The sequence below is a fragment of the Gilvimarinus sp. 2_MG-2023 genome (assembly GCF_030547685.1).
Taxonomy (GTDB): Bacteria; Pseudomonadota; Gammaproteobacteria; order Pseudomonadales; family Cellvibrionaceae; genus Gilvimarinus.
Window position 1 is genome coordinate 38,821 of sequence record NZ_JAUOQM010000028.1, and the last position, 56,730, is coordinate 95,550.

Here is a 56,730-nt window from a genome sequence, read left to right on the forward strand (position 1 = left end):
GCAGAACGCAGAACGCAGAAAAGTTTGTTGCTGCTCCCTGCAAGAAACAAGAATTATTACTGAACGCAGTAGATTTTGTTCCCTGACAAGGCAACGTAGCTCAGAGGACAAAAGACAAGTTTAAGGGCCTTTAGCTCAGTTGGTTAGAGCATCCGACTCATAATCGGCAGGTCCCCAGTTCAAGTCTGGGAAGGCCCACCATCCAATAAAAAAGCCCCTGCCAATTTATTTTGGCAGGGGCTTTTTTATTGGATGGTTGTTTTCTAGAATTTGTTCGCTCTGGCCAGTTCACTAATTGCGCAAGCAATTCGCAGCGAGGCGAAGCCGACGCCCGCAGGGTCAAAAAGACTCTAGTCTTTTTGATTCACTCTGGGGAATCCTTCGCAACCACTTCCAAAACCTACATTCACCACATCCAAGTAGCCGGATTAAACCGCGCGCCCACCCCGTTTTATCATTCCTCCGGCATATTGATATTAATATCAGTGGCGCCGCATACACTGAGCAGCTGTTTGATACGGGGCAGGCAGTGGTGGGCGTCAAAGTTACCGTCCAGGGCACATTCAAACTGGTTGCCATTGGCGTTAAAGCCTTCAAACCAGACTCGGCCCAGGTTTTCTTCGCAGTCGTCCATTAGCTGTTCAATTTCCTGCTCTGCCGCCTCGCCAAAGCGCTCAAACTGCTCCTCCAGCCAGGCGCCCTGCTTGCCCTCGCACAAACCAGCTAGCATTTTATGCCAGGCTTCACGGTCTTGCTCTGGGCTCTTAAAGCAGATGGTATTAAAAATACTCATAGCGGCTATTCTCCGTGCTTTTTCTTTAGCGCTTGCCACATACGTTTCACTTTGGTGTCGCCTTCGATGCCGTCAAAAACTTCTCGCAATTCATCGAGAAAGCCTTGGCGTACTGCCTTTTTCTCGTCCGTTAAGGGGTACTCGGGTTGATAGTCCAAAACAGAATTCATTTGTCGAGTCATCAGTTTCTCTTTACGGGAATTGCCGCTCTTACCATCAAAGTCCTGTTCGTCCATTTGCGATAGCAGATCAAAATAGTAGCTTTTTCTTGGCATATAGGAGCTAGGCAAATTATCACTCTTCCCGGAAATCCACCTGGATAAACTAGGGCCAAACATTAGGCCAAATACTCTGCACGCATCCACTTCGAATTGCGCGTATTCTTTATTTTTCCCGATCGGCACTCTGGATTTGAAGTTTCGTTTAAAAGTGCTACCCAGAAAGTAGTCCCACTGTGCCAGCTCTTCTTCTGGGGTGTAACCAAAACGAATCAAGTCTCCTTCAATTGTCCAATATAGCTTATGCTCAATTACAAATGGGGACTCGATTATGTGCTCCAACACAAAATCCCATCCCTCTTCTGACTTGAGTGGAAAGTAAGTAAACAAGGAGCTATCACTTAGCACATTGCGCGACAGTATTTCTCCGGTCATAAAGTAGTGTTCTATTTCCTTTAAATCTTTTTTTCTGACTTCGCCCTTAATTGCTTCCCGCACCACGGCCCACTGCTCAGTGCGACGGGCTATCCACTCTGGGTCTTTAGTAATCGATAAGTCCACAATTCCCTCCATTTATTGCCTTTGTAATCCTTCGCCCCTTTTATCACTGAGGACGTCATCAATGCTTATTTGTACCAGATTTTCAAAGATCATCGCAGTGCGTTTTATTCTACCTATTATGTTCAGACAAATCACAGCCATAAGACTGCATCAGCCAGTGGTACGAAATGAAGCTTTGTTTGTGAGCTCTGCAAACGGATCTGTGTGGAACTCCAGCTCTTATCGAGAAGCTCAGCAGGTGTGGGGTGGATTTTGATACCGGCGAGGTCACGCACGAGGCTGAGGACGCAAAGCTGCCCGTTCGGTGGGTGCGCGAGAATGCGCCCTAAGGCTTCGGCTACCGGCCTTACGGCAATGCATATTACGGGGAGTTCAGAGTGTGATGAGCTCCTTGGTCACAGTGGATGAAACGTTGAGGGAATGGTGTATGAGCTATGTGAAGGTGTTTGGGCTGTGTGTTGGAATGATTGTGCTCGCCGGGTGCAGCGAACCGACGATAGACGCCTCCTCGGAGAAGGCGATGAAAGCCTCGGTCACCGAGGTTAGGGACTCGCTGCCAGAGGGCGAGCGCGATAAGTTCGAAAAGGCTGTGCAGGTGCTGGCAATGAGTCACATCAACATGGAAGACGTGCTCTCAGGCGGCAGCGATGGCCTCGGGACCATGCAGAGGCGGTTTTACCAGTCGATTGATGGCAAGACTGCCGCCGAGGTGTTCGCCGAGGCTGATATAATTATCGCCGAGCGAAAGGAGCGAGAGCGCCAGCAGGCGCTAGAGGAGATACGCGAGCTGGAGCAAAAGCGCGTTGACTCGGGCAGTGCCCGCGAGAAACTCAAGCAGTTCGAGGTGATGCGGTCCCGATTCTATCTGAAGGATCGAGATTTCACTCGTGATGCACCGGTCATTGAGCTGACCGTGAAAAACGGTACCGATCAGGCCATATCGAGAGCGTACTTCGAGGGTACCATTGCCAGTCCGGATCGCAGCGTGCCCTGGCTCAAAGACACGTTCAATTACGATATTTCAGGCGGTTTGGAGCCGGGCGAGGAAGTAACCTGGACTCTTGCGCCCAACCCCTATTTGGACTGGGGCAAGGTTGATGCTCCCGCCGATGCGGTATTCACGGTGACCGTCGAGCGGCTCGATGGCGCCGATGGTGAGCCGCTCTATTCGGGCCAATTGTTCGATGAGGACGACCAGAAGAGGTTGGATGAGCTTAAGGCGCAGTACAGCGCCGAGTAACGAAGCCGGGCGCCAGAGGTGCCTCAGGCCGGGGCCGGATAGTCTTCGGTCCTAGTCGCTCAGTCGTAGCTTGGTGCGCTCTGACTATAGGCGCCGTGCTTGAATTCAACTTAGAAGCTCCCAAATGGATTGGCGATAAGGGAGCAAGTAAGAAAAATAATTAAAAGTTTATACGATACGAGCTAAAAGTGGCCAAACTATGATCCCCCGCACACAATTTATTTTGGCAGGGGCTTTTTTATTGGATGGCTGTTTTCTAGAACCTGTTCGCTCTGGCCAGTTCACTGATTGCGCAAGCAATTTGCAACGAGGCGAAGCCGACGCCCGCAGGGTCAAAAAGACCCTAGTCTTTTTGATTCACTCTGGGAAGGCCCACCATATAAAGGCCGCTATCTTCTCAGGTAGCGGCCTTTTTTATTGGCCTTTAGCTCAGTTGATTAGAGTATCCGACTCAGCTTTTATAGAATTCGGGGCAGGTCGACAGTTCAAGGTTATCCGGTCTAAACCATATAAAAAACCACTATAAACTTACAGCTCGTCTGTCTGATCGGACGCAACATAAGGGCTGCTGGTTTGGATATGAAACTCCCCCATCAGAGATTGATGCACAGGGCACCGATTAGCGACCTCCAATAAACGCCGGTGTTGCTCGTCGCTTAATGTACCGACATAACTTATTTTTCTCTCAATCACACTGTCTATGCCTGACCCGCCTTCTTTATTGGTTTTAAGTCGGCGGTGGGTTAAACGTACTTCGAGCTGTTCTATCGCCAGCTTTTTGTGATTAGCATACATACGCACGGTCATGGAGGTGCAAGCCCCCAATGACATAAGCAGTAATTCATAGGGACTGGGACCTAAATTACTGCCGCCTTTATCTTCCGGCTCATCGGCTTGCCATTGGTGATCGGCACTGTACAGCCCACGCAAAAACTGCGTATTTTTTTCGGTAACCAATACCTCCGCAGGTTCCACACTGGGGCGGTCCTGACTTTGCACTGGGGGCGGATCTAGTTTTAAGTAACGACTGGCCCACGTCGTCAGTGTTAGCGCAACATAATCGGCATCTTTCTGCCGACTGAGTAAGTGGTCGGCATCATCCAGTGACACGTAACTTTTGGGATGCTTTGCGGCTTTAAAAATTTTCGTCGCCTCGGTTACATCCACCACAAGATCAACCGGCGAATGGAAAATCAACAGCGGCTCCTAAATCCTCCAACAACTCCGCACCCAACTCAAAGGTTCGACCGGCAATCGTAACCGGAGCACGGCCGGTTTGACGGATATCACATGCTTGATCCGCAAATAAATGCTCAACATGGGACGGAGATGCCGGCGCAGCGATGGTAACCACCGCTTGCACCGAGTCGAGCCGGCGTGCCACCGCCAAAACAGCGGCACCACCTAAGCTGTGGCCAATGAGTAATGAAGGGGCCTGGTACTGCCGGGCTAAAAATAGCGATGCCGCTTCCAGATCTGTCACATTACTGGAAAAGGTAGTGTTGGCGAAATCACCTTCGCTGCTGCCCAGACCGGTAAAATCGAACCTCAACACAGCAATCCCTTGATTGGCTAGAGTGCGAGCAATACGAGTGGCAGCTACCACGTCTTTACCACAGGTAAAACAATGAGCAAATAACGCATATGCTTTCGGTGTGCCGTTATCTGGCAACTCTAAGGCACCTGCCAAGGTGTGCCCCTCGGTACTGGTAAACTCAACCTTGTGACGCGACATAATGCCTCCGTATAGCCAATAAATGTAAGATCCAACCGTTAACCCTGTAAAACACGGCATGCTGTCTTCGGCCCAGCAGGGAAAGATCCATACGTTAACCCCATCAGAACATTAGAGCGAAATTTAGGCAAGCTCACCCCGTTAAGCGTGGCGATAAACGTGAGGCAAAACAAAGCACCCTTTGAACTTTTTTGTTATGGTAGGCGCCTACTAACGGACTGACATGACAAAATTGCACCGATGATGCTTAAAAAGATTGTGATTTACCTAGCGCTGATGGTGGTTGCTCTGCAATCAGGCATGACGCTGGGCGATATTCACCACTGGCATCAATCGGGTAATGGGCACTGGGTGTTTGACGCTTCACATCAGCCCGCCGATACTCACCCCTCAACCTTTACCGATTCAAACAACAGCGATACCGTCGTTATTGATAGCAACTCGCACGAGCTGGATTGTCAAAATTGCTGTCAGTGCCACGGCCATTTTTGCTCGGCCTTGCTGCTATCGGCGCAGCATCTACTGCCCAGTAAAGCCATCAGCCCACCCACTGAGTACACCGTTGGCACCCGTCCCGAGCCGCTCGAATCCTTTTTACGCCCTCCCAAAGCCTGAGCCCTTAACTTCTGATACCACTTGGTAGCGGGCGTTAATACGCCGCCACAGCCTGTTGGCTTTTTGCCGGCTGACGACGGCCTTGCCCGCACCAGCGAATGCAGCTTGAACTTAGGACTTACTCATGGAGTTGAACACCATAACGCGCCGCTGTCGGCGCTTGCTGGGGCTTATGCTACTCGGCACCAGCATCCACTCGCTGGGGGCACCGGCAACACCGGCTAATACGCTAACCCTGCAGGATGCTTTAACCCGCACGCTGACTCACAATCCGGCGCTATATCAATACCGTTTTCACAAGGCCGCACTCCTTGCCAGTAAACAAAATGACGCACTTAGCCCGGCGTTAGCGGTTGAGCTAAACGTTGAAAATATCGCGGGGACAGGTGCCAAACAAGGCGTGCAAGAAGCCGAGACAACCTTGGCGCTGTCGTCGATGATTGAATTAGGAGGCAAACAGCAAGCGCGGCTTACCTATGCCGATGCTCGCATCCGTCATGCGCAGTATCAGCACCAGGCCACCAGCTTAGATGTATTGGCACAGTTAACCACCCACTATATTGAAAGCCTTGCCACCCAGGCCAATAGGGAGCTGGCCCAGCGCTCGCTGGATTTTACCCACTCTCTGCTCGACACCATGTCGGTGCGGGCTCAACGCGGCGCCACCCCCGAGGCCGAAGTACTGCGCGCCAAAGCCGCCGTGGCTCGCGCCGATATGCAATTAACGGCGCTGCAACGCAAATTTGAGCGGCAAAAAATTCAGCTCGCTCGCTACTGGGGTGAAACTCAAACGCCTTTTCAGCGTTTAGATGGCAGCTTATTTGAGTTTGGCGCCAGCGAGCCCTTTGCCGAGCTGTATCAGCGCGCCCAACGCTCACCCGCCCTGCAGGTCTTCGCCAGCGAAAAGCGCCTTCAGGAGGCGCAGTTATCGCTGGCACACGCCGACCAACGCAGCGACTTAACCTGGCGGCTTGGGGTAAAACATTTTGCCGCAACAGATGACGCCGCTTTAACCGCCGGAGTTTCAATGCCGCTGTTTGCCAACCAGCGCGGTAGCACACAGGTAAAAGCGGCCCAGGCGAAACGCGATGCAATCGATTATGCCGAAACAGACCAGCGATTACGCCTACACGCACAGCTATTTAATGCCTATTCGCTGCGCCAACAAGGTATCGACAATGCGACGAAAATGGCCGAGGTCGTGATTCCAGCGCTAGAGCAAGCGCTCGAACTCACCCAAACCGCTTACGACAATGGCCGCTACCAATACCAGGACTTAATGGCCGCGCGCGAAGAGTTGTTAGCGGCGCGGCAGGCGCGTATTGACGCCGCCACCACCGCGCTCGTCAGCCAAGCACTGATAGAACAACTAACCGGCGCGCCTTTTACCCAATAATCAAAATATTTTTAGTTTGTTAACCAGCAAACTCGGGACTTAACCTTATGAAGATTTCAACCATCGCACTGCTGTCACTCGCAAGCTTGGTGTTTAACGCCTCGACACTCGCCTCGGACGAACACGGCCACGATGATCACGGCCACAGCGACGATCACCACACTGAAGAAAACCACAGCCGTATTCAGCCGGAGATGGCTCACCAGCTGGGCATTGAAACCACTACAGCCGGCCCACAAGAACTGCGCCAAACCATCACCACATACGGCGCCGTCGCCACCGATCCCGCACAATTGAGCCATGTGCGCGCCCGCTTTACCGGCACGTTAAAAGCCGTACGCGCCACCACCGGTGACCGGGTAAAAGCCGGTGACACACTGGCCGTGGTGGAGTCGGACGAAAGCTTTAAGGCTTATACGCTGCACGCCCCTATTGCCGGACAAATTATTCAGCGCCACGCCAATATCGGCGAAAGCACGCGTGATCAGGTTTTATTTACCATCGTTAATACCGATAAGCTCTGGGCCGAGCTGCGTGTGTATCCGCAACAACAAAACATCGTGGCCGAGGGGCAAACCGTTTTTATTGACACCGTGCACACCCAGCTAAGGGGGCTTATTCAACATATGATTCCCGCTATTGATGGCCCCTACCAACTGGCCCGGGTTGAGCTCGACAACACCGACGGACATTTAACACCGGGGTTAATGCTGCAGGCACACATACAAGTGGGGCACTTTACCGCGCCCGTGGCGGTGGCCAAACAAGCCGTGCAAAAATTGGGGGACAGACGCGGTGTTTTTATACAGCACGAGCATACGTACACCTTTACGCCACTAAAGCTGGGCGCCAGTGATAACAATTTTTACCAAGTGCTGGCCGGATTAGCACCGGGCGCGGAGTACGTCAGCGAAAACAGTTATTTAATTAAAGCGGACATCGAAAAGTCTGCCGCTGAACACAAACACTAAGGGGCGCTAGATGATTTATTCAATATTGCGTCTGGCCATCGACAAGCGCTGGGCCTTTTTATGCATGGCGCTGGTGATTATTGCCGTTGGCGTCTGGAGCTATAAACAATTACCGATTGATGCGGTGCCGGACATCACCAATGTGCAGGTGCAAATCAATACCGAGGCGCCGGGCTACTCCCCCCTTGAGGCTGAGCAACGTATTACCTACCCGGTAGAAAATGCACTGGCGGGGTTGCCCAGCCTTTCTTACACACGGTCTTTATCACGCTATGGTTTGTCGCAAGTGACGGTTGTGTTTAACGAGGGCACGGATATTTATTTCGCCCGCAACCTCATTAACGCGCGCTTAGGGGCGATTAAAAGTGCACTGCCGTTGGGGCTCGAACCCAAAATGGGACCCATAGCCTCAGGTCTGGGCGAGATTGTGTTATACACGGTACAGGCCAGCGCCGAGGCGCGCACCGCTCAAGGTGAGCCCTATAGCGCCACCGACCTGCGCGAAATACAAGACTGGATTATCAAGCCCCAGCTCGCGCAAGTGCCCGGTGTTATCGAGGTCAACAGTATTGGCGGCTACCATAAGCAATACCATGTACTGCCCGACCCAACTCAACTGCTGCATCACAAAATTAGCTTGCGTGATATTCACCACGCACTACAGGCCAACAACGACAATCGCGGCGCCGGCTATATTGAGCGCAACGGTCAACAGCTATTGGTTCGCTCGCCCGGCCAGTTGGCAACTATCGATGATATCGGCAATGTCATTATTGCCGAGCGCGATTCAACACCGATAAAAATTAGTGATGTCGCCGAGGTGGCCATCGGCAAAGAACTGCGCACCGGGGCCGCCACACGCAATGGTCAAGAAACCGTATTAGCCAATGTGATGATGCTCATCGGTGAAAACTCGCAAGCGGTGGCACAAAACGTAACCGCCAAACTTGACGACATTCAAGCCTCCCTCCCCCCTGGGGTTGTGGCAGACATTGTGTACAACCGCACCACCCTAGTCGATAAAGCCATTGCCACCGTGGCTAAAAACCTTATGGAAGGCGCCCTGCTGGTTATCGCCGTACTGTTTATTTTGCTGGGCAACTTTCGCGCGGCATTAATCACCGCTCTGGTGATTCCGCTCAGTATGTTAATGACCATTACCGGTATGGTAAAAACTGGCGTTTCCGCCAACCTAATGAGTCTGGGTGCGCTTGATTTTGGTTTGATTGTCGATGGCGCGGTGATTATTGTTGAGAACTGTGTGCGCCGCCTGGCTATCGCCCAACGCGAGAGCGGCCCACAAGCCTTGCGTGAGCGATTAAACACGGTGTTTACAGCCACCGCCGAGGTGATACGGCCCAGCCTATTTGGTGTTGCCATTATCACCATTGTTTACATTCCCATATTCAGCCTCACCGGTGTGGAAGGCAAAATGTTTCACCCCATGGCGGCGACCGTGGTGATGGCACTGCTAAGCGCCATGGTGTTATCACTCACCTTAGTGCCCGCAGCGGTGGCTGTGTTGATGAACGGTGAAATTCAAGATCGTGAAAACTGGTTAATGCGCCGCTCAAAATCACTCTACTACCCACTGCTCACGCTGGCGCTCAAGTGTCGCTGGGCAGTGGTGGGTTTTGCCTCACTGTTAGTGGTTGTGTGTCTGTGGCTGGCCACCACTTTGGGTTCAGAATTTGTCCCCCAACTGGATGAAGGTGATGTTGCCCTGCACGCCATGCGCATTCCGGGCACAGGGCTTGAGCAGTCGGTCAGTATGCAAAAAACCTTAGAAAAACATATTCGACAATTCCCCGAGGTGGATAAGGTCTTCTCTCGCATTGGCACTGCGGAGGTGGCCACCGACCCCATGCCGCCTAATGTATCGGATAATTTTATTACCTTCTTGCCGCGCCATGCTTGGCCCAATCCGAATAAAAGTAAAGCGACGTTACTGGCCGACATTGAAACCAGCTTAAAAACTTTGCCGGGTAACAACTATGAATTTACCCAGCCGATTGAAATGCGCTTTAACGAACTTATCTCCGGCGTGCGGGCCGATTTAGGCATCAAGCTATTTGGTGACAACTTAGATCAGCTGGTGCTTACGGCCAACGAGATACTCAGTATTGTTAATAGCGTTGAGGGGGCGGCCGATACCAAAGTGGAGCAAGTCACGGGCTTGCCCACCCTGTCGGTAATACCTAAGCGCGAGGCACTGGGCCGCTACGGATTAAACGTCGCCGACTTACAAGCTTGGGTTGCCACAGCCATCGGCGGTGAATCCGCCGGCATTATTTATCAGGGCGACCGGCGCTTTGAATTAGTAGTGCGCCTGCCGGAAACATTGCGCCGCGATATCGAGGGTTTAGCGTTTCTACCCATACCGCTTAGTGACGGTGATTATGTGCCACTGCAAGAGGTGGCCGAGCTGAACATCGCCCCGGCACCGGCGCAAATTAGCCGGGAAAATGGCAAGCGCCGTATTGTTATTACCAGCAATGTACGCGACCGCGATTTGGGCAGCTTTGTCAGCGAAGTGCAAAACCGCATTGCTCAGCAGGCGGATATTCCACCCGGCTATTGGCTCGATTACAGCGGCACCTTCAAACAATTGCAATCGGCCAGCCAGCGTTTATCCATCGTAGTGCCGCTCACTTTGTTACTTATTTTAGGCATGCTAATGATGGCGTTTTCATCCTTAAAAGAAGCGTTGATCATTTTTACCGGTGTGCCCTTAGCGCTTACCGGCGGTGTTCTCTTGCTGTACGCGCGGGGTATGCCGCTGTCTATTTCGGCAGGGGTTGGGTTTATTGCGCTGTCCGGTGTGGCCGTGCTCAATGGTTTGGTGATGCTCGCGTTTATTCGCGACCTATGGCAACAAACCGGAGACTTAACGCAATCGATCATCGACGGTGCCATGACCCGCCTTCGCCCGGTACTGATGACCGCACTGGTAGCAAGTTTGGGGTTTATCCCCATGGCGCTCAACACCGGCACCGGCGCGGAAGTGCAGCGGCCCCTGGCCACGGTAGTCATTGGCGGTATTCTCTCATCCACCCTGCTTACACTGCTGGTACTGCCAGTGTTATACCAGTGGGTGCACCAGCGCGCCGATAAAGCTCCTGTGAAAAAGTGATAGCGATGCAGGCCCCGAACGGAGCCTGCTACAGTAATTATTGCGCGGGGGCGCCTAAGGTAAATACGCCGTGTAGGTTTTTCTGATAATCAGGCGTTTGCATTTGGCTGACGGAAAAAACAAATTCAGACGCTTGGTATGCCCGTACGGCTTCGGACTCGCCCTCGATTAATACGCCGGCCAAATCCAATTGGCTGGCGTTAACCGACACGGCAATATCACCTTGAATATGCGCGTTGGTCAGCTCTATTTCAGCATTGTCGGCCTGTAGCCCAATAGCACTACTGCCTAGATTTACGTTGCGCCCCACCAGCTTGCTGTTGTTAACTTGAAGCGAATTGGCGGTAACGTCTTGCAAAAAAACATTCTGACAATCATTAATCTCAATCGCTTGATAATGCCCCGACAACTGCACCCCACTCTGCCCCGAGCATTGATAATCCCCGTGGTTTTCCTCACTCCCTGCCGACGAGCTAACCGATGTTTTGCTCTGTAAAAAGTTCGTAATCGGCGGGCCGACTAAATCTGGATAGAGTATGGGCATATGCCCCATGCCGGGGAATATTTCCAGCTCGGCATCGGGGATTTGTCCGGCCAAAAGGTAGCCGGTTCGCAGCGGGGCCACCGGATCTTGCTCGCCCCATAGCACCAGGGTGGGCACATCGAGTGTGGTTAAATCGCCGCTGTAGTCTTCGCCGACTAAGGCGAAAGCTGCGTTCATATTGGGTTGGCCTTTTAAGGTGGTGCCCCAAGCCGTATCGCTTTTACTGAGCAGCGCGGTGGGGTCTGGCAGTGCATCCCAGCGCAGTATCGAACCGCCAATTTCGCGCACCAGCCCGCTAATACCGCCCTGCACTTCTTTCGGCAACGCATTAAAATAAGACAACATACCCGCCTCTAGCGGCAGAGCGGTTGAATGACCGGCAAAGGTGCTGCGCTCTAAAATACCGGCGGCACTGATTAACACTAAGCGCTCCACCGAGGTCGGGTAGCGTGTCGCCAAACGCAAAGCCACGGCACCGCCCATGCTGTGGCCCACCAAATGAAACTGCTTGATACCAGCCTGGTGCAACACACTGTGCACGGCGGCGGCGTAGTTACTGGGCGAGTATTTGCCCGTGGGCACCTCTGAGCGGCCAAACCCCGGGAGATCAAAAGCCACAACCCGATACTCTTGAGCCAAAAGCGGCATCACCTTGCGCCAATCACGCCAGCCGTTTTGTCCCAAACCGTGAATTAACACAATCGTTTCACTGTTCTTTCGCCCGGCCTCTACCCAAAACATTTTACTGCCGAATACGGGCTCCGTTTCATAACCGGTGCGCCACCCTTGCGGCAAATTTTCTTCAATAGTGGCCTGTTCCGTCTCGGCCCAAACCAAAGGCGAGAAAGCCACGCCTAAACATACCAAGCACGGCAGAAAAAAAGTGCGAATACATACATTAAAGATTTTCATAGTGAACATCTTGCCAACAAGCCTGTCTATGGATTATTCATTTTATCAGATAGTGCAACCGATACCGCATGGACGTCGACCTTAATCATAAAGCACACGGTTATATAACACCCACTCAGGGTTTTCGCGACGGCGCGGCTTATTGCGCCTTGCCGATAGAGCTTGACGCTAAGCGCTCCTCGCCCTACCGCTTACCCCTGCTGATTAGCGCGGCCATTGCATCGCTCATTCTGCACAGCTTGCTTTTATTTTTAACACCGGCTAAACCCGTACCACAGGACCAGCCCACGGCTATTCAGGTTACTCTGCACAAAAAGGCCGACACTGCCATACCAACCCGCCAAACAGCCGCGGCTGTGCAAAGTGCGAAAAAAGCACCGCAACCGGCGCATACGAACACTGCCCCCGTTGCACCAACTAAACCGGCAGCAGCACCTTTACCCGGAACACTGCCTCACACGGGGCAAGCCAAAGCTAAACCCTCTGCGAGCAGGCCCACCGTTACAAGACAGGCTGATATAACGCAATCGGGCACATCCACCCCAGCGACTGAAGCTGGCAATATCTTTCACCCCGGCTTAAGGCAACAGCTGAAACGGGCCCGCAGCCACTCGGCACAGCCAAGTGCCAGCACTGAACACTATTACAGCTTTCGCGATCCGAGCGGTGCGACCCGTGTGAATATGAAAGGCCGGTGTTTTCGGCAAAGCCTCAGCCACAATACACGCGGCACCGATTGGTATATAACAGGCTGCCTTGACGATAACAGTGAAGGCGCCAGCATACTGTCCGGCCTCAAACAACAACTTCAACGCTAACGCGGTGGCTTATCTTCCGCCTGCTCGGTGCCACTGTCTTCTTGCAACACGCGGCGTAAATCATCCAAGTTTTTGCGAATCGCTTTACCGTAAGATTTATCGTCGCCCCAGGCCTGAGCGAGCTTTACCAGTGACTTTTCATCGTGTTGTTCGAAAAGCTCACCGGCGCGCTGAGCGGCATGATCAGACTGGCCCAATTGCTTTAAGGCATCAACCCCCAGAGCCAGTGCCGAATGGAACGTCTCGCGCTGAAACCCCTCCACCTCGGCCTCCATAAGCTGATAGGCGTGACGACGATCCACCGCACGCACCAATATCTTAAGATTGGGAAAATTCTCGCGCGCTGTTTGAATTATCCGCATTGAGCGCTCAGGTTCATCCACTGCCACAATCAGGAGTTTGGCCTCATCGCCACCGGCGGCATGCAACAAATCACGACGCGTGGCATCACCGTAGTACACCTTCTTACCGAAACGACGCACCAACTCAACTTGTCCGGGGCTGTGATCCAGAATCGTTAGCCGATAACCTTGTGCGGCCAACAAGCGGCCGACGATTTGTCCGAAACGGCCATAGCCGGCCACAATAACATGATCGGTGGAGGCGATATCTGTATCCAGCTCTGGTGTTTTTTTATTGCGGCTGGCGTGTGAAAACAAATACTCATAGGCGACCAGTAACAACGGGGTAACCAACATCGACAGCGCTACCGTGAGGATTACAATGCCGCCAATTTCGGCATCAAAGACTTTTGCATTTTGCGCAGCTGCAACAATGACAAAGGCAAACTCACCACCCTGTGCCAACGCCAAACTGAACAGTAAGCCGCGCCAGCGCCCCATTCTAAAAATACTGGCCAGCGTTAGCAGTACCAGTAGTTTGCCACCAACTAACAAACCGACACAGAGGGTGATTAACAGCGGATTTTCCAGTAACAATTGAAAGTTTATACCCGCACCCACGGTGATAAAAAACAACCCCAGTAACAACCCTTTAAACGGCGCTATATCGACTTCTAGCTCATGGCGGTATTCACAATCGGCCAAAACTACGCCAGCGATGAAAGCTCCCAAGGCGGGTGATAAACCAATAAACTGCATCAGTACCGTAATCGCCACGACAATCAGCAGCGCAAACGCGGTGAAAATTTCCTGCGAATTAGTGGCGGCAATTAACCGGAAGATAGGTGCCACCAAAAAGCGCCCCGCCAATATCACCAAACTAATGGTCAATACGCTGGCCGCTACTTGATACACCACCGGCCAATGAGCAATCGCACTTTGATGCTGCTCGGTCGAGCTATGGCTGACCGTGGACAGCAGCGGTAGGAGTGCCAAAATAGGAATAATGGCAATATCTTGAAATAATAAAACTGAAAATACGTTAGAGCCCGCCGGAGTATTGAGCAGTCCGCGCTCTTCTAGCGACTGCAACACAATAGCGGTGGACGAGAGTGCCAGCGCCAAGCCAATGGCTAAGGCTATTTGCCAGCTGAGTGAAAACAAGCTGAGCAAAAGCGCCATAATCAAGCCTGCAGATAACAACACCTGTAGGCCACCCAAGCCCAAAATAGGTTTACGCAAATCCCACAAACGGGCCGGCTGGAGTTCAAGCCCAATTAAAAACAGCATCATCACCACGCCAAACTCCGCCACATGCATGACTTCCGTTTGATCGCCCACTAATGATAATGCGTAAGGGCCGATAAGTACCCCAGCTAATAAATAACCCAGCACCGAGCCCAGGCCCAGGCGCTTAGCGATGGGCACAACCACCACCGCGGCGAGAAGATAAATTAGGATGTTGACCAGCACAATGAGGGCCTCAGGCTACTGGGATGTTTAACCCCGGGATTTTTTCACCAAATCGTAGGCAACCTGAATCTCTTTCGAGCGCTCGGTGGCGGCCTTCACAGCATCGTCGGGCAACCCCTGCCCAGCCAGCTTATCGGGATGATACTGGCTCATCAATTTACGATAAGCACGCTTGACCTCGGCATCGGTGGCGCTGGAGGTTACACCCAAAGCCTCATAGGCACGGGCGAGCTCGTCGGCGCTGGAGGCTTGCGAGGCGCCACCAGACTGGCGATAACCACCACTGCTAGAGAAGCTATTTTGCGCCTTAATCATGCGCAGCAGCTGCTCAAAGGCAAAGCCGTTAACGCCTAAGCCTGCGGCCACTTCACGCAGCACACGTTCTTCGGCGGCATCAAACTGTCCGTCCACCAGGGCAAGATTCACAAGATAGGTGAGCAGCATTTGCACAAGGTTGTTGTTGCGGCCACAGCGGGCGCGAAAATCGCTCAGTACCTTGGCAGGCTCAAACCCCTTCGCCGAGCCTTGCTTAAACAACTCAATGGCCTCGCGCCGCTGATCGGCTGACAGCCCCATTTGATCCATCAACTGCTCAGTACCGGCCACCTCAGCCTCACTGACGCGCCCATCGGCCTTGGCTAGATAGCCCAACAAGGTGAAAGTGGTTTCAAAAAAGCTGACTTTCAGCGCCTCGCGCTCTTGTGGCGAGACCCTGGCGGTATTGGCTGCATAGCCTTTGTCGAATATATGGCCGAGAAATACCCCTAAAATTGCCCCCACAATATTAAACAACACAAAACCGATTGCACCGCCAATAAGCTTGCCCATTATCGAACCCTATTTCGCTCTATTGAAAAGACCTTAGCTTACCATATAGGCCGCTTGAGGCCTGCGGACCAAACCAGATTAAGCCAGAAACAAACAAATAATTTGCCGCTAAACCTACGACCTAGACCATTCAAGACCACCTAGATTGCCCGTAACCTGCAACATCCTTAACCTGCGCAATCCCTAAATTCAGCCGCGCAGAGCTTTAGGCCCAGAAGTCGAACGCTGTGGTAATAAAAAAGGGCGAGATGCCATTGGCCTCTCGCCCGTTCTCTGGCGCCCTAACTCTTAACTCAGAGCACTTTTAATCCGAGGGCTTTTACTCAGATTACAGCAGGTTACTGGCGAGTTTTTACCGGCTCGCCCTGGTTACCAATCACAATCTCGACTCGGCGATTTTGCAAGCGACCGGCAGAGGTATCATTACTGGCAACTGGGTGCGCCTCACCATAGCCCTGGGTAGAAATGCGTGCGGCATCAACACCGTGGCCAACCAAATTCTCTTCGACGGCACTGGCACGACGATCGGAAAGGTCGAGATTGTATTGATCATTACCCGTACTATCGGTAAAACCTTCAATCAAGACTTCGCGCTCAGGGTACTCTTGCAAGAAAGAAGCAACTCGCTGCAAGGTTCGCTCAGAGCCGGATTTTAGCGTTGCCTCATCCAACTCAAACAAAATATTCCCTAAGGTGAGCACCAAACCGCGCTCGGTTTTCTCAGTCGAGATATTCTCAAGCTCGGCCTCCAATTTACTGGCTTTAGCACTCATTTGTTCGGCCCGTGCCTGCGCTTCTTGTGCTGACTGCTCAGCCTGTAAAGCACGGCTTTGCGCCTGCTCGGCCTGTTCACGCGCCTGCTGCGCTTGCTGTGAAGCTTGATTGGCACGATCTTCCGCCATTCGAGCCTGTTGCTCTTTTTCGGCTGCGCGTAACTCAGCCTGCTCCGCTCTTTGAGTACGAGCTGCCAATAACAATTCATGACGTCGATCATCGGCTTGCTCCACCAACTGATCTGCTTGCTGCATGCGAGAGGTTTGCGTGGCAATGGCTAATTTCCGCTCGACCAGATACACTTGCTGCTGAATCACACTTTCATCGGCATCGGCATCAATCAATCGCTCAAGCTTTTCAAGCGCTTCATCTGCCTCTTTTAATTGAACCGGCGCATACTCGCGTGCTTGATCAACCGTCGACACTTGTGTGTACTGACCTTCTAAGCTACTCAAACGTTTATCTTCCATCGGGGAAGTGGCACAGCCCACTAACATTGCCGCAGCAATAGCAGACATAACAAAAGTCTTTTTATTTAACATTGTCTTTCTCCCTAACCATTGAGAATATTTGGTAGAAATATTTACTGATTACTTGACTTCTCGCTCTAGCGCTCGCAGATTTTTTTGCACCTGCTGTGCAGCCTTTTCTGATTTCTCAGCATTACTGGTGGCAATGGCGAGATTGGAGTCGGCAATAGAACGATCCAAATACGAGGTCGCTTTTTCATACTCCTCTTTGGAAATCAGCTCGTTGGCCATTTTTAGATTTTTTTGTGCTTCGCGAAATACTACGGGTGCGTGGCGCTCAGCATTTACTGACCGGGCCTGTTCAACTCGGGATTGTGCTTGAGCCAACAAGCTTTCAGGTTTTGGTTGACCAGTTGCGCAACCGGCAAGAACCAAAGCCAAGACCACGGAAGACAGTACTGTGAATAGTGATTTCATGTTCCTCTCCTTTGTAATAATTACACTTTCTGTAATGATTATTGAAGAAAACGCCTAAATTACTAAGCATTTCTACTTCTCCAAGGGTAACTGCAAACACAGAGCCAACTTAGAATTTAATTTGAATATAAATAAACCCTGATAACACTAAAATTTATAAATATGGAAGGGTGAAATGAATTAAGACGCTATAGTAGTTATGACTTTAAGTAGCTACCAACTAATAAAAGAAAGATACAGATCATAAAAATTATCTTTAAAAACAATGTTAAAACAGTAATAGTATTAACGACACATCAATGAATGATAATTATAAATTGTATTTTCCTATCATTAATGCGCCAACAAACCTTTGAAACCCTTATTGCGCATAGCCTTTCACATATCAGCATATCGACAACTTCACAGTTATAACGTTTTCTACAAATGAGAACGTTATCGCAATATTCCTGTTACATCTCTGAAATAATCCGCCCGTGTTCAAGCAGTACTACTTTTTTGGATTTATCAACCATCTCGTATTTACATAAGTAGTTTGAAACAAGAATGATATTTTCATTCAATGCGACGCTGACAATCGTCGTGATAAGTATATTTTAATAACGTATGCGTCATTAAGGCGCTGAAATTTTTTCTTCGGAGAAATGTCATGAAGCTATTAACTAGCAGCTCGATACTTGCCCTAAGCATGATCGCCGCATCAGCCGGCGCCGTCACCATTAACAACCCCAGCTTTGAAAATGGTTTTGATGACTGGAATGATGACGACCCATCGGCCGTTTCCGGTGATGCTTACTCAGGCAATAACTCTGCAAAAATAACCGGTGAAGGCGGCCGTGTAGAACAAGATATTTCGCTTAGCGCCAACACTAACTATCGTTTAACCGCTTATGTGTTGGGCTCTGGCACTGTTGGCGTCAACATCAATGGCGCCGTGTTTGATACCGATTCTGATGACGACGACTGGAACCAAGTTCAAGTCGATTTTAATTCTGGCTCGAATACCTCAGCTGAATTATTTGCCAAATATCATAACGGTACTGGCCGCTTTGATGATTTTACAGTCGAGCAAATTGGTGGAACTTCTTCGTCTTCATCGTCCTCTTCCAGCAGCTCAAGCCCAAGCGATGATGTCGAAGCTTCGGCCAGCACGGACGACGGAAATGTAGCCGCTAATGTTTTAGATAATGATCTCGATACGCGCTGGTCAGGCAACGGCGATGGTGAGTGGTTAGAGCTTGACTTAGGCAGCGTGCAACAAGTTGGCAGTGTTAATATCGCTTTTTACAATGGCAATCAGCGCAACTCTTACTTCGACATTCAAGCCAGTAGCAACGGCAGCAACTGGGAAACCGTATTATCTAACGGCCAAAGCTCTGGCTCTACAAACTCACTTGAAACCTTCTCGGTAGTAGAAACCGATGCTCGCTATATACGCTACGTAGGGCATGGTAACAGCTCCAACAGCTGGAATTCAGTCACCGAGATGAGTGTTAATTCAGAAGGTGGCAGTGATAGCAGCTCATCGTCCAGCTCTAGTTCTAGCAGTGGCGGCTCAGGTGGTGACATTCCCGACCTAATCACCGACGGCAGCCTATTTGACTTGGAAGGCGAAAACCCACACCCATTAGTGAACGACAGTACTCTTCGGTTTGTTCCTTTGCAGGCTCAGGTGACTACGCCTAACGGTAACGGTTGGCGCCACGAGTACAAGATTAAATCAGGTCTGCGAATCGCCATGACCGATACCTATGAACTGTTCGAAGCCGATATTAAGGTCGACATGTCAGACGGTGGTAAAACAATTGTGGCGCAACACCACGCTAGCGATACCGGTACCATTATGAAACTCTACGTTTCTGATTCGTCGGAATCGGGCTTTGATGACAGCGTCGCCTACAACGGCATCTTCGATGTATACGTACGCTTGCGTAATACCGATGGTAATGAAGAGAAGTATGCACTGGGCACCATCCGCAGTGGTGATACCTTCGACTTGCGAGTGATCAACGACTACGGGGATGTTTACGTTTACTCTATGGGTAACAGTTTTGGCATTCCTGTAGAAGACGACTCAGCGTCATACTTTAAATTTGGTAACTACCTGCAATCGCAAGACACCAGAACCAATGATGACTGCGGTGAATCTGGCGATTCAGACTCGTTTGAAGAGTGTTACGAAGACCTTGGCATTACCGAATCTACTGTGACCATGACCAACGTACTTTACGAGCGCGAAGAAAACTAAGCCCATTCGAGAGCAAACCCAGATGCCATAGCTGGCATCAAGGCTAGCCCGCCCCACCTGCGTGGGGTGGGCTTTTTAATGGAAGAAATAGAGAGCGGCTGACGTCTGGTACCTGGCAAAGATCGACACCTTATTTATGACAATCATATTAGTCACTGTATGCCAGTACAAGCCATAACGACCTCAGAGCTCATTAATCGTGCCACTTATGCAACGACAGTTTCTTTCGGGTTATCACCGTATTGGTTCGTACCCGGTTTGCTATCCATTACCATAAACACCAGTAATATAAGTGCGCCAACTAAAGGAACGAATGCGATCAGAACCCACCAACCGGTGCGGCCAGTGTCGTGCAGCCGACGCACAGAAACCGCAATACTCGGAACAATAATCGCCAGATAATATAGGCCGCTCAACAAACCCAGCCCAATCTCGGCATTAAACATTCCAGCCATATTGTCGACCAAACCCAACACAAGAATAGCAATAATATTAAATAATGCGAAAAACCAATACTCTTTTCTTCTCGCCCGACCACTAAATACTGCATACTTTTTTAAGACTTCCAGATACCAACTCATAATTTATCCTTTTTTATGCCCCCTAGTGAAAATTTAGATAACCGCGGGGGTGACAACTATCTAATGATTTTTAATTTGACAGGATAAGAAAAATAAATTTTACCGTAGATTTAGGGAATACTAACTCCAACTCTAACGTATTGAAGTCATGATTTATTCTATAGCCTATCGCTTCCAATTAGATCAGATATCAACACAACGCTAAGCTAAGCTAAGCTATAAAGTGATCAAGTACATTTTACCAAGCAAAGTTCACCCTTTAGAGCGCCCCCCAATCCTACCCAAACCAGACCAGCAAGGCTTCACTCACAAGCTTAATCCCGGCAAATGTCAACAGCACATAGCACATGCCGTAAAACCATTTATCCGATACGCGGTGGTGAAGCCACACGCCTAAGCCCACACCAATGGGAACTAAGGGCAGAAGCACTAAAGAGGTATAAAACGCGCTTAAATCCAGCTGGCCAGTCCACACATAAGGCACTAATTTAACGTAGTTAACCACACTGAAAAAAATTACCGTAGTGCCGACAAATACGGTTTTGGGTAATTGCTGCGGGATTAAATAAATGGAAATGGGTGGGCCACCGGCGTGGGCGATGTAACTAACAAAGCCCGCCACTGCCCCCCAAAATCCGCCGCGCGCAACGCTGGCTTTTTGTGCGACGACGCGCTGTATAACATGCTTACCCCACAAGTAATGCCCCACAAAATACAACGCCATAATACCCACTATAAAACGAATTTTATTAGCATCCATATAGGTGTGCATAGCAGCGCCTAAGGCTAGACCGAGCATAGCCGCGGGAAATAAAATTAATAAATTGCGCTTGTCCCACTTACCGCGAAAGCTCCATAGGCTAACCAAATCCATACTGCACAAAATCGGCAGTAACACGGCAGCCGCTAAACGCGGATCAACAGCGAGTGATAACACCGGCACGGCGAGCGAGCCCAAGCCGCCACCAAACCCACCTTTCGACAACCCCACCAGCAGCACAATTGGTACGGCCAATAGGTAAAACAACCACTGATCAATCATTATTTCCACCACTTATTTCAGTGTCGCTAGGAATGCGGTAATCGACTGATTAATCGTCGTAGCGTTTAAAAATTAACGAGGTGTTAATACCGCCGAAGGCAAAATTATTGGACATCATGTGCACGCTTGATTGGGTGAGAACGCCGCCCATGACATACTGCAAAGGGGCGCAGTTGGCATCGACTTGGTTTAAATTTAACGTTGGCATTACCCAGCCATCGCGCATCATGTGTAGACAGGCCCAGGCTTCGATTGCACCACCTGCGCCCAAAGAGTGCCCCAAGTGGCCCTTGCAACTGCTGACCGGCACACGATCTTGAAACACTGCATAAGAGGCTTGGCTTTCGGTGACATCGCCATATTGGGTGGCAGTGCCGTGGGCGTTTAGATAATCAATATCTGAGGTTTGTAAACCCGCATCTTTCAAAGCAAGCTGCATGGTAACTTGCATGCTGTCGCTATCGGGTTGAGTGACGTGACCGCCATCGGAGTTGGTACCAAAACCAACTACTTCACCATAAATGTCTGCACCGCGTGCCTGAGCATGTTCTAGTGATTCTAAAATCAAGCTGCCGGCGCCCTCGCCAATGACTAAACCATCGCGCTTTGCATCAAATGGGCTTGGGGTTTGGTTGGGGGTATCGTTTTTGGTGCTGGCCGAACGAAAGGTATCAAACACAGCGGCTTCGGTAGGACACAGCTCTTCGGCTCCACCGGCCAACATAATATCTTGCCGCCCACTGGCAATAGCCTCGTAAGCGTAACCAATGGCTTGACTGCCGGAAGTACAGGCCGAAGAGGTGGGATACACTCGCCCTTTAATTTCAAAAAACACACCGAGGTTAACCGCGGTGGTGTGGCTCATCATTTTGATATAAGTCGTGGCGGTAATACGGGTTAAATCGCGATCGGTGAGCATTTGTGCAAACTCGCGGGCGGCGTCGGTACTGCCAGTAGAGGAGCCATAGGCGATACCTGTGCGACCACTGGTTAGCAGTGGGTCATCTAATAAGCCCGCCATCAGCAATGCATCGCGACTGGCCACGGTGGCCAATTGTGACACCCGCCCCATGCTGCGCATTTTTTTGCGGGGGTAATCCCCGGTCAGCTGAAAGCCATCCACCGGGCCACCCAGCTGGGTGTTTAAGCCTTTAATATCGGCCCATTCGTGCATCACACGAATACCGCTGCGCCCTTGGTGCACCGCATCACTGAAGCTCGACCAATCAGAGCCCAGCGCAGTGACCGCACCGAGCCCAGTTACAACCACCCGAGTCATGAGTCGCCGCGTTTAATAATCAGCGATGTATTAACCCCACCGAAAGCGAAGTTGTTGCTCATGGCATACTGACAATCCAGTTCGCGCCCCGCCCCTTGAATATAATCTAAAGGGGCGCAGTCGGGGTCGACTTCGGTTAAATTAATAGTGGGAGCAAACCAGCCCGTGTGCATCATCTCTAAGGTCATCCAAGCCTCCAGCGCGCCGCAAGCCCCCAAGGTATGGCCGATATAACTTTTCAGCGAGCTAATCGGTTTGCCTTCACCCAGCACTTCACAGGTTGCCTGTGATTCGGCCACATCGCCCTTAGCGGTGGCGGTACCGTGGGCGTTGACATAACCTATATCGGCAGCGGTTAATTGTGCATCGTTTAGGGCGGTGCGCATGGCGCCAGCCATTGTTACGGCGCGAGGCTCGGTCACGTGGGCGCCGTCGGAGTTGGTGCCGTAGCCGACGATTTCACCCAGTATAGTCGCGCCGCGAGCTTTAGCGTGTTCGTACTCTTCCAAAATTAGGGAGCAGGCGCCTTCACCCAGAACTAAACCATCGCGATTTTTATCGAACGGGCGAGGTGTTAGCTCGGGGGTATCGTTACTGGTACTGGTGGCAAACAGGGTATCAAATACCGCCACCGGGGTAACATGAAACTCTTCGGCACCACCGGCAATCATGATGTCTTGCATGCCGTATTTAATCGCCTCGTAAGCATAACCAATGCCTTGGCTGCCCGAGGTACACGCTGAGGCCGTGGGAATAATGCGGCCAGTCATACCAAAGAACAGACCGATATTCACTGTAGCTGTGTGCGTCATAGTGCGCAGGTAGGTAGAGGCAGTGATATCCACAGTGGTGTTATCACTCACCACGCGGGTCAGCGCGGGTACATCGCCCGGCGTACCAATGCAGGAGCCGTATGAGACACCCGCGCGGCCGCTTTTGAGCAGTGGATCATCGAGTAGACCGGCCATCGTCAAGGCGCGTTCGCTGGCATCTACCGCCATCACCGACACCCGCCCCATAGAGCGCAGTTTTTTGCGCGGGTAGTGTTTAGGCGTGGCAAACTCAACGGGGGCACCCAGGCGGGTGTTGAGCCCTTCGATCGCATCCCACTCACTAAACACTTGCACCTTGTTTTGGCCGGCCCGCAGGTCCGCCTCTACGCTAGGCCAGTCATTGCCCAGGGCGCTAACCGCACCCACTCCGGTAATTGCCACTCTACGCATTACAACATTCCACCGTTAACAGAGATCACCTGACGAGTGATGTAGGAGGCCGAATCACTCATTAAATAAGACACTAAGCTTGCCACTTCGTCAGCTTGACCAAAGCGTCGAAGTGGAATCATTTTTTTCGCTTCGTCGGCAAAAACTTCATCAACCATATCGGTTTCAATAATTCCCGGCGCCACACAGTTAACGGTAATTTTGCGTTTGCCTAACTCTAGCGCCAAAGATTTAGTGGCACCAATCAAGCCGGCTTTGGTAGCGCTGTAATTAACTTGGCCGCGGTTGCCCGCCAAGCCCGCTACGGAAGATAACGTCACAATACGCCCACCTTGGCGCGCTTGCACCATCGGCATTACCAATGGCTGCAAAATATTGTAAAAGCCGTCGAGGTTGGTGTGAATCACACTGTCCCAATCATCTTCCGACATCGCCGGAAAGGCGTTGTCGCGAGTTATACCAGCATTGCATACCACGCCATAAAAAGCGCCCTTGCGCTCGACATACTCGGTTAACGCTGCGCGCGCCGCACTGCGATCGGCCACATCAAAACTGAGCAGTTCGCTGTCGCGCCCCAGCGCTTGGATTTCGGCGACTACTTCGCGCCCTTTTTCCAAACTACCACGGCAATGGACAACCACATCAAAACCTTCGCGTGCCAGTTGCAACGCAATTGCGCGGCCAATGCCGCGACTTGAGCCAGTCACGAGAATCTGACGAGCCATAACTTTCTCCTAAAGGGCGCCCTGCCCCGCTTGAGCAACGTGCTGCGGATCGCTTAACCGCAAATAGTCTTCGAGGCTATCGGGACGAAAGGCGGAAAACTCCCCTTCACTGACCGTTTGCCACTCGTCGTTTACACACTGCGTAATTTTTCCGTGAAAGGCCACAATCGGCCCGTCGATTAAATTAACATCCACCCGCACCTGCAGCATCGCTCCCAAACTAAAGCTCGCAACGCTCGACTGCACCGAGCGGGCGCTAATTAAAAAGGCCGGTTGTGCGGCCTCGGCCGCTGATTCGCTCAACCCCACCCACACCGCAGCGGTTTGCGCCATATATTCAACGCTACACCAGGCGGGCACGCCGCCGCGAGCCGCATCGTAAAGCGCATTATCCTGTTCAATGGTGGCACCGGTTAAGACCCAATCCGGCGCATGGTCAAGCACTTGGTCAATCAGCCTGAACGGCGGCCGGTGCGGTATTAATGTATCAAGATTCATTCTGCACGCCCAAAATGATTGCGGCGTTATTGCCACCAAAAGCAAACGAATTGCTTAAATAACAGCGCCGCTTCTCGGCACTGACACAATCACCTACCTGCACGAGATTAAGATTGGGCAGCGCCGGGTCGTAATGGCCATGGTAGCAGTGAGGCGGTAGTTTACCACTGTCGTTTAGCAGTGCTAACCACATCAGCCCCGCTTCGGTGGCCCCTGCCGCGCCCAAGGTATGACCCAACTGGCCTTTACTGCTGCTGACCTTAGGGCCGTGGGGAAACAAACGCGACACTACGGCCGACTCCATCGCATCGTTGAGCGGTGTCCCGGTGCCGTGCAGGTTGATATAGTTAATGTCGGCTGGGGCTAACTGCGCCTGCTCCAAGGCCGTTTTAATGGCCGCTTCGGCGCCACTGCCAGCAGGATCGGGCGCCGATATATGGTGAGCATCGGATGAGGCTCCCGCGCCTAACAACTGAATACGCCCCCCAATGGGCTCGCGAGTGACCATAAAAAACGCCGCCGCCTCGCCGATATTAATACCCGTGCGCCCTTCCCCAAACGGGGTGCAGGGCCCTTCACTGACCGAGTCCAATGCGGCAAATCCGTTGACGGTCAACCGGCACAAGCTGTCGGCGCCACCGGCAATAACCGCATCGGCCATGTCGGTTGCCAGTAAGCGTTGCGCCGACGCTAAGGCATGGCCGCTGGAAGAACAAGCGGTGGATAAGGTATAAGCAACCCCTTGCAGTTGGCAGTAGTCGGCTATTAGTTCAGCTAGATTGCCAATTTCTTGGGCACGATAATGATAGTGCTCTGGCCGTTCACCCTCGCCCTGCCAGTGCGCCACTGCGTCTTCGCCTTCAGCAATACCCGAGGTACTGGTACCCGCAACCACCGCAATGCGAGCACTGGGGTAACGTTTTTTAACCTGATCAATACTGCTTTGTATTTGGGCAATAGCGGTTAAGGCCAGCTGCGCATTGCGACTGCGATAGAGCGCCAGGCGCTCGGGCACGGTCAGCAAAGGAGCCGTCACTGGCGCCGTGTAAGTGGGCTTACCCGGCACCCAATCGCACGGGGCCAAGCCGAGATCGCCGGCAAACAGGGCCTGGGCCACACTGGCTTTGTCGTGGCCCAGAGCATTGATCAAACCCAAATCCGCTAAATAGCACGCTGGCATCATGGAGAGTTGGTCCGTATTTGTAATGTTATATTTTTAAGGGGCAAAGCGATGGTATTTGGTGCCTCTGGCTGCCACTGCCATACCGTTCGCGATGACGACTGCAGTTGCGTGCCCTGCCCTGTGTGCTGCAAGTTTAAACCCGCGGCACTGACACAGGATGGGTTTAGGCTGTCGCGTATTAGCCACCAATAAAGTGCACTGACTAAAGTTTCGGGGTCAAGTCCGCGGTAAAACGGTTGCGTTTCAAGCGCGACTTTTTGCTTTGCCAGGCGGGCATTAAATTGCAAACTGCCCAGTGTATCGATCCCAATAAATCGCACGGCATCCGCTTCGAGCTGCACTCTCACCACTAAAGGGGCTGAGCCGAGCGATTGAGACACGAGTAACGTCGCAGCCGCTGGTGCTGGGCAAGAACCATTATGGGGTGCGACCAAGGGGCTGGCACAGCCAGCCAACACTATTAACAGTCCGAGAGCAATAAGCTTTTGCATTAGTCGCCTGACGAGCAAAACTCGGCCAAAGCGCCCATACGGCGACGCGGCTCAGCCACAAATGGGTTGTTTTCATCCCACGCGTAACCGGCCAAAATGGATGAGATCATTTCACGCACGCTGACCGATTGGTGCGGATAAAAAATCGTATCTTGAAATAGCCCTTCGTACCAAGCGTCGACAAATACCCGGAAAGTGTCCACCCCTTTGCGCAGCGGAATTTCGTAGTCGGCTTGCCAGTCTACGATTTCGCCTTCTAGCTGACGCGTTAACACATCGACAGCCATTGTCGCCGAACGCATGGCGATGGTGATACCGGAGGAAAATACTGGGTCGAGAAACTCGCCAGCATTACCCAACAAAGCGTAGTGATTGTTGGCCAAGTGCTTAACATTACAAGAGTAACCGGTGATATGGTTGGCATCATTATTCCACTCGGCACGATCTAGCATTTTGGCAAGCTCGGGCGCCTCGGCCACCATGGCCTGTAGCAACTCCATAGGCGTGTCTTTGCCGCGTTTTTTCAGTTTCTCTTCACTGGCAACTACTCCTAACGAACATTTACCGCCACTAAAAGGAATCAGCCAATACCAAATATCACGCTCTTGCGGATGAACTGTTACCAAGATTTTATTGCGATCAAAATCGCCGAAAGCAATGCCATCATTAATATGGGTAAATGCCGCTTGACGAACAGGAAAATCTGAAGGCTCCTCCAAATCAAGTAGGCCCGGCAACACGCGGCCAAAACCGCTGGCATCGAGCACAAAGCGACAATCGATGGTGGCAGTTTCACCTTCTGGGGTGGTGTAAGTTAGCGTATTGCCGCCGCCTTCGTGTAATTGACAGTCATTAATCACATGGCGGTAACGGATGTCCACACCCTGTTTTTGTGCTTCATCGGCCATAAGTTTGTCAAAATGTGCGCGCTCTACCTGAAAAGTAGTGCCGTGGCCCGGCGAGAATTTTTCTTCAAAATTGAAATAGGTATAGCGCTCGCCCCAAGCAAAAGCAGCGCCATTTTTAAACTGAAAACCGGCATCGCGAATGGCGGGCAAGAAACCCGCCTGCTCGATATATTCCATGCATTGTGGCAGCAAGCTTTCGCCGATAGAAAAGCGCGGAAACTGCTGTTTTTCAAACACAATAACGCTATAGCCTTTTTTGTTCAGCAGTGCCGAGGCGATAGCGCCAGACGGTCCCGCACCGATAATGACCACATCCACTTGCTTAGGCACAGCTGCCATATCCTTTCCCCATTTCACTTATGTTGCGCCAAGGGCGCCAATAAAAATGCCAGTACAATTCCCAACAAAACCGCCAAACCAAAATGCGCTATGGCTTGGGTACCACTTAACGCCAGTAGGCCAAAAGATAACACGGTCGTTACAGTGGATAAACCAATGGCCAGTAACGTAGACCTTGATACCCCGCCGGATTCGCGCACAAACAGTGTGTAATCAATACCAATGCCCAACACGAGCATTAAGGCCATAATATGAAACACACTGATATCAATGCCCACAACCAGTAGCCCACACAAGGTAATCACACTGGCGATGGCAGGAGGGGCAATAACCCTTAGCGCCCCGAGCACACCATAAGGTCCACACAAAAGCACCCCGATTAAACCATAGGCCAGTGCCAACAGTCCGCTAGCGTTGTGGCGATACTTTTGCAGTAATTGATTGGTCCGAGCCACAGGGTCTACCCATTGTGCATAGGGCCAAGGGGCTACCAGCGACGCCAAATAATGAGTATCGAGCGGCGTATTGAGTGTGATCACACTGTACACTTTGTCATCGCGCTGAAACACCAAGGGCACGGCAGCATATTGCCCGCTAGCGACTAACACTGCATCAGGCTCAATAAAAGGCACTTCTTGCTGGCTGGCCATCATTGACGCCACAGCCTTTGAGTTAACTCCAAGGCTGATCAGCACGGATTCTAATACCCCCGAATCTATCACTCGCTCTTGCCACAGTAACTGATTGGCTCGCTGTTGCTGCACGCTAGGCAACCAGTGGTTAAGCGCAGCAAAACTGGCCAAATGACCGGTTTGTTGGAGAGGCGCAAGTGCGGCATCCACCGCTTGCACGCGGTTAAGAAGTTGCGGGTAATCGTCAGCTTCTAACAATATGTATTGCATTGCCCTGCGCCCCCCAAGCTGAGTGCGGAACACCTCTTCCATATCGAGCAACTCCTGCGGTGCATTTTGCATTTGGCGGATATCGTCATTACTTTGCCAAAGCGGCCATATCAACACGACCATTAGCAGTAATATCAAACCGCTCAAGCGTCGACGAAACAATTCCGCCACAGCCTGATGACGCCTTTGCCCCCAGTTCAGTAAATTTAGTAAGGGGCGCGATAGTCCATGCCGACTGGGCTTGCGTAGCAAAATCGGGTAGAGCCCCATAACAGTGACAAAAGCCGCCACTAGGCCAGCGCTGGACATCACCGCTATCTGGGTAAACCCCGGAAAGCCCGTGGCGGTAAAGCTTAAATACCCCGCCACACTGGTCAATAACCCTAAGCTAAGTGGCGCAAGTAAGCGACGGTAATCCGAACCCAGCTGCCAGTGTTGCTGGGCATCTAAACGTTTGGCATAAAAGTGCAAGGTGTAATCAATGGCCACCCCAACCAAGGCCGAGCCGAACACCAAGGCAATAATATGCACTTGGCCAAACCACCATTGCACGACACTGAGTCCGGCCAGCACACCCACAGCAATGGGAACGAAGGCCAACAACAGTAAACCCACACTGCGAAATACCAATAAAAACAAACACACAATACCGATTAACGAGCCCAAACCGACGGTAGAGATTTCACTACGTGCCTGCTCGGCACCCGCCTGGGTGTAGAAAAAGGCTCCGGCATAAAGCAGGTCGGCACCTGGCAAAGCGCGGAGCTCATTAAATGCCTGTGACAATGCCTGCCCCGCCGTTTGCTGCACCTCGAGGCGGTAGGGTGAATCGGCCAAGGTCAGGCGCATTAGGGCGTAATCGGCCCCGCCAATATCCACCATAGCCAACCCTGCGTCCGACAGGCGAACTGATCCTAGATCTGACTGCCAGCTATCTTTAAAATCGGCAAGACTGCCTAGAGGGTCTGTATGCAACTCAGCCGCGGAAAAACCACCCGGACGCATCAATAACCGGCGCAAGGTGTGTTCTTTTAGTTGCTCGGCTGACAGATTTTGCAGGCGGTCGCGCCATTTCGCGCTAAGTAGTAACGCGGGGTGAGCACCCGGTAAACTAAAAGTTTGTTCGCCGGCTAAACCGGCGGCATCCGCGCCTACTTTGGCGAAGCAGGCGCAGTCGGTCAAACGTGCGGTAACCGAGGCGATGGCCACTTGCAGCTGGGCCTGATCGCTGGTGTGCACCAGTAGTAATATCTCTCGCTCAATCTGTGAGGCTCGCTTGCGATTGGCTATCACCTCAGCTGATTGTTCAGTTTGCCCGGGGAAAAGTGCAAGCAGGTCATTATTAAACTGCAACCGGTGTAAGCCCGCCACACCGAACACAATCGTGGTCAGCATAAGCAAAAGACAAGCGTATTGAAAGCTGCGCACAGCTCGCCCCATGCTCACACTCTATTACTCCTCGGCCTGTGCGGCGTACTGGAATTGAATTCGGGTGTAATCGGCATTGGGTTCCTGCACGGTGACGTTGTGCAACCTGCCTTGCTCACCGGTAACGACAATCGCCGCAATGGCGCTTGCTAAACGTTTATTATTAGGCAGCAAACGCAATTGCCATTGAGCATCCAACTCCGAGTGTGGTAGCTGTACGGTAAAAAAGGACTCTAAGCCTTTTAGTTGCAAATCAAAAAGTTTGCCCACAATTTGAAAAAAACCATACACCGATGGTTCTTTGCGAGCGGTAATTTCGGTTTGCTCACCCTCTAGGGTGCGCATGATTGTGCCATCGACAATACGGTAAAGCACGGCAAAAGGTTCTTGCACCGACCAAGTCAGATCACCATTCGTTTTTAAGTCGAAAGTGCCGGAAGAGACCAACGGTTCATTCAAAATGGCCATATATTTATGTTGTTGCATTTGGCCGTGCACCGGTAAGGAGTTTGCCAGCTGAGCCGCCACGGACTGCAGATGTTTTTGATCATCTGCACTGCTGGCATTGCGCCATTTGCCATCAGCGGGGCCGTTGTCGGCACTGCTGCTGGCATCAGCCCAAGCGTTCACACACAAAAGACACAGTAGGCATACACTCAGCCATTTCATCACTACACCTCTTTTCACCTAGGATTTTCTGACGCTGGTGTGGTGGGCTGTTGCTTGTGATAGGCGGCTAATTTTTGCGCCAGAACATCAGGCATCGCAAAGCACATTTCATTGCTACTCAAATCCACCGCCACCTGCACTGTGTAACCTTTAGTAAGCACCTGATTCGTGTCGGCATCGACAATACGGTAGGCAATTTTTAGCCGCACTTCCCACTCTTCCAATGTGGCTTCAATACGTACAGTGCGATTAAACAGAGCTGGGCGCACGTACTTAATGCGTAAATCCACCACCGGAAAACCAAAGCCCGAATCACGCATGGTTTGGTAGTTATAGTCGAGCGCGTCGAGCAATTCGCAGCGCGCGTCTTCAAAATATTTCACATAGTGGCCGTGCCAGACAATATCCATACTGTCGACATCATAAAACGGGATTTTGCGTTCCAGTGACACTGTCACGAGTTGTGTTTTAGTCATTGGGGTAAAGCTCCCAGCGCTGGTCGCGAATCAGCTGAATGGTTTGGCGCAGCACACCTTCCAGTGGCCGATCCTCATCGACGATATCAAAGTATTCTCGCACCTCTGAGTACATAGACTCCAGGGTGGGTGTAATAGCACTGTGGTCAAAGTCACCTTGCTGTTTACGCAGATAAAACGCTTGGGTGGCAGCCAGTAAGCCGGCCGCTACAACTTGCTCGGTTAACTCCAGCACTCGTTCGCAATCGCGGGCCGCGATGGTACCCATACTGACCTTATCTTGGTTGTGACACTCAGTGGAGCGAGAAAAGACACTGGCTGGCATGGTGTTTTTAAGGGCTTCGGCCGCCCAGGCTGATGTACCAATTTGTACGGCTTTAAAGCCGTGATTGATCATTGCCCGGTCTGGCGTTGCCCCCGACAGGTTGGATGGTAAACCATTATTGAATTTCACATCCATCAGCAGCGCCATCTGGCGATCGACCAAATCGGCCACATTGGCAACGGCCACTTTTAACGAGTCCATGGCGAACGCAATATGACCACCGTAAAAATGACCACCGTGCAGTACATGCTCGCCCTCACCGTCGATAATAGGATTGTCATTGGCGCTGTTCAATTCGGTTTCAATAAACTGACGGAACCAGGGCAGCGAATCTTGCAGCACACCGATAATATGTGGGGCGCAGCGCACTGAGTATCGATCTTGCAATCGGTCGGAGTTACGCTCCACCTCGGCGGCTTGTAGGTCGTCGTGAATCCAGCGGGCAATTTGACCTTGGCCGGGGTGCGGCTTAACGGAAAACAACTTGCCATCAAAATGATTGGTGTTGCCTTTTAGGGCCACGCTCACCATCGCCGTTAAGCGGGTGGCCAACTTGGCCAAATACTGTGCGCGATCAAAGGTCAGGCAAGCAATGGCGGTCATGACCGCGGTGCCGTTCATAATCGCCAAGCCTTCTTTAGGGCGCAGCTGCAATGGGGTTATGCCTTGCGCCTGTAAAACTTCGGCGGTGCTTTTGCGCTCGCCTTTAAAATACACATCGCGCTCGCCCACCAAAGACGCGGCCACATACGACAGCGGGGTTAAGTCACCACTGGCGCCCACCGAGCCCTCTTCGGGAACCACGGGCACAATATCTTGCTCAATATAGTCTGCCAAGCGATCCAACAATTCCATGCGGACACCGGAATAGCCGCGCGACAGTGAGGCCAAGCGTGAGGCGAGAATAGCGCGACCGTGGGCGCGATCAAAATCGCGACCCAAGCCGCAACCGTGAAAGCGGGTTAAATGCAGTGGTAACTCTTCCACCAAATGCGATGGAATAGACACAGTGCATGAGTCACCATAGCCGGTTGTAACACCGTAAATGACACCCTCTTCTTGCCACAAATCTTTGACAAATTGGGCGCTGGCCTCAATGCGCTGACGCGATGCTTTCTCGTCAGTGATACGTGCACTGGCACCCCGAGAGATTGCGACGATATCTTCAATAGTGACCGGCGCACCGCCGAACTCAATGGTTTTTCGCGAAGTATTAACGGTCATTGTTGCCAGTTGCTCCTGAATCTCGCTTATCGGTTTTAGTGGTTAAATCATCATTCCAGTAGTCATAAAAATTAAACCACTGTAGTGGGTAACGATTGCACAGCGCCTCTAAACGCTGCACATACTTCCCCAAAATTTCTTGGCAGGCGGCATCGCGCTTGCTGCGCGCTACCCTGCCGCCATCGTACAATAAATCCATACTGGCCTCGTAGCCACTTTCGGTGGTGTAGCCGGCTAAGAAATACACTGGCGCGTCCAACATTAGGGCCAGCCAAAAGGGGCCAGCGGGAAAACGGGCGCTCGCACCAAGAAAATCAGCCTCAAAAAAGCGCTCGCTATTAGCCGGTGGCAGACGGTCGGCCAATAAGATTAAGAACTCGCCCTGATCCAGTTTATCTTTCAGCATCATGGCAGTGGCTGGCGTGACATCTGTGACCGGAATTAAACGCACATCGGTATTGCTGTTTGCACTACGCAGTAGTTCATTAAAATTTTCGGTGCTGCCCGCGTGTAAAATGACATTCAATTTTAACGAACCATCATTTGCCACCACCGCGCGGCACATTTCCAAATTGCCAAAATGCGCACCCAATAAAAGCCCGCCGCGCTTTTCATTTTGCAGCGCCTCCAAGGTGGCGTGCCCTGGAAAATGCACCTGGGTGCGCTGAAGCCGCCCCATCCAGGCGCCCAGCCGATCCATTAGAGCTCGCCCAAACGCCAAGTGATGGCGCCAAACTTGCCACAAGTTGGCACGACGCCCCGTGGCCCGCGCTAAATAAGCCGCTGAATGACGACGCGTGGAGCGGCGGGTAAGAAAAAAATACAGCACTACCAAACAAACCACAGGGTAAGCCAGATAGTGACCACCGTGGCGATAAAACCAAAACAATAACCGCATGGCTCGCAAACTGCCGCGTTCGCGAATATTATCCCAACCGGAACTTTGCGGGGCGCTCATGCCAACCACCGGCGCAGCTTGCGCGCGATTAAAACCGGTGAGCGAAGAATCATTCCAACCACCAGCCGGGTGTGCATCCAGCTTATGGCCACATTGTCACCCCACAAACGAAAATTCGAGTAACCCTGCTCGGGATAAATCACTTTAGTGGGGACGGATATCACGCGCAAACCGCGCCAGTACAATCGCACTAAAATCTCGGTATCAAAATCCATGCGCGCGCCAATTTTGACATCCCGCGCGAGCTCAATAACGGGTTGTAATGGGTAGGCTCGAAAACCGCACATCGAGTCTTTAATATCAAACGATAAGGTTTCCACCCACACCCAAAAATGCGTGATGTACCGACTGTAGAGCCGGTGCTTGGGTACGCTGGCATCGTATTGGGGGATGCCGGCAATAACCGCCTTGGGGTGGGCCTGTGCCTCGGCTATTAACAGGCCTGTATCTTCTACGTTGTGCTGTCCATCGGCATCAATTTGCACAGCGTGGCTGTAACCTAAGTTATAGGCGTGGTGCATTCCCAGCAATACAGCAGAACCTTTGCCACCATTAGGGTGTTGCTCAACCAACTCACTACCGGTTTCTGTACACAGTGCTTGCAGAGTGTGGCCCGCCTCAGCATCGCCACCGTCATTCACCACAATACAATCAATGCCCTGGCCGCGCAGATAACGCAACGAGGGGCTCAGTAGATGCGCGTGATTATAAACGGGAATGACCACACACAGACGAAAGGTATCGGTCATTTTGACACCTCTTCGACCTTGAGCACACCGCGCGAACAATCACCCAGAGCATTGCGATAGCGAAACTTAAGCTGTTGCGCTTCAGGGCGGTACTGCAAACTCAGCATCAGCGATACCGGCGGGCGCACCAGCTGTTGAAATTTATTAGATACTTGGCCGCGACAATCAAAACGGCACGCAAAAAAGCGCTCAGCCAATTGCAGCGCCCAACCAATTTGCACCACGCCCGCCAGTACAGGCAGGTCCGTAAAGTGACCAGCAAAGCACGGTAAATCCTCTCTGAGTTCGATACCAAGCTCAATGCTATTGTCACCTTGATCAAGGACTTGTATCTCTGGCGGCAGCAACATTAATGTTCTCTCTCACTGAGTAATTGCTGAATAGTCGCGGCCACTACTTTGCCCTGATTGTTGCGCGGCAAGGTCGTAAAATACCGCCAGCGTCGCGGTAACAACGGTCTCTCAAAATAAGTCGAGAGGTGGTTCTTTAACGTAGTATTGATGAACAATTTTTTTTCATTGTGCAGCGCACTCAAACCCGCTTCGCTCAGCGCCACCACCATACCAACCTCATCTCTGCGACCGCGTACAACTGCCGCACGGCTTTCTTGCACCCATGGGTGCTCGCTCAACCGAGCTTCCATCTCGCTCAACGATAAGCGTTTACCTTCTACCTTGACGATAGTGTCGGCCCGGCCCAACAAATGAAAACGACCATCGGCTAAAAACTCAACCTTATCGCCCATCACAAATTCATGGAGGCCACCTAAGTGCGCGCTGCGCACACGCAGCTGTCCCTCTGCTGTGGGCTCGACTTCAACACCGGGCAAAGCCGCCCAGGAGGACGATTCGCTGCGCCTACGATACGCTACGCCACCGGTTTCAGTACTGCCCAATATTTCCCACGGGGCATGCCCGACAATGTTCGCCATCGCTTGGGCATCCGTTTCTGCCAACAGTCCGCCGGATGAAAAAATTGCCGCTAAGCCTTCTGCTTGCTGACAAAATACCGGGGTTTGCGGCAAGCGCGACAAATGCGTAGGGCTAGACACCAACACTACCGGCGCCAATTGTGCGACCTGACCGGCCAAGACTTCAGGGTAGTGGCCAGCTTCCAGCATAATGGGCGCACGGCGAGCCAAAGGCCACAGTAAAAAATGCAATAACCCGTAGATATGCTGGTGCGAAACGGTAGCCAGTACCGGATGCTGTGCCACCGCGTCGGCGAAAACTTGTTGTAATTCGGCCAACTCACAGTGCAAATCGGCGAAGGTTTTGGCGATAGGTTGCGGAGTTGAGGTAGTGCCCGAGGTAAACAGAACCAATTCAACCTGCTCGTTAATATCTTGCTCACCCAAATCGGCAGGATTATCAGTTTGTGCCAACAGTTGCTCTAACTGCCAATAAGAGCTGTGTAAGGCCAGAGCGGGATCATCGCTAATCAGTGCAGAAAAATGCTGCCCCAAACAATCAGCGGTACCCGCCTGTAAGTTATGGGGCATCACAATACGCTTACCAGCCAGAGCCAGGGCGATAAACACGCATAGAAAATCCCAAGGGTTGGTAAGCCAGACGCCGACATGGTGCTCATCTTTTTGCACCAAGCTCTGATATAACGCCTCGACGCGCAGCTTTAAATCATCGGCGCTGTAGCGACGTTGAGCGTCCAGAGCGACGCAATGGGCTCCGCCTTGCAACGCCAAGCTGCCAATATTAAAAGATGTGCTCATAACGCGTGTTTTTTTCGAAAAATTAATTGTCTGTAGGCAAACTCACCGCCCAACAGCACCCCCATAAAGAGGTAAGCGATAAAACCGTTGTACAGCGCCCATGTCGCGCGCGTTGCCAATACCGCAGTCGCCGCGGCTATGGCTGCATTTATTATAAAAAACCCAATCCACATCCATGTCACATTGAGAGTGTAACCCACCACCACCTCCGGCAGCCCTTCAGGGTGCTCCAGTGCGGCCATTCGGGCCGGTATAGTGGGTGGATAAAAAACGGAGTAAGCAAAAACAGCCGCCATGGTTAAGTTAATTAAACTGGGCAAGAACTTCAGCAGCAGCTCATTATTACTCCACCAGATCATACCGGCAAAAGATACTAGCCCCAGTAACAACATTAACCTTTGCCACCACTGCTTCACTTTGAAGGCGAGGCGAGTCAAATACACCGCCGCAATGGCCACACCGAGAATCCGAGGTTCCAGCCATTGCATGCCGATATACACCAGCAGTGGATACAGCAACAGCACAACAATGGCTATTGCTGTGAGGATGCGCATTAGTCCTTGCTCAGCAAATCATCAACGACATTGACGGCATCGCCAATCGTTCTAACGCCTTTAAACTGTTCGGGTTTTAATTGCTTGCCCGTCACGCTGTGAATTTTAGCGGCCAGGTCAATGGCATCGATACTGTCAAAGTCGAGATCCTGATACAGATCGGCGTCCAATGACACGTCTGCCTCGTCAATCATAAATGAGTTGACCAGTACGGACTTGAGTTCGTTATAAATTTCGTCTTTTGTCATGAAACTGTCTATGTATGTTTGGGGTATTTAGGCCTGTTGAGCCAAGACAAAGTCGCGCAAGCTGGCGACACTGCGAAAATGCTCTTTATTTTGCTCAGAGTTTGCGTCAATTTTAACATTAAAGCGCTTTTGTAAGGCCAAGCCGATCTCTAATGCGTCAATTGAATCCAACCCCAAGCCGTCGCCGAACAGTGGCGCTTCGGTGTCGATATCTTCGATAGTGATATCTTCGAGCTCCAGCTCTTCGATAATCATTGTTTTTATGTCGTGATCAAGATCAGTCATAGCTTTTCAAACCTTCCTCAAAATACTGCTCTAGGTGGTCAGTCAATAATCTGGCCGCCTTGGGCTTGTCGTCAAAATCTTCAATAAGTGCATGAGGCTCTAAAGTCTCTTGCAGATACACATTAAAATGTCCCTTGCTAGGTGGCACCTGGTACCACTTCTCCCCTTTGGTTAGCATTAGGGGTTTGCAAGTAATAAAAGCCGTTAATAATGGAGCACCTGTGCGTACTGCCACATTGGCCACTCCGCGCTTAAACTGCAAGGGTTGACCCGGTATTGTGCGCGAGCCCTCCGGAAAAATCAGCACGGCCTGCCCCTCTGCCAATGCTTGTTTGCAACCTTGCAAAAGCTCGTCGGCGCTGCCGTTACTGATAAATCCAGCCGAGCGCATAACCCCACGAGTAAACCAATTTTGCCAGAGCGCACTTTTTACCACGCAGTTCGCTTCGGGCAAACGGGCGAATAGAATTACCACATCAATCAAAGAGGGGTGATTGGCAATCACTATGCAACCGGCCGAGCGCTGCAAAAGGGCGCTATTATGCAACGTCACACGGATGAGTCCCAGTACTTCCATCAATTTCACGAAGCATGCGAAGTTTAATTGCTGTAAACGGCGGATTTTTCGTGTTTTTTCCGGTGACTTCCCCAGCCACAGACTGTATAGCGGCAATATAAACAAAGTTTGCGCCAAAGCCGTGCCAAAAAAGAACGCAAAACAAAAGCCCGTTGCCAGTATTCGCCAAAGGCGGTTCAGTCGCTTAAGCATCAGTCAATACTCGCGCCCAACACCACTGATGCCGGTTACTGGTGTAGGTAATGGTCGCCGCATCGGCAAACCAACCAGCCAGAAAGCTCGCCAACATAGACACATCGGTGCGCGGGGTTTGCGCGCCAGACATAGTCAAAGACAGGCAGCGCCCACCCTCTTGCGGGGTACGGCTGAGTAGCATGGCCGCCGCCGCGGGCATGTCCCGCTCATCGGTAAAGGGCTGATAAAACTCGTGCAGGGGTTCGTCGGTATGTACCAAAAGCACCGACTCACTGCCGCTGGCCAGCCAGCTACAGGCCTCCTGCCAGGCGGCGGCCAGGGTATCGGCACCGGCGGCCAGTGCTAGAGACGGGGCATGTATATCCTTAAGAATTGTGAATAAACCGAGCGCCGAATTATGTACCGACAAACTAAAAGCATTGGGGCTGAGAGGCTCACCGCGAGCGAGATCTTGTAGTAATTTGAAGGTGCGCGCGGTATCGCCGTGGCGCGAGGAGAAAATCACCGGCGTACCGGCTGCCAAAGCTGGCACTAACGGCTCTGCCACCTCCATAGCCTGACGCCCCCAGCGCGTTAAACGGCGACGGGTCATGGCCGGAACCCCTTGCGCGGCGGGCTTATCGTCGCCACTGGGCAGAGTCTCAAGGCTAAACCCTTGCCAATCAGCTTGCGTTTCCAGTCCTGGCGCCCAAGCGTGAAGTTGTGATACCCACACGTGCATAATCTGTGCTCTTATTTGAGTTCGTATCCCTAAACGGCCACGGGTCGTGACCTACGGCTCTTAGCCCTTTGGCAAAACCCGTTATTTTACACTACTGCCGCACGGGCTCCCACTGTAATAAAAGGGTTTCACTGCCTGAAATGGGGTTATCGCTGGCATATTCGGTTAACAGCCCACCCTTAAAACAGGTATAGTTGCGCCTTTCATCCATTCCCCACTGAGGCCTCAAACTTGCTGACTCTGGAGAGCGTCACTTTCGGCTACCGCAAACGCACAACGTGTATCGATGATCTATCGCTATCGCTGCAAGCGGGCCAGACCTTAGGGCTGCTGGGGCCCAATGGTGCTGGCAAGACGACCTTGGTGGCGCTGGTAACCGGCCAGCGCAAGCCAACCTCAGGCAAAATTTTGTTTGAGGGACAAGCTGTTGAACTCGGCCACCCAGGTATTGCACTGGTACCTCAGGAATACGCTTTCTACGAGCGGCTCACTGCACGGGAAAACCTGATGTTTTTCGCCGGTCTTTTAGGCCTGGCGCGCGACATACAAAAAACACGGGTGACACAGGCTCTGTCGCAAACGGAATTAACCCACTGTGCCGACCAAAAAGCGGGCACCTACTCAGGTGGACTCAAGCGCCGATTGAACTTTGCCATAGCGCTGCTGCAAACCCCCAAGTTATTAATTATGGATGAGCCAACAGCCAATGTGGACCCACAATCTCGCGCCTTTTTGCTCGATACCATTGCCCAAGTAAAGCAACAGGGCACAGCCATTATTTACACCTCTCATTTACTATCCGAGGTGGAAGCCATTGCCGATCACGTTGCACTCTTACATCAGGGTAAAATATTACTGGAGGGCGAGCTGGCCACACTTCTGACCGAAGATCACCGCCACCTGGAAGTGCAACTGAGCGAGCCGATCAGCGAGCACTGCCAAAGCCAATTCACCTTAGAGGCACTGGAAAACCTTTGGTACCGCTGCGATTTGCGCAGCCAGTCTGCACCTCCCGGCGCCCTGCTGGCAGCGCTGGAAGCTGATGGGGCGCATATTCGTCAACTGCGCTACGGCCAGCACCGATTAGAAGAGCTCTATCTGCGCGCCCTAGCCGAAACGGAGGGTAAGCCATGATTGCGCTGCTCGCGGCCATCAAAAAAGAAGCGCTGTTACTCGTTCGCGATTGGCACGCTCTGGCCCTGCTGTTTATTATGCCGCTGGTTTTTATTGTCATTATGTCGATGGCATTGCAAGAGCGGTTTGGCATTGAAGGCGGCGTGCAGCTAACCGGACAAATACACGACCTAGCTCAAAGTCCATCCAGCCAGGCTTTTTTACAACAATTGCGCGGCACGGATCATCTATCGCTCAACGCCCATCAAGGCCCCCTGAGCCAGCAGGGTGATTTATTTGCCATTACCCTGCAGCCGGCGTTTGATCAAGCGCTGGCAGGCGCCAATAATCAGGCTGGGGTACTGATTACCTTTGCCGCCGAACTGGGTAAGCGCGAACGAATGTTAGTTGGCGCGGCTGTGCGCGAAGTGTTCGCTGTCTTTAACAGCACGTTAATTGCCGAAGATCTCGGTTACGACCGCGATTACGCCGAGGCCGAGTTTTTACGCACGGGTTTTATCGAAGTCGATACAACTACACCATCAAGCCTTTCGACTCCGACAGCGGTGCAGCAAAATGTTCCCGCCTGGCTAATTTTCGCCATGTTCTTTGTGGCCGTGCCTCTGTCCACCGCTGTCATCAGTGAACGACAACTTCGCACTCTGGCACGAGTAAAAACCTTTGGCGCCTCCACAACATTAATTTATGCCGCTAAGTTAACCCCCTATTTTGTGATCAATATAATGCAATTATTATTGATGCTACTGGCGGGTAACCAATTGCTCCCCCTATTAGGCGCCGAGGGACTGGGCTTAGCCGTTGCCCTTGGCCCGCTTATGGTCATTGGGGTTTGCACCAGCTTGGCAGCGCTGGCTATGGCCAGCTTGCTGGCCGCCACCGTCAGCAGTACAGAGCAAGCCACCGTCACTAGCGCCGCGATCAATATACTACTGGCCGCCATTGGCGGTGTTATGATTCCCGTGTTTGTAATGCCGCCGACCATGCAAGCCATTGCCGCTTGGTCACCCATGGCTTGGGCTCTGGATGGTTTTATTGCCGTACTAGTAAGAGGTGGCTCTTGGGGCGCTATTGCCCTACCTGCACTTAAATTATTGAGCTTGGCCTGCGTATTAATGATCTTGGCCATCGCCCTATTAAAAAGAGGACAACAGGATGGTTAGCCCCGTCTCTGACGAATTAAAACTGCGACTAAAGCAAATTATCATTGAAGAGTGCGACAAAGATGAGCTGACGCCCGACGACATTGCCAACGATGAGCCCCTGCTCACTGGGGATTTGGATTTGGATTCGCTGGACGTACTGCAAATTTGTATGGCGGTTAAAAAGGAATACGGTGTGCGCATTGAGGGCAACACCGCGGCACGGCGTGCCCTGAAAGATATTGATGCACTGGCTCAAACCATTGCCGACGCCACTGCCGAATGAGTGTTTGCATTCGCCAACTAGCCGCCCATTGCAGCTTGGGGAGTGATTTATCCTCTTGCGTGGAGTCGCTCAGCCGCCTCGAGTTGCCCGCACCCGTAAAGCGCCATTTCGATTGCTCTCACGAACAAGTGGCTATTCCCTATTTCCGGATGCGCAATAAACCCAGCGGTGATTTTTATCAAATCCTGATCAACCGGCTCGCCAACTTGCTGGATCGCGCCGAATTAAATGCTGACGACCGTTTAGACACAGCACTGCTGATCGGCTCTTCATCTTTTGATGTGCATATATCCGAGCAGCAATATCAGCAAGACCTCGCCAAACTCGGTGACCAGGCCGCCGTGTCGATGCCCATTGTCGGCTATGGCAAACTGGCCGAAACTTTCGGCGAAAGCTTGGGGCTTTCATCGCACCGCTACACATATTCAACCGCCTGCACATCCAGCGCCAACGCCCTGCTGTACGCCAAGCAGCTGATCGAGCAAGGGCAAGTAAAACACGCACTGGTGCTGGGACTAGAGCCGGAAAACAACACCAGCGTGCTCGGTTTTTACGGGCTGGGATTAATCTCACCCAGCGAGCAAATGCACCCCTTTGACGACGATCGCGACGGGCTGGTATTGGGTGAAGCCTTAGGTGCGGCACTGTTAAGCGCGGCCGATGTTACCCCTGCCCCACAGCGACGCTTCACCTTGGCCGGCGGGGCCATTGGCACCGACAACCACAGCCTAACCGCCGCCCACACCAGCGGTTCGGAGATTGCCCGAGTCATTGATCAGGCGTTACAGCAGGCGAAAATTTCGCCCGCCGATATACAGGCCATTAAAGCGCACGGCACCGCCTCATTAAAAAACGACGAGGCAGAAGCGGCCGCGCTCAATCGAATTTTTGCTGGCGCCATTCCTCCCGCTTTCGCCCTTAAGCCCTATATTGGCCACACTTTGGGCGCCTGTGGCGCGCTGGAATTGGCGTTGACATTAGGCTGCTTGCAAACGGGCTACCTGCCGGCCACCCCCTCAGCTAAAGGCGATGGCGGCCTAGGGGTAAAACTGCTGCGGCAATTAAAACCCAGCCAGCCGGGGTATTACCTACTCAATTGTTTTGCCTTTGGCGGTAATAACAATGCACTGATCATTCACGACCAAGGCGAGAAAGGCAGCGAGTGATGTATATTGAAAATAGTTATTCTCTGCTGCATAAAGTAGACGCCCAAAATCCTGTGCTGGCCGATGCGCAAGCGGTCATACAACAGTGGCACGGTAAACGTATTCGCCGAATCGATCGCTATATTCAGCTATGTGTAGCCGGAGGTTTAGCCTGCGCCGGTGAGCGCAAGCTGCCGAGCAACACCGGAGTGTATCTCTCTACCCGTTGCGGTGCTGTGTCTACCTCGTCGCAAGTCATGCACACCATAGAGAGTGAAAATGAGCTGCCCAAGCCTTTGCATTTTGTGAACACGCTCGGCAATTCAGCCGGTTTTTACTTAACCCAACTGTTGCAGCTCACCGGCACCGCTCTGGTGTTGTCGAAAGAAACGCTGTCGTTCGAAGCTGCGCTCTTACATGCCATGATGGACATCAATTCAGGGCTTTGTGATTACGCCTTGGTGGGCACCTTCGACGAAGTAGCCCTACCCGTTGATCACCAACTGCAAAGACTAAACGCCGCACCGAATGCACCGCATTTATTTGAAGGAACTCACTGGCTACTACTGAGCAAATCAGCAACCAACACGGCCATTGGCAGTCCGGTTTACGCGCGCTCGCCAAGTGAATTACTGCAAAAAATCAAGTGGCAAGGGAGCGATGTACAACTAGGATTTGAGCCCTGTGAAGAAGAGCGTCACCAGCTAGAAGGGCAAACTATTGAGGTGTTTCAGAACGAAGCCTTAGCAGCGGGAACTGTTCCCCATGGCGCCTTTGGTGCCGCCTCGCTCTTGGACGCGGCCGGGAAAAACACCCCCCTATTGCACATCAATCGGACCGAGCCGAATCACTATTGCGGGGTAGCGATCAACGCTTAAGAAACCCGCCGAGCTGTTGTTGGCTGGTGGACTATCGTTGGTTGGGAAATTAATGCTTGAGACAGAGCTGTTTTGCTTTTACAAACCGTTCTGTCTCAGCGTTATAAAAGCAAGCTTATTTACGACACCACGCTTTCAGTTGCTGCCATACCTGTTTTTCCTGTGCCGCACACTGGCGCAACTTATCGGAAAGTACCGCCAGACGAATCGGCTCTTTCGATTTGCACTCTTTAACCACCATCAGCGCAAACTCACGCCATGTATCGCCGACATCGGTCATCGTTTTCGAGGCCTCCGCCAAGACATCATCGCTCAGTAACTTGGCCGACTCCTGCAAAAAGGAAGCGTAGACAAAACGAAACCCCGCCCCGCCAGTCCCTATCTCCTCTTGCATGCGAACGATGTGCCCGAGATACAGTCGCTTATCTTTTTCACTACCTTTCAGTTTATCGATTTTTTTCGCCAGATAATGAATACCGCGAATACCAATCACCGGCAGAGGCGCACCGGTCATAACTTTAACGTTTTTGGCAATCGCCTCGCGAATAACCCGGGGGTAGTCGATACTCTCCGGCACAGACTCGATGGTGTACATCAAGCCCTTCGGGGCTAATGGGCCACGCACAAAGCGCGCTTTGTTTAAATCGCGCGGGGCAATTTCCATCGGCTCTTCGAACACCGGGTCGCTGATTTGATAAACATCATCGCGCTTGCCGTAAACCAACAAATTGTGGGCGTTAAAATGAAAACGCATCTCTTCGGGGAAATACGGCAAATAATAAACCGAGGTTTGCAGCCCCACTAAAATGTTCTGCCCCACCAAATCGTCCAGCGCGTTAGCGGCTGTCATTGGGTCTTTGAATTTATGGAATTTCACTCCTACCCCTAAGCGCTTGCACAAGCCTTTAATGATGGCACGCGGCGGCAGCCGGTAAGCAATCAAGGGTTGGCCACCGAGCTTAACGATGGGGATATAGGCAAACGCCAATGCGTTGGCCAGGCCAAAAGCCATGGGCTCACTCAAGGGCAGTCCGTGATGGCTCAGCAGTGATGAGATAACACCGCTTTCACAGTGGGCCGACTGATTGTGGGAAAATGTCATTCAGGTTTATCCGGCAAAGATTGTATTTGTTCTATGGGGCGATCCATGGCCTCGGCGTAGCGCTGTAAAACGCTATCGCTTAATCGGGCAAAGTGTCGGGGGTTGAAGTGGCGCATCACCCGCCAGCGCCATAAGCCGGTGAGCTGACACAATAGCGGTAAGTCCATACGACAGTCGTACATATGAAAATACAGCGGGGATTTTCGTCCGGCTAACACCTCTGCGTGAGCCTCTTGGGCCCACAACTCAAACTGAGCCACCGCATCGCGGGTAGCAGTGGCCTCTACTTCCCAGCCGGTACTCTGCACACCTTGATATTCACCGTCCTGCCCTTGGGCATACAACAGTTTTTTATGTCCGGCGTAGGTACTGCTCTTATCCTGGGGTACTTCATCGGCACGCACGGGCCACTCCTTGTTACAACTTCCAGGTTAAACGACTTCCAGCAACATATAAGATACCGAGAAGCGACCGCTTTCAGGGATATAGCACAGTAGTTTCTGGCCGCGCTTTAATTGACCACTTTTCAACAGATCATCAATCATAATGTAAATGGACGCAGCACCTGTGTTGCCTTTTTCCGGCAAGTTGGTAAACCAGCGCTCCTGATCAATACCAAAATCGGCGTTTTTCATGCATTGGTCTAAACGATCACGGAAGTAATGCGATGAGTAGTGCGGCAAAAAGTAATCGATTTGATCGGGGGTAATGCCGTATTTGTCACGCAATTTCGGCAGAGTTTTTTCCGCCGTATAGGGCATGATATGTTCGTTCAGCTGCTTAACATCTTGCTTGACCGACATAAAGCTATCGGCGGCGGCCTCGGCGCGGCTAACCGCCTGCCAACCGGTTAACGAGCCGTCTTCTTCTTTGCGACCGCCGGCATACATACAGGCAGTCATTTCATTGGCGTAAGACAGCACGTCTATCCACTCAACTTTCAATGCTAACTTATCCGTCGGTTTTTCACTTTGCAGCACCATCGCCCCGGCACCGTCGGATAACATCCAGCGCAGAAAATCTTTCTCGAATGCAATCTCTGGGTTGGCTTCCAGCTCGGCAATTCTCTGTTCCAGTTCCGGCGAGAAGTTATCCGCCTTCATGGTATATGAGGCCGCTTCGGATGCGGCGGCCACAGCGGAGGAGTGAACGCCCGCTGCAACACTTAAAAAGGCGTACTTGAGCGCCGTCATACCGCTGACACACACACCTGAGGTGGTGGCCACTTCGCAGGGCGGGCTACCCAATTCGCCGTGCACCATAGCGGCGTGCCCCGGCATTAACTGATCGGGGATGCTGGTGGCGGCCGCCAGGCAGGTAACAGACTCAAGCGGCACATCATCCGCCAGAGCTTGCTTTACTGCGTGAGCGCAAAGTTCCGCATTGGTATAGTTATGCTTACCGGTTTGCGGATCAATCGCGTAGTAGCGAGTTTTAATTTGGTTGCTGCGTAAAATTATTTTGCGCGAGCGTGAAGCCCTTGCGCCAACCTGGCCCAAGAGTTTTTCCATATCATCGTTGCCCACCGGTTCGTTGGGGAGAAAGCTGCCGGTGTGCGTTATATAAACTGTATTGGCTGACATCGTGTATTCGTACTTCCAGTGCTAGCTAGTCTTCGCCCGAAGGCCAGGCATAATATTGTTTTTGTTGAGCGATGCGCTTTTTCATAAACGGGGCAAAAGCGAATTTAACCAGTGTGGTTATCGGCACTACCGTTAGCAACATCAACACCAAAAACGCGACATAAAACATCGCCAACAGCCGCCGCACCTTTGAGGTATACGAGCCATTGGCCAAAAATAATTTTCCCCACAGGTAAAAACTGCGAGTCACCAGTTTTTCACTGGCAATTAATTTATCGTTGACTTTTACCGCGGCAAGTCCCTGCCAAAGCGTTTCATCCAGCGGCTGATTTTCATCAAACCGCTGTAATATAGCGCGCCCCAGGCGCGAAGCCTCGGCGACGTCCTGATCGCTCACACCGGCGGGCGGCACCAAGCCAAACCAATGCGGCCCTTTGCGCCCAGTTAGAACCCACAACGGAGTCGCAAAAAAGCTGGCCACAGAACCGGCGGCATCCACTAACACGGCATTTCCCACCAGCTTAGCACCTAAATTTTGCAGATGCGTTTTAACCTTTTCCTGCGCTTGCAGCCACATATTGCGACAGGCGATTACCGTTACAACCGGCTTATTGGCCAACAATTTAGCGGCCAATTCGCTCTGCAGAAAAGATGAAATCGGGATGGATGGCGCCAAGTACCACACTTGGTAGGCCAGAACGACTAAATCATAGTCATCGGCCAGATGCTCGGTCGCCATGTCCAGCTCACAGGGTACCTGATGCGCCGATTCCGGAAACACGTTAATAAAGCGCAACATTGGCCACGGAAAGGGAAAAGCCTGCGCAGGTTGCACATTAAGAAAGTCGACCGTAACCCCTGGCGCCTGCTGTAAAGGCTCTACCACTGATTTCGCGACTCGATCTAGCTGTCCGGTTTGCGAGTAGTGTACGACCAACACCCGCTTACTTGTTTTATCTTCTGCCAAGCCGCCTCCCTTGTGCTCTGCATAAGTCTCATTATCAAAGGGATCTGACCCTGCTAAACTGGGCGTAAGTTTACCATAAATGAGTATCGGGTCATGGGTTCTATGTGTTTTCGCTATATTCTGCTTTTCTTGCTGGTTTTGGCCCAGGGCGCGGCCGCACACCCTTACACGCTTGTGATCAAAGACAATCAATTGCCGGGCGCTGCGCTCTATATTGCCGTCTACTCGGATGCGGCAACCGGTTGGGATAACCACCCCGACCTAGAGCTTAAATTCACCTTGCCGGACAGCAAAGAAGTTCACTACCCACTGGATCTACCCAGCGGCCACTACGCCCTGCGCGCTTTTGTGGATTTGAATGACAATCAGACGCTAGACACCAATAATAAAAACCGACCCCGCGAGCCTTTTAGTACCAGCATAGGATCGGGACGCAAGCGGCCCAGCCCCAGCTTTACTAAGAGTATTCGACCATTAACGGCCAACTCACCGGTCATTGAACTTAAATTGCGCTACCCAAAAGCGACGCAAGACACTGACCCGCCGGCCGCCTCACAAACGAGCAGACCGAATTAAAACTGGCTTAAAAGCAAGATGAGTCTGAACAGGCAGAGCGCTCAGAGGCCTTGAGTTAAGACTCACTGTCAGCAGAGGTTGCGGTGAAATTGGCACTGAGGCGGCATTCTCCCGCCACTTGCAGCTGCACCTTACCCTTGGGCCAGCGTGCGTCCTCCCACTGGATACTCACCGTATCGCCCGGAGTGACCGCCCCCAGAAATTTCACTTTGCTAAACTGCGGCATGCCTCCGCTAGGGTAACGCCGTTCAAACGCCTGATGAACAAGACTTAATAAATAGGCACCAGGCACTATCGGGCTATCGGGAAAATGCCCCTGAACACAGGGCAACTCGGCTGTTACAGTAAACTGGTCCGACATGGTTTATCATACTGCCATTGAATTATTGAAGCTAAACGCTATGGAATTATCCGCAAACATCGAACAACTTTTACCCCACGCGCCCCCCATGGTGCTGCTGGATTCTATCATTGAGCACAGCGAGACGCACATACTCTGCCAATCCAACTCGCACTTGGCCCCGGACAACCCCCTGCGCACCGGCGATACACTTTCTGTTTACGCCGGTATTGAATACGCCGCGCAAGCGATGGCGGTACACACCCGCCTCAGCGGCCAAAATACAGCGGATGCAGCCCCGCGCAAAGGGGTCATTGCCGTCGCCTCTAAGCTGCAGGCTGCAGTCAAAACCCTGGATGCAATCCACTACCCGTTGGACATTCGCACCGATATCATCGCCCAGACCGCCGACAGCACACTTTGCAGCTTCACCCTAGAGGCAAAAGGTACAGTCATTCTGCAGGGGCAGCTAACCGCTATGCTAGTAGCTTAATAATGACCACTCACTTCCACCTGGTGGACCTCAGGAAAGTACCCACCTGGGAGGAGGCCCCCCTGCACTTAAAGGGTCGGCTATGCCCCCGGCAACTAGAGCGAGCTCAAGCACTGCGCCGCCCCGACATCCGGCAGCAGCGCCTACAACAACAACTGGCCCTATTTGACCTACTAGATTACTACCTACCCGAAGACGTCCGGCCTATTAGTATTAACCGCAGCGAAGCGGGTAAACCTGCACTGACTCATCACCCCAAGTGGCACTTTAACATTAGCCACAGCGGTCACTGGCTGGCATTGCTGCTCAGCGATGCTTGTGCGGTGGGAGTCGATTTGGAAGTGCCAAGCAAACCCCGCCCGCTATTGGCCATTGCTCAGCAGTACTTCAGTGAACAGGAGTTTGCTCGCCTGCAAACACTAGAAAGGGATCAATTACAGAGCGAGTTTTATCGGCTCTGGACTCTCAAGGAGGCTTTTTTTAAAGCGCGCGGTACGGGTATTGCCGAGGGGCTAGGGAAAATTGATTTTACTCACAGCCAAACCCCGCAATCTGAACAAAACTGGCCGCTGCAACACTGGCAGTTTTATCACCAAAGCTTAACCCACGAGGACGAAACCCTGTACCTGGCCGCGGTGTTCGGCCGGGCCGAGACACTGCCCAAGCTGCGGACTGATTACCCTATTGCAGGGTAAAGCGTCCAAACAGAATGCAGTGTCTCGCCGGTGGTAGCGCTTAAGCGCGCTTAAAAGTTACGGTGTACTCGCCAAGACCTTCGTAGGCGATGGTGGTTTCCACATCAAACACCATATTGACAATACCTTTAAACGAGCCGGTGATAATCGCCGCACCAGCTTTTAAGCCAACCCCGCGCTCACCCATATAATTCACCAGCCAGACCAAGCCATCAATGGCGCGATCGTTCGGGTGCTTACCGTCAAGCTCGCGCACATCATCACCTTGAGTGACTTTTAACTGTATGGCATTCAGGCCAATGGCTGTGCCTTTATCAATTTCAGGGCCAACAAAAACCCCTTGGTTAATCATGCAGTCGGCCAGGCTTTCAAAAAAGCTCTGCTCAGCATCATCGGCGTAACGGCTTTGCATTAACTCCAGCGCCATATGAGCACTACCAATGGCATCGACAATATCGGCCTCACTGTAACCGCCCTCTTTAACCGGCAAGTCTTGCCCTAATACAAAACACACCTCAGGCTCTACTCGAGCGACACCCTTATCTTCAAACAGCTCTACCGTATCGCTGTCTTTTTGCACGTTAAAAATAGGCGCTGCAATAATTTTGTCTTCTGCTGGCGGCAGCAGACACTTCCAGCCGCCGACTGTTTCGATCTTAGCCATTTCGGCCTGCACCGCTAACGCATCATCAATGCTGTTCGGACGAATAGATTCATCCAAACGAGGTGCTTTAGTGCCGGCTTTGCGGCGACTCAATAACTCTTGGGCAGCTTTTTGAAAGTCTGTCATATCAGGCTCCATTTTTTGTTAACGATAAAAGCGACACTATACAAGGTGATAGGTGTTTATGGGTAGCTTAAAGCATGCAGAAATGGAGCGAACAAGGGTATATATAAAAAGGCTCTTTAATGATGCCCACTAATTTGTCAGGAACAAATTAGGACAGCCCGGCAAGGGCTGGCTCGAAGAGCTGGGGCGCAGGGAAGCGCCCCGTCCACACAGGACCTCGGTTCGGCCTGGCACACATAAAAAAAGGCTCTTCACTTGCGTGAAGAGCCTTCCTCTTTAATGGTGCCCAAGGCCGGACTTGAACCGGCACGGCTTGCGCCACTACCCCCTCAAGATAGCGTGTCTACCAATTCCACCACTTGGGCAAAGGGGAGATACATTAAGCATCAAATCTTTCTAAGCGTTTTGTGCGAGAGTCCCGACACGCTACGCGTGGTCGCTACCAGCATCCTGCCTTACGCGACACTTGCACATCCATGTGCATCGTCTACCCTTCCACCGCTTGGGTGAAGGGGGATGCATTAAAGCATCAAATTTCTATTTGAAAACTTACTCGGCGGGTACTGCGGGTACGTCGTCGGTGCTTTCTGGTACGCCTACGCTGGGTACATCAGACTGGGCTTCTTCAGCCGCTGTCGGTACGTCACTCATCGCGGGTGCGGATTCTATCATGGCTGGAATTGCTTCGTCAGGTATATTTGCACTGTTTTTAGCAATGATGGCCAAACCAAAACTGGTGCAGAAAAAGACGAAAGCAAAGATCGCAGTGGCACGGGTGAAGAAGTTACCACTACCTTCACTACCAAATACCGTTTGCGAAGCGCCGCCACCAAAAGACGCACCTGCAGAGGCACCTTTGCCCTGCTGCATTAATATCAAGGCAACAATACCCAGTGCGGTCAGTATATGTACGATTAAAACAATTTTTTCCATTTCTCTGCTCTCTAGTTTGAGCTGTTTTCTATAAACAAGTGAGTTGTATCAATATTCAGTATTTATCACCCAGCCGTATTGGCGTGACGACAAATAGCCAGAAATTCTTCGGCATTTAAAGAGGCGCCACCAAGTAAGGCGCCATCAATATCGGCCAGAGCAAATAATTGTGCTGCGTTATTTGCTTTCACACTACCACCGTAAACAATGGTGAGCTGCTCGCCCCGCTCGCCAAACAGTTGGCGAATATGGGCATGTACTTCGGCGGCCTGTTCTGGGGTGGCAGTTTTACCCGTTCCCACGGCCCAAATAGGCTCATAAGCCAGCACGGCTCTTGCCACCGCATCAATGCCTGCCAGATTTATAACGGCACTTATTTGGGCGGTTATAAAAGCCAATGCATTGCCCGCCGCACGATCTTCGGCGCTTTCCCCAACACACAAAATTGGGATTAAGCCTGCCCGCTGGGCAGCGACAAATTGTAACGCCACAAACTGATCCGTTTCCGCTCGCAAGCGTCGGCGTTCATTATGACCCACAATAACGTATCGGCTATTCACGTCAGCTAGCATAGGACCGGAGACCTCGCCGGTAAAAGCGCCGCTATCGTCCGGGTTTAAGCTTTGCCCACCCCAGGCTATCGCGGAGCCTTGCAGGGCTTCTGCAACCTGTGGCAAATAGATAAATGAGGGGCAAATCGCCACATCAACTTCGGCCAAAGGCTCCCAACCGGCCAGTATATCGGCCAATAGAAAGGTATTTTCCTGTCTCGAACCGTACATTTTCCAGTTACCGACAACTAATCGGCGACGCTGTGCAGTTGATTCGGACGCCATAACATACCCTCCGTTAAGCGGCCGCCAATGGTAGCCGAACACACTAAAAGTTACAACGGGCGTAAAAGCGAAATAACCACCAATTGGGGTAAATTCATCGGTATTTGGTTAACTAAGCGCATCTTCCACAACTGTGGCTAACTCTTGAGCTAAGGTTTTTACTTGCGAACGATCTTCGCCTTCCACCATCACTCGCACCACCGGCTCGGTGCCCGAGGGGCGCAGTAAGACCCGGCCGCGGCCGGCAAGCTTTGCTTCTGTTTCTGTAACGGCGGCCTGAATGGTTTTATCCTGGGCCAAATCTATATTTTTAACCCGATGCACATTCACCATCGTTTGGGGCAACTTCACCATACCTTGCTTGGCGCTGTGCAACGTTTGGTCCATGGTGCTTATCGCCAGCAGTATCTGTAGCGCTGAGATAATACCATCGCCGGTGGTTGTCACATTGCCACAGACAATATGCCCGGATGACTCACCGCCCAGTGCCCAGCCATTTTTACGCATGGTTTCAATTACGTAGCGATCGCCAACCTTGGCACGCGCAAATGGTATACCCAGTGCCTGTAGCCCTAGCTCGAAACCGAAGTTACTCATCAAGGTTCCCACCACGCCACTGCAACCGCCGCCGTACTCTTTTTGATAAGCGGCAATAATGTATAACAGCTCGTCACCGTCGACAATTTCGCCTTTATGATCAACAAAAACCAGACGGTCACCATCGCCGTCAAATGCAACCCCCAAATCAGCACCGACCTCCAGCACTCGCTCCTTTAAAGCCTCAGGGCTGGTTGAGCCACAACTGCGATTGATATTGGTACCGTTGGGTTCGGTGGCGAAAGGAATTACTTTAGCACCCAACTCGGAAAATACCGCAGGGGCAATATGGTAGGTGGCGCCGTGGGCGCAATCGACCACTATATGCATACCGCTTAAATTAAAACCCCAGGGCATGGTGCCTTTGCAAAATTCGATATATCGGCCTGCGGCATCAGTAATGCGTCGCGCTTTGCCCAAACGCTCCGAGGTAACCATGGGTTTTTCCAGTTGGGCCTCAATTGCCTGCTCGATATCATCCGGCAATTTTGTTCCCTGGGCGCTGAAAAACTTGATGCCGTTATCATAGTAAGAATTGTGTGATGCACTGATAACAATGCCGGCCTGCGCCTGAAAAGTACGAGTGAGGTAGGCAATACCCGGCGTGGGCATAGGCCCTAACAAACCGACATCAACACCAGCATTAATAAGCCCGGCCTGCAGTGCAGACTCAAACATATAGCCCGAAATACGAGTATCTTTACCAATAAGAATTAAGCCCGGGCCGTCGTACCTGTCCACCAACACACGCCCTGCCGCCCAACCAAGCTTGAGCATAAAATCAGGGGTAATAGGCATTTCGCCAACGCGGCCGCGAATACCATCGGTACCAAAATACTGTCGACTCATGAGTTGTTATTCTCCATTTGTAATGCTTGGTGCACAGCTAAGACATCGCAGGTTTCCTGCACGTCGTGCACTCGAATAATATGCGCTCCGCGGGCGGCAGACTCTAATGCTAGCGCCAATGAGCCAGGCAAACGCTCACTTATCTCACGCCCCAGCAATTGCCCCAGCATAGACTTACGCGACATGCCCACCAGTAATGGACAACCAAAGTGATGAAAGTGTTCAAGCTCGCGCAATAACGTCAGATTGTGCGCGAGAGATTTGCCGAAGCCAAAACCCGGATCCAACAATAGCTTATCGCGAGCGATCCCAACATCGGCGCACGCCTGTAGTCGCTCGGTAAAAAAATCGTCTACTTCACTAACAACATCGTCGTAACACGGAGCATCTTGCATATTGCCCGGCTCACCGCGCATATGCATAAGACACACTGGCAGTCCTGTCGCAGCGGCTGCTTGCAGTGCGCCGGGTTTGCGCAGGGCGCGCACATCGTTAATCATCGCAGCGCCCACCGCGGCACTATGACGAATGACGGCGGGGCTGCTGGTGTCCACCGAAACCGGTGCCGATAATTTTTGCACAATAGCCTCGACCACCGGCACAACTCGATCCAGCTCTTGTTGCTCGCCCACAGGTTTAGCCCCAGGGCGGGTGGATTCACCGCCCACATCAATGATGCTGGCGCCACCGGCCAGCATAGCTTCAGCTCGATGCAGAGCCAAATCGAGAGCGAGCTGATCACTCTGATAGCAGTTGCCACCGTCAGAAAAGGAATCGGGGGTCGTGTTAAGAATACCCATCACGCGCGGGCGCGATAAGTCGATACGGTAAGATGCGGCGGCAAGCTCGCCGGTCAATGCTGAGGCTGGTTTCATGCAGTGTGTTTCTTACTGAAAAAAATAACCCCGCCGCAGCGGGGTTATTGAACAGATCAATTTAATTAGTGATCTTTAGCCGGACCGCCAATAGGACCGGTTTCACCATCTTTTGATTTTTCGGACTTGTCGTCATCGCTAGCGCCGCCATCCATATGGCCGTTAAAGTCACCGTCGTGCCAGTCCCGTGGTGGGCGCACTTTACGACGCGCCATCAAATCGTCAACTTGTTCGGAGTCAATGGTTTCGTACTCCACCAAAGCCGCCTTCATAGCTTCCAGAATATCGCGATTCTCATGCAGTAATTCTTCCGCACGCTTGTAACAGCGATCGACAATATCGCGCACTTCTTCATCAATGATTTTGGATGTAGCCCCCGAATAATTCGGCGAGCCTGAACCCGGCATCACGCCTTCGTCTTCACCGTAATGCAGCGGACCTAACTTCTCAGACAGCCCCCACTTAGTCACCATATTGCGTGACAGTTCGGTGGCCCGTTCAATGTCATTGGATGCCCCGGTAGTAATACCTTCGTCACCCAGTGTCATTTGTTCGGCGATACGACCGCCAAATAAAGTACAAATTTGCGACTCAATCGCGCGGCGGCTCAAGCTGTATTTGTCTGACTCAGGCAAAAACTGAGTGACACCCAAGGCGCGGCCTCGTGGAATGATGGTGACCTTGTGGATCGGGTCGTGCTCTGGCACTAAGCGCCCGACAATGGCATGTCCGGCCTCGTGAAAGGCGGTGTTTTCCTTTTCTTGCTCGCTCATCACCATGGAGCGGCGCTCGGCCCCCATCATGATTTTATCGCGTGCCTTTTCAAACTCTTCCATGGTTACCAAGCGTTTGTTGGCACGGGCAGCAAACAGGGCCGACTCATTCACCAGATTGGCCAGATCAGCGCCGGAGAAACCTGGAGTACCGCGCGCGATCACCGATGCCTCAACGGTATCGGAAATGGGCACTTTGCGCATATGCACTTTCAGTACCTGTTCGCGGCCGCGAATGTCCGGCAACCCCACGACCACTTGGCGGTCAAAACGACCGGGACGCAGCAGTGCTTTATCGAGCACATCGGGTCGGTTGGTGGCGGCAATCACAATAACGCCTTCGTTGCCTTCAAAACCGTCCATTTCCACCAGCAATTGGTTCAGTGTTTGTTCGCGCTCATCGTGGCCACCGCCGTGGCCGCCGCCACGGTGGCGACCAACCGCATCGATTTCATCGATAAAGATAATGCACGGTGCCTGCTTTTTCGCTTGCTCGAACATATCGCGTACACGAGAGGCACCGACACCGACAAACATTTCGACAAAATCAGAGCCGGAAATAGAAAAGAAAGGCACCTTGGCCTCACCGGCAATGGCTTTGGCCAACAAGGTTTTACCCGTGCCCGGCGGGCCCGCCATTAATACGCCGCGGGGAATTTGGCCACCCAGGCGCTGGAATTTGGTGGGATCGCGCAGGTACTCGACTAGCTCCTGCACCTCTTCTTTGGCCTCATCCACACCCGCCACATCGGCAAAGGTGGTTTTTACTTGATCTTCACCCAGTAGCTTAGCCTTGCTCTTACCAAAGCTCATAGGGCCGCCACGACCGCCACCGGCACCACCTTGCATCTGTTTCATAAAGAACAGGAAAACGGCAATAATAATCAGGATGGGGAAGCTGGCCACCAGCAGCTGGTGCCACAAGCTGGGCTCTTCGCGCGGCAACACGGTGATTTTCACATCGTGATGGCGCAAATCAGGCATTAATTCTTCGTCGCGAATCAGTGGCAAGTTAGTGGAGAATTGCTTGCTGTCGTCCATAACGCCGCGAACCTGCATCTCCTGGATGGTGACTTCGCGCACGCGATCCTGCTCTACTGCCGTGACGAACTCGGAGTAGGTAATGTCATTGGACTGAGTCGGTTGATTAAATCCCTGAAATACGCTGAACAGCACGGCGGCAATAATCAGCCATAAAATCAGGTTTTTGGTCATATCATTCAAGGTTGAACCCTCTTTACATCATCTTTGGGCTCCTATTGAGCCCTTGGGGCGAAACGTCCCCAGCGAAATTCATTCCGCCAATTGTATGAGTATAGCCTTCATGGGCACTGTTTTGAGAATAACAGCGTCATAAAAACCACAGCTTTACCCTTTATAACCCTTGTGCACTAGCCTTTAAAGCCCTTGGCGACGATATAAACTTCGCGTGAACGAGCCCTTGAGGCCTCAGGCTTGCGGGTGACAACCTTGCTAAAAGCGCCACGCACATCGGCCAACCAAGGCTCAAAACCCTCGCCCTGAAAGACTTTGGCGACAAAATTGCCACCGGGTTTCAGTATTTGACTGGCCATATCCAGCGCCAACTCCACCAAATACATGGCCTTGGGCTGATCGACAGCACCTACTCCACTCATATTGGGGGCCATATCGGATATTACAAGGTCTACCGGGGAGCCATCGATGGCGCTCATTAGTGTGTCGAAAACCTCATTTTCGGTAAAATCACCCTGAATAAACTGAACTCCGGCAATGCTATCCATCGCCAGAATATCCGACGCCAGTACCTTGCCGTGATCTCCCACCCGCTGGGCGGCCACCTGCGACCAGCCGCCGGGTGCGGCGCCCAGGTCTACCACGGTCATACCCGACTTAAAGAGTTT

At 52.0% G+C, this 56,730-nt stretch carries 58 protein-coding genes and 2 tRNA genes (1 of these 60 only partly in view); 16 read left to right on the top strand and 44 right to left on the bottom strand.

Features of this window, described 5'->3' with window-relative positions; genetic code table 11:
• Window positions 1–124: 124 nt before the first annotated feature.
• Window positions 125–201, top strand: a tRNA-Ile gene (locus tag Q4526_RS06295).
• 253 nt (window positions 202–454) lie between these two features.
• Here the strand turns inward: Q4526_RS06295 and Q4526_RS06300 are convergent.
• Both Q4526_RS06300 and Q4526_RS06305 read right to left on the bottom strand, forming a co-directional pair.
• Window positions 455–793, bottom strand: coding sequence for a hypothetical protein (locus Q4526_RS06300; RefSeq protein ID WP_215976080.1), 339 nt, complete (start codon window positions 791–793; stop codon window positions 455–457).
• Window positions 794–798: 5 nt separating this feature from the next.
• Complete coding sequence (locus Q4526_RS06305) at window positions 799–1,572, bottom strand: hypothetical protein (RefSeq protein ID WP_215976081.1); 774 nt, start codon at window positions 1,570–1,572, stop codon at window positions 799–801.
• A 427-nt stretch (window positions 1,573–1,999) separates the two neighbouring features.
• On the opposite strand from Q4526_RS06305, the gene Q4526_RS06310 reads away from it, so the two are divergent.
• Window positions 2,000–2,812 (top strand): DUF6694 family lipoprotein, encoded by an 813-nt coding sequence (locus Q4526_RS06310; protein ID WP_215976082.1) that lies wholly within the window; start codon window positions 2,000–2,002, stop codon window positions 2,810–2,812.
• Between the two features lie 528 nt (window positions 2,813–3,340).
• Here Q4526_RS06310 and Q4526_RS06315 read toward each other — a convergent pair.
• Complete coding sequence (locus Q4526_RS06315) at window positions 3,341–4,009, bottom strand: OsmC family protein (RefSeq protein ID WP_303609559.1); 669 nt, start codon at window positions 4,007–4,009, stop codon at window positions 3,341–3,343.
• On the bottom strand, window positions 3,987–4,547 hold the full coding sequence (locus Q4526_RS06320) for an alpha/beta fold hydrolase (RefSeq protein WP_303609560.1): 561 nt from the start codon (window positions 4,545–4,547) through the stop codon (window positions 3,987–3,989). The genes Q4526_RS06315 and Q4526_RS06320 overlap by 23 nt, the downstream gene beginning before the upstream one ends.
• Before the next feature lie 240 nt (window positions 4,548–4,787).
• Here Q4526_RS06320 and Q4526_RS06325 point away from each other — a divergent pair, with 240 nt between their 5' ends.
• The 4 genes from Q4526_RS06325 (at window position 4,788) to Q4526_RS06340 (ending at window position 10,662) form a co-directional block, all read left to right on the top strand.
• Window positions 4,788–5,162: a hypothetical protein gene (locus Q4526_RS06325; RefSeq protein WP_215975367.1), complete on the top strand. Its 375-nt coding sequence runs from the start codon at window positions 4,788–4,790 to the stop codon at window positions 5,160–5,162.
• Window positions 5,163–5,286: 124 nt separating this feature from the next.
• Complete coding sequence (locus Q4526_RS06330; protein ID WP_215976083.1) at window positions 5,287–6,558, top strand: TolC family protein; 1,272 nt, start codon at window positions 5,287–5,289, stop codon at window positions 6,556–6,558.
• 47 nt (window positions 6,559–6,605) lie between these two features.
• Window positions 6,606–7,529 (top strand): efflux RND transporter periplasmic adaptor subunit, encoded by a 924-nt coding sequence (locus Q4526_RS06335; protein WP_215976084.1) that lies wholly within the window; start codon window positions 6,606–6,608, stop codon window positions 7,527–7,529.
• 10 nt (window positions 7,530–7,539) lie between these two features.
• Window positions 7,540–10,662 (top strand): efflux RND transporter permease subunit, encoded by a 3,123-nt coding sequence (locus Q4526_RS06340; protein WP_215976085.1) that lies wholly within the window; start codon window positions 7,540–7,542, stop codon window positions 10,660–10,662.
• 37 nt (window positions 10,663–10,699) lie between these two features.
• On the opposite strand, the gene Q4526_RS06345 is transcribed toward Q4526_RS06340, so the two are convergent.
• Window positions 10,700–12,118 (bottom strand): alpha/beta fold hydrolase, encoded by a 1,419-nt coding sequence (locus Q4526_RS06345; protein ID WP_215976086.1) that lies wholly within the window; start codon window positions 12,116–12,118, stop codon window positions 10,700–10,702.
• Window positions 12,119–12,186: 68 nt separating this feature from the next.
• Between Q4526_RS06345 and Q4526_RS06350 the strand changes: the two genes are divergently transcribed.
• The gene (locus Q4526_RS06350) at window positions 12,187–12,936 is read left to right on the top strand and encodes a hypothetical protein (RefSeq protein WP_215976087.1); all 750 of its coding nucleotides are present in this window, start codon (window positions 12,187–12,189) and stop codon (window positions 12,934–12,936) included.
• Here the strand turns inward: Q4526_RS06350 and Q4526_RS06355 are convergent.
• From Q4526_RS06355 to smbP, 4 genes are all read right to left on the bottom strand, one after another.
• Window positions 12,933–14,750, bottom strand: a complete 1,818-nt coding sequence (locus Q4526_RS06355; RefSeq protein WP_303609561.1) for a monovalent cation:proton antiporter-2 (CPA2) family protein — start codon at window positions 14,748–14,750, stop codon at window positions 12,933–12,935. The two genes, Q4526_RS06350 and Q4526_RS06355, sit on opposite strands and share 4 nt — an antisense overlap.
• A 27-nt stretch (window positions 14,751–14,777) precedes the next feature.
• The gene (gene djlA, locus Q4526_RS06360) at window positions 14,778–15,578 is read right to left on the bottom strand and encodes a co-chaperone DjlA (protein WP_215976088.1); all 801 of its coding nucleotides are present in this window, start codon (window positions 15,576–15,578) and stop codon (window positions 14,778–14,780) included.
• A gap of 338 nt (window positions 15,579–15,916) precedes the next feature.
• Complete coding sequence (locus Q4526_RS06365; RefSeq protein WP_215976089.1) at window positions 15,917–16,894, bottom strand: OmpA family protein; 978 nt, start codon at window positions 16,892–16,894, stop codon at window positions 15,917–15,919.
• A 48-nt stretch (window positions 16,895–16,942) separates the two neighbouring features.
• A complete protein-coding gene (gene smbP / locus Q4526_RS06370) occupies window positions 16,943–17,299 on the bottom strand; it encodes a DUF4398 domain-containing protein (RefSeq protein ID WP_215976090.1) in 357 nt (118 codons plus the stop codon).
• A gap of 649 nt (window positions 17,300–17,948) precedes the next feature.
• Between smbP and Q4526_RS06375 the strand changes: the two genes are divergently transcribed.
• Complete coding sequence (locus tag Q4526_RS06375) at window positions 17,949–19,547, top strand: polysaccharide lyase family 7 protein (RefSeq protein ID WP_215976091.1); 1,599 nt, start codon at window positions 17,949–17,951, stop codon at window positions 19,545–19,547.
• A 206-nt stretch (window positions 19,548–19,753) separates the two neighbouring features.
• Here Q4526_RS06375 and Q4526_RS06380 read toward each other — a convergent pair whose 3' ends face one another.
• From Q4526_RS06380 to Q4526_RS06485, 22 genes are all read right to left on the bottom strand, one after another.
• Window positions 19,754–20,128 (bottom strand): DUF805 domain-containing protein, encoded by a 375-nt coding sequence (locus tag Q4526_RS06380; protein ID WP_215976092.1) that lies wholly within the window; start codon window positions 20,126–20,128, stop codon window positions 19,754–19,756.
• A gap of 277 nt (window positions 20,129–20,405) precedes the next feature.
• Window positions 20,406–21,170 (bottom strand): sulfite exporter TauE/SafE family protein, encoded by a 765-nt coding sequence (locus Q4526_RS06385; RefSeq protein WP_215976093.1) that lies wholly within the window; start codon window positions 21,168–21,170, stop codon window positions 20,406–20,408.
• A 49-nt stretch (window positions 21,171–21,219) separates the two neighbouring features.
• The gene (locus Q4526_RS06390) at window positions 21,220–22,449 is read right to left on the bottom strand and encodes a beta-ketoacyl-ACP synthase (RefSeq protein WP_215976094.1); all 1,230 of its coding nucleotides are present in this window, start codon (window positions 22,447–22,449) and stop codon (window positions 21,220–21,222) included.
• Entirely contained in the window at window positions 22,446–23,672 is a 1,227-nt protein-coding gene (locus Q4526_RS06395) for a beta-ketoacyl-ACP synthase (RefSeq protein WP_215976095.1), read from the bottom strand. Before Q4526_RS06395 ends, Q4526_RS06390 begins: the two co-directional genes overlap by 4 nt.
• On the bottom strand, window positions 23,672–24,397 hold the full coding sequence (fabG, locus tag Q4526_RS06400) for a 3-oxoacyl-ACP reductase FabG (RefSeq protein ID WP_215976096.1): 726 nt from the start codon (window positions 24,395–24,397) through the stop codon (window positions 23,672–23,674). The genes Q4526_RS06395 and fabG overlap by 1 nt, the downstream gene beginning before the upstream one ends.
• 9 nt (window positions 24,398–24,406) lie before the next feature.
• Window positions 24,407–24,895, bottom strand: a complete 489-nt coding sequence (locus Q4526_RS06405; RefSeq protein ID WP_215976097.1) for a hypothetical protein — start codon at window positions 24,893–24,895, stop codon at window positions 24,407–24,409.
• Complete coding sequence (locus Q4526_RS06410) at window positions 24,885–26,078, bottom strand: beta-ketoacyl-ACP synthase (protein ID WP_215976098.1); 1,194 nt, start codon at window positions 26,076–26,078, stop codon at window positions 24,885–24,887. The genes Q4526_RS06405 and Q4526_RS06410 overlap by 11 nt, the downstream gene beginning before the upstream one ends.
• The gene (locus Q4526_RS06415; RefSeq protein ID WP_215976099.1) at window positions 26,075–26,569 is read right to left on the bottom strand and encodes a hypothetical protein; all 495 of its coding nucleotides are present in this window, start codon (window positions 26,567–26,569) and stop codon (window positions 26,075–26,077) included. Before Q4526_RS06415 ends, Q4526_RS06410 begins: the two co-directional genes overlap by 4 nt.
• The gene (locus Q4526_RS06420; protein WP_215976100.1) at window positions 26,569–27,816 is read right to left on the bottom strand and encodes an NAD(P)/FAD-dependent oxidoreductase; all 1,248 of its coding nucleotides are present in this window, start codon (window positions 27,814–27,816) and stop codon (window positions 26,569–26,571) included. The genes Q4526_RS06415 and Q4526_RS06420 overlap by 1 nt, the downstream gene beginning before the upstream one ends.
• 14 nt (window positions 27,817–27,830) lie before the next feature.
• Window positions 27,831–30,164, bottom strand: a complete 2,334-nt coding sequence (locus Q4526_RS06425) for an MMPL family transporter (RefSeq protein WP_215976101.1) — start codon at window positions 30,162–30,164, stop codon at window positions 27,831–27,833.
• 6 nt (window positions 30,165–30,170) lie between these two features.
• Window positions 30,171–30,815: an outer membrane lipoprotein carrier protein LolA gene (locus Q4526_RS06430; RefSeq protein ID WP_215976102.1), complete on the bottom strand. Its 645-nt coding sequence runs from the start codon at window positions 30,813–30,815 to the stop codon at window positions 30,171–30,173.
• A gap of 14 nt (window positions 30,816–30,829) precedes the next feature.
• On the bottom strand, window positions 30,830–31,291 hold the full coding sequence (locus Q4526_RS06435; RefSeq protein WP_215976103.1) for a thioesterase family protein: 462 nt from the start codon (window positions 31,289–31,291) through the stop codon (window positions 30,830–30,832).
• Window positions 31,284–32,840 (bottom strand): histidine ammonia-lyase, encoded by a 1,557-nt coding sequence (gene hutH, locus Q4526_RS06440; RefSeq protein WP_215976104.1) that lies wholly within the window; start codon window positions 32,838–32,840, stop codon window positions 31,284–31,286. Before hutH ends, Q4526_RS06435 begins: the two co-directional genes overlap by 8 nt.
• A complete protein-coding gene (locus Q4526_RS06445; protein WP_215976105.1) occupies window positions 32,830–33,798 on the bottom strand; it encodes a hypothetical protein in 969 nt (322 codons plus the stop codon). The genes hutH and Q4526_RS06445 overlap by 11 nt, the downstream gene beginning before the upstream one ends.
• Entirely contained in the window at window positions 33,795–34,547 is a 753-nt protein-coding gene (locus tag Q4526_RS06450) for a glycosyltransferase family 2 protein (RefSeq protein ID WP_215976106.1), read from the bottom strand. Before Q4526_RS06450 ends, Q4526_RS06445 begins: the two co-directional genes overlap by 4 nt.
• Window positions 34,544–34,897, bottom strand: coding sequence for a hypothetical protein (locus tag Q4526_RS06455; protein ID WP_215976107.1), 354 nt, complete (start codon window positions 34,895–34,897; stop codon window positions 34,544–34,546). The genes Q4526_RS06450 and Q4526_RS06455 overlap by 4 nt, the downstream gene beginning before the upstream one ends.
• Window positions 34,897–36,276, bottom strand: coding sequence for an AMP-binding protein (locus tag Q4526_RS06460; protein ID WP_215976108.1), 1,380 nt, complete (start codon window positions 36,274–36,276; stop codon window positions 34,897–34,899). Before Q4526_RS06460 ends, Q4526_RS06455 begins: the two co-directional genes overlap by 1 nt.
• Complete coding sequence (locus Q4526_RS06465; protein WP_215976109.1) at window positions 36,273–36,830, bottom strand: hypothetical protein; 558 nt, start codon at window positions 36,828–36,830, stop codon at window positions 36,273–36,275. Before Q4526_RS06465 ends, Q4526_RS06460 begins: the two co-directional genes overlap by 4 nt.
• Window positions 36,830–37,078: an acyl carrier protein gene (locus tag Q4526_RS06470; protein ID WP_215976110.1), complete on the bottom strand. Its 249-nt coding sequence runs from the start codon at window positions 37,076–37,078 to the stop codon at window positions 36,830–36,832. Before Q4526_RS06470 ends, Q4526_RS06465 begins: the two co-directional genes overlap by 1 nt.
• 27 nt (window positions 37,079–37,105) lie before the next feature.
• Window positions 37,106–37,363, bottom strand: coding sequence for a phosphopantetheine-binding protein (locus Q4526_RS06475; RefSeq protein ID WP_215976111.1), 258 nt, complete (start codon window positions 37,361–37,363; stop codon window positions 37,106–37,108).
• Window positions 37,356–38,132, bottom strand: coding sequence for a 1-acyl-sn-glycerol-3-phosphate acyltransferase (locus tag Q4526_RS06480; protein WP_215976112.1), 777 nt, complete (start codon window positions 38,130–38,132; stop codon window positions 37,356–37,358). The genes Q4526_RS06475 and Q4526_RS06480 overlap by 8 nt, the downstream gene beginning before the upstream one ends.
• Window positions 38,125–38,856, bottom strand: coding sequence for a beta-ketoacyl synthase chain length factor (locus Q4526_RS06485; protein WP_215976113.1), 732 nt, complete (start codon window positions 38,854–38,856; stop codon window positions 38,125–38,127). Before Q4526_RS06485 ends, Q4526_RS06480 begins: the two co-directional genes overlap by 8 nt.
• A 231-nt stretch (window positions 38,857–39,087) precedes the next feature.
• On the opposite strand from Q4526_RS06485, the gene Q4526_RS06490 reads away from it, so the two are divergent.
• From Q4526_RS06490 to Q4526_RS06510, 5 genes are read left to right on the top strand one after another with little or no spacing between them, the layout of a single operon-like run.
• Window positions 39,088–39,990, top strand: a complete 903-nt coding sequence (locus tag Q4526_RS06490) for an ABC transporter ATP-binding protein (protein ID WP_215976114.1) — start codon at window positions 39,088–39,090, stop codon at window positions 39,988–39,990.
• On the top strand, window positions 39,987–41,150 hold the full coding sequence (locus Q4526_RS06495) for an ABC transporter permease (RefSeq protein WP_215976115.1): 1,164 nt from the start codon (window positions 39,987–39,989) through the stop codon (window positions 41,148–41,150). Before Q4526_RS06490 ends, Q4526_RS06495 begins: the two co-directional genes overlap by 4 nt.
• A complete protein-coding gene (locus Q4526_RS06500) occupies window positions 41,143–41,415 on the top strand; it encodes a phosphopantetheine-binding protein (RefSeq protein WP_215976116.1) in 273 nt (90 codons plus the stop codon). The genes Q4526_RS06495 and Q4526_RS06500 overlap by 8 nt, the downstream gene beginning before the upstream one ends.
• Entirely contained in the window at window positions 41,412–42,581 is a 1,170-nt protein-coding gene (locus tag Q4526_RS06505) for a beta-ketoacyl synthase N-terminal-like domain-containing protein (RefSeq protein ID WP_215976117.1), read from the top strand. Before Q4526_RS06500 ends, Q4526_RS06505 begins: the two co-directional genes overlap by 4 nt.
• On the top strand, window positions 42,581–43,438 hold the full coding sequence (locus Q4526_RS06510) for a beta-ketoacyl synthase N-terminal-like domain-containing protein (RefSeq protein ID WP_303609562.1): 858 nt from the start codon (window positions 42,581–42,583) through the stop codon (window positions 43,436–43,438). Before Q4526_RS06505 ends, Q4526_RS06510 begins: the two co-directional genes overlap by 1 nt.
• A 115-nt stretch (window positions 43,439–43,553) precedes the next feature.
• Here the strand turns inward: Q4526_RS06510 and Q4526_RS06515 are convergent, their stop codons facing one another.
• Genes Q4526_RS06515 through Q4526_RS06530 form a run of 4 tightly spaced genes read right to left on the bottom strand, consistent with a single transcriptional unit; the run spans window position 43,554 to window position 47,090 of the window.
• Window positions 43,554–44,540 carry a BtrH N-terminal domain-containing protein gene (locus Q4526_RS06515; protein ID WP_215976119.1) on the bottom strand — a complete coding sequence of 329 codons (987 nt, stop codon included), beginning with the start codon at window positions 44,538–44,540 and terminating at the stop codon, window positions 43,554–43,556.
• Window positions 44,537–44,944, bottom strand: coding sequence for a hypothetical protein (locus tag Q4526_RS06520; protein ID WP_215976120.1), 408 nt, complete (start codon window positions 44,942–44,944; stop codon window positions 44,537–44,539). The genes Q4526_RS06515 and Q4526_RS06520 overlap by 4 nt, the downstream gene beginning before the upstream one ends.
• 27 nt (window positions 44,945–44,971) lie before the next feature.
• Window positions 44,972–46,123, bottom strand: a complete 1,152-nt coding sequence (locus tag Q4526_RS06525) for a beta-ketoacyl-ACP synthase III (protein ID WP_215976121.1) — start codon at window positions 46,121–46,123, stop codon at window positions 44,972–44,974.
• A gap of 25 nt (window positions 46,124–46,148) precedes the next feature.
• Window positions 46,149–47,090 (bottom strand): dialkylrecorsinol condensing enzyme, encoded by a 942-nt coding sequence (locus Q4526_RS06530; RefSeq protein WP_215976122.1) that lies wholly within the window; start codon window positions 47,088–47,090, stop codon window positions 46,149–46,151.
• A gap of 93 nt (window positions 47,091–47,183) precedes the next feature.
• On the opposite strand from Q4526_RS06530, the gene Q4526_RS06535 reads away from it, so the two are divergent.
• Window positions 47,184–47,666, top strand: coding sequence for a DUF2141 domain-containing protein (locus tag Q4526_RS06535; protein WP_215976123.1), 483 nt, complete (start codon window positions 47,184–47,186; stop codon window positions 47,664–47,666).
• 55 nt (window positions 47,667–47,721) lie between these two features.
• Here the strand turns inward: Q4526_RS06535 and Q4526_RS06540 are convergent, their stop codons facing one another.
• A complete protein-coding gene (locus tag Q4526_RS06540) occupies window positions 47,722–48,027 on the bottom strand; it encodes a MaoC/PaaZ C-terminal domain-containing protein (RefSeq protein WP_215976124.1) in 306 nt (101 codons plus the stop codon).
• 40 nt (window positions 48,028–48,067) lie between these two features.
• On the opposite strand from Q4526_RS06540, the gene Q4526_RS06545 reads away from it, so the two are divergent.
• Window positions 48,068–48,499 (top strand): hypothetical protein, encoded by a 432-nt coding sequence (locus Q4526_RS06545; protein ID WP_215976125.1) that lies wholly within the window; start codon window positions 48,068–48,070, stop codon window positions 48,497–48,499.
• A 2-nt stretch (window positions 48,500–48,501) separates the two neighbouring features.
• A complete protein-coding gene (locus tag Q4526_RS06550; RefSeq protein WP_215976126.1) occupies window positions 48,502–49,194 on the top strand; it encodes a 4'-phosphopantetheinyl transferase superfamily protein in 693 nt (230 codons plus the stop codon).
• A gap of 40 nt (window positions 49,195–49,234) precedes the next feature.
• On the opposite strand, the gene Q4526_RS06555 is transcribed toward Q4526_RS06550, so the two are convergent.
• The 8 genes from Q4526_RS06555 to rlmE all read right to left on the bottom strand — a co-directional run.
• On the bottom strand, window positions 49,235–49,984 hold the full coding sequence (locus tag Q4526_RS06555) for a hydratase (RefSeq protein WP_215976127.1): 750 nt from the start codon (window positions 49,982–49,984) through the stop codon (window positions 49,235–49,237).
• Between the two features lie 280 nt (window positions 49,985–50,264).
• Window positions 50,265–50,349 (bottom strand) — tRNA-Leu (locus tag Q4526_RS06560).
• Window positions 50,350–50,533: 184 nt separating this feature from the next.
• Window positions 50,534–50,917: a preprotein translocase subunit SecG gene (gene secG / locus Q4526_RS06565; RefSeq protein ID WP_215976128.1), complete on the bottom strand. Its 384-nt coding sequence runs from the start codon at window positions 50,915–50,917 to the stop codon at window positions 50,534–50,536.
• Window positions 50,918–50,982: 65 nt separating this feature from the next.
• Window positions 50,983–51,753, bottom strand: coding sequence for a triose-phosphate isomerase (tpiA, locus tag Q4526_RS06570; RefSeq protein WP_215976129.1), 771 nt, complete (start codon window positions 51,751–51,753; stop codon window positions 50,983–50,985).
• A 108-nt stretch (window positions 51,754–51,861) separates the two neighbouring features.
• Window positions 51,862–53,199, bottom strand: coding sequence for a phosphoglucosamine mutase (glmM, locus tag Q4526_RS06575; RefSeq protein ID WP_215976130.1), 1,338 nt, complete (start codon window positions 53,197–53,199; stop codon window positions 51,862–51,864).
• Window positions 53,196–54,074: a dihydropteroate synthase gene (gene folP, locus Q4526_RS06580; RefSeq protein WP_303603547.1), complete on the bottom strand. Its 879-nt coding sequence runs from the start codon at window positions 54,072–54,074 to the stop codon at window positions 53,196–53,198. The genes glmM and folP overlap by 4 nt, the downstream gene beginning before the upstream one ends.
• Before the next feature lie 65 nt (window positions 54,075–54,139).
• Window positions 54,140–56,062: an ATP-dependent zinc metalloprotease FtsH gene (gene ftsH / locus Q4526_RS06585; protein WP_215976138.1), complete on the bottom strand. Its 1,923-nt coding sequence runs from the start codon at window positions 56,060–56,062 to the stop codon at window positions 54,140–54,142.
• Between the two features lie 176 nt (window positions 56,063–56,238).
• Window positions 56,239–56,730: the 3' portion of a 23S rRNA (uridine(2552)-2'-O)-methyltransferase RlmE gene (gene rlmE, locus Q4526_RS06590; protein ID WP_215976131.1), read on the bottom strand. Its footprint extends 129 nt past the window's final position; 492 of the gene's 621 nt are visible here — the last part of the coding sequence; its start codon lies off the right edge, out of view; its stop codon occupies window positions 56,239–56,241.

Excerpts from the sequence above, each read along its gene's own strand:
- Q4526_RS06350 (WP_215976087.1), top strand. The coding sequence starts at position 12,187 with ATGGACGTCGACCTTAATCATAAAGCACACGGTTATATAACACCCACT.
- Q4526_RS06390 (WP_215976094.1), bottom strand. The coding sequence starts at position 22,449 with ATGACTCGGGTGGTTGTAACTGGGCTCGGTGCGGTCACTGCGCTGGGC.
- Q4526_RS06340 (WP_215976085.1), top strand. The coding sequence starts at position 7,540 with ATGATTTATTCAATATTGCGTCTGGCCATCGACAAGCGCTGGGCCTTT.
- Q4526_RS06495 (WP_215976115.1), top strand. The coding sequence starts at position 39,987 with ATGATTGCGCTGCTCGCGGCCATCAAAAAAGAAGCGCTGTTACTCGTT.
- Q4526_RS06345 (WP_215976086.1), bottom strand. The coding sequence starts at position 12,118 with ATGAAAATCTTTAATGTATGTATTCGCACTTTTTTTCTGCCGTGCTTG.
- Q4526_RS06395 (WP_215976095.1), bottom strand. The coding sequence starts at position 23,672 with ATGCGTAGAGTGGCAATTACCGGAGTGGGTGCGGTTAGCGCCCTGGGC.
- Q4526_RS06545 (WP_215976125.1), top strand. The coding sequence starts at position 48,068 with ATGGAATTATCCGCAAACATCGAACAACTTTTACCCCACGCGCCCCCC.
- Q4526_RS06465 (WP_215976109.1), bottom strand. The coding sequence starts at position 36,830 with ATGCGCATCCTCACAGCAATAGCCATTGTTGTGCTGTTGCTGTATCCA.
- Q4526_RS06335 (WP_215976084.1), top strand. The coding sequence starts at position 6,606 with ATGAAGATTTCAACCATCGCACTGCTGTCACTCGCAAGCTTGGTGTTT.
- Q4526_RS06385 (WP_215976093.1), bottom strand. The coding sequence starts at position 21,170 with ATGATTGATCAGTGGTTGTTTTACCTATTGGCCGTACCAATTGTGCTG.
- Q4526_RS06325 (WP_215975367.1), top strand. The coding sequence starts at position 4,788 with ATGATGCTTAAAAAGATTGTGATTTACCTAGCGCTGATGGTGGTTGCT.
- Q4526_RS06410 (WP_215976098.1), bottom strand. The coding sequence starts at position 26,078 with ATGATGCCAGCGTGCTATTTAGCGGATTTGGGTTTGATCAATGCTCTG.
- Q4526_RS06510 (WP_303609562.1), top strand. The coding sequence starts at position 42,581 with ATGTATATTGAAAATAGTTATTCTCTGCTGCATAAAGTAGACGCCCAA.
- djlA (WP_215976088.1), bottom strand. The coding sequence starts at position 15,578 with ATGGGCAAGCTTATTGGCGGTGCAATCGGTTTTGTGTTGTTTAATATT.
- Q4526_RS06515 (WP_215976119.1), bottom strand. The coding sequence starts at position 44,540 with ATGACATTTTCCCACAATCAGTCGGCCCACTGTGAAAGCGGTGTTATC.
- fabG (WP_215976096.1), bottom strand. The coding sequence starts at position 24,397 with ATGGCTCGTCAGATTCTCGTGACTGGCTCAAGTCGCGGCATTGGCCGC.
- tpiA (WP_215976129.1), bottom strand. The coding sequence starts at position 51,753 with ATGGCGTCCGAATCAACTGCACAGCGTCGCCGATTAGTTGTCGGTAAC.
- Q4526_RS06455 (WP_215976107.1), bottom strand. The coding sequence starts at position 34,897 with ATGTTGCTGCCGCCAGAGATACAAGTCCTTGATCAAGGTGACAATAGC.
- Q4526_RS06550 (WP_215976126.1), top strand. The coding sequence starts at position 48,502 with ATGACCACTCACTTCCACCTGGTGGACCTCAGGAAAGTACCCACCTGG.
- Q4526_RS06415 (WP_215976099.1), bottom strand. The coding sequence starts at position 26,569 with ATGCAAAAGCTTATTGCTCTCGGACTGTTAATAGTGTTGGCTGGCTGT.
- Q4526_RS06450 (WP_215976106.1), bottom strand. The coding sequence starts at position 34,547 with ATGACCGATACCTTTCGTCTGTGTGTGGTCATTCCCGTTTATAATCAC.
- Q4526_RS06435 (WP_215976103.1), bottom strand. The coding sequence starts at position 31,291 with ATGACTAAAACACAACTCGTGACAGTGTCACTGGAACGCAAAATCCCG.
- Q4526_RS06535 (WP_215976123.1), top strand. The coding sequence starts at position 47,184 with ATGGGTTCTATGTGTTTTCGCTATATTCTGCTTTTCTTGCTGGTTTTG.
- hutH (WP_215976104.1), bottom strand. The coding sequence starts at position 32,840 with ATGACCGTTAATACTTCGCGAAAAACCATTGAGTTCGGCGGTGCGCCG.
- folP (WP_303603547.1), bottom strand. The coding sequence starts at position 54,074 with ATGAAACCAGCCTCAGCATTGACCGGCGAGCTTGCCGCCGCATCTTAC.
- Q4526_RS06320 (WP_303609560.1), bottom strand. The coding sequence starts at position 4,547 with ATGTCGCGTCACAAGGTTGAGTTTACCAGTACCGAGGGGCACACCTTG.
- Q4526_RS06445 (WP_215976105.1), bottom strand. The coding sequence starts at position 33,798 with ATGAGCGCCCCGCAAAGTTCCGGTTGGGATAATATTCGCGAACGCGGC.
- Q4526_RS06500 (WP_215976116.1), top strand. The coding sequence starts at position 41,143 with ATGGTTAGCCCCGTCTCTGACGAATTAAAACTGCGACTAAAGCAAATT.
- Q4526_RS06485 (WP_215976113.1), bottom strand. The coding sequence starts at position 38,856 with ATGCACGTGTGGGTATCACAACTTCACGCTTGGGCGCCAGGACTGGAA.
- Q4526_RS06365 (WP_215976089.1), bottom strand. The coding sequence starts at position 16,894 with ATGTTAAATAAAAAGACTTTTGTTATGTCTGCTATTGCTGCGGCAATG.
- Q4526_RS06310 (WP_215976082.1), top strand. The coding sequence starts at position 2,000 with ATGAGCTATGTGAAGGTGTTTGGGCTGTGTGTTGGAATGATTGTGCTC.
- Q4526_RS06505 (WP_215976117.1), top strand. The coding sequence starts at position 41,412 with ATGAGTGTTTGCATTCGCCAACTAGCCGCCCATTGCAGCTTGGGGAGT.
- Q4526_RS06430 (WP_215976102.1), bottom strand. The coding sequence starts at position 30,815 with ATGAAATGGCTGAGTGTATGCCTACTGTGTCTTTTGTGTGTGAACGCT.
- Q4526_RS06525 (WP_215976121.1), bottom strand. The coding sequence starts at position 46,123 with ATGTCAGCCAATACAGTTTATATAACGCACACCGGCAGCTTTCTCCCC.
- Q4526_RS06380 (WP_215976092.1), bottom strand. The coding sequence starts at position 20,128 with ATGAGTTGGTATCTGGAAGTCTTAAAAAAGTATGCAGTATTTAGTGGT.
- Q4526_RS06475 (WP_215976111.1), bottom strand. The coding sequence starts at position 37,363 with ATGACTGATCTTGATCACGACATAAAAACAATGATTATCGAAGAGCTG.
- ftsH (WP_215976138.1), bottom strand. The coding sequence starts at position 56,062 with ATGACCAAAAACCTGATTTTATGGCTGATTATTGCCGCCGTGCTGTTC.
- Q4526_RS06540 (WP_215976124.1), bottom strand. The coding sequence starts at position 48,027 with ATGTCGGACCAGTTTACTGTAACAGCCGAGTTGCCCTGTGTTCAGGGG.
- Q4526_RS06375 (WP_215976091.1), top strand. The coding sequence starts at position 17,949 with ATGAAGCTATTAACTAGCAGCTCGATACTTGCCCTAAGCATGATCGCC.
- smbP (WP_215976090.1), bottom strand. The coding sequence starts at position 17,299 with ATGAAATCACTATTCACAGTACTGTCTTCCGTGGTCTTGGCTTTGGTT.
- Q4526_RS06330 (WP_215976083.1), top strand. The coding sequence starts at position 5,287 with ATGGAGTTGAACACCATAACGCGCCGCTGTCGGCGCTTGCTGGGGCTT.
- Q4526_RS06555 (WP_215976127.1), bottom strand. The coding sequence starts at position 49,984 with ATGACAGACTTTCAAAAAGCTGCCCAAGAGTTATTGAGTCGCCGCAAA.
- Q4526_RS06420 (WP_215976100.1), bottom strand. The coding sequence starts at position 27,816 with ATGGCAGCTGTGCCTAAGCAAGTGGATGTGGTCATTATCGGTGCGGGA.
- Q4526_RS06480 (WP_215976112.1), bottom strand. The coding sequence starts at position 38,132 with ATGCTTAAGCGACTGAACCGCCTTTGGCGAATACTGGCAACGGGCTTT.
- secG (WP_215976128.1), bottom strand. The coding sequence starts at position 50,917 with ATGGAAAAAATTGTTTTAATCGTACATATACTGACCGCACTGGGTATT.
- Q4526_RS06460 (WP_215976108.1), bottom strand. The coding sequence starts at position 36,276 with ATGAGCACATCTTTTAATATTGGCAGCTTGGCGTTGCAAGGCGGAGCC.
- glmM (WP_215976130.1), bottom strand. The coding sequence starts at position 53,199 with ATGAGTCGACAGTATTTTGGTACCGATGGTATTCGCGGCCGCGTTGGC.
- Q4526_RS06470 (WP_215976110.1), bottom strand. The coding sequence starts at position 37,078 with ATGACAAAAGACGAAATTTATAACGAACTCAAGTCCGTACTGGTCAAC.
- Q4526_RS06300 (WP_215976080.1), bottom strand. The coding sequence starts at position 793 with ATGAGTATTTTTAATACCATCTGCTTTAAGAGCCCAGAGCAAGACCGT.
- Q4526_RS06405 (WP_215976097.1), bottom strand. The coding sequence starts at position 24,895 with ATGAATCTTGATACATTAATACCGCACCGGCCGCCGTTCAGGCTGATT.